The organism is Caballeronia jiangsuensis (assembly GCF_046030135.1).
GTDB lineage: Bacteria > Pseudomonadota > Gammaproteobacteria > Burkholderiales > Burkholderiaceae > Caballeronia > Caballeronia jiangsuensis.
The window spans coordinates 1-56,775 of the sequence record NZ_JAQQDB010000042.1; the positions used below are offsets into that span (position 1 = coordinate 1).

The 56,775-nt window shown below is 63.9% G+C and carries 53 protein-coding genes, 1 other RNA gene, 1 pseudogene and 1 riboswitch (1 of these 56 only partly in view); of the genes and pseudogenes, 28 read left to right on the forward strand and 27 right to left on the reverse strand.

Features of this window, described 5'->3' with window-relative positions:
* Positions 1-546: 546 nt before the first annotated feature.
* Complete coding sequence (locus PQR08_RS31325; RefSeq protein ID WP_408163519.1) at positions 547-1,311, reverse strand: class I SAM-dependent methyltransferase; 765 nt, start codon at positions 1,309-1,311, stop codon at positions 547-549.
* Positions 1,312-1,422: 111 nt separating this feature from the next.
* Between PQR08_RS31325 and PQR08_RS31330 the strand changes: the two genes are divergently transcribed.
* The 4 genes from PQR08_RS31330 to gstA all read left to right on the forward strand — a co-directional run bounded on the left by PQR08_RS31330 (position 1,423) and on the right by gstA (position 5,579).
* Positions 1,423-2,229 (forward strand): helix-turn-helix transcriptional regulator, encoded by an 807-nt coding sequence (locus PQR08_RS31330; RefSeq protein ID WP_408163521.1) that lies wholly within the window; start codon positions 1,423-1,425, stop codon positions 2,227-2,229.
* A 69-nt stretch (positions 2,230-2,298) separates the two neighbouring features.
* Positions 2,299-3,702, forward strand: coding sequence for an argininosuccinate lyase (argH, locus tag PQR08_RS31335; RefSeq protein ID WP_408163523.1), 1,404 nt, complete (start codon positions 2,299-2,301; stop codon positions 3,700-3,702).
* Positions 3,703-3,856: 154 nt separating this feature from the next.
* Complete coding sequence (locus PQR08_RS31340; RefSeq protein ID WP_408163525.1) at positions 3,857-4,789, forward strand: bestrophin family protein; 933 nt, start codon at positions 3,857-3,859, stop codon at positions 4,787-4,789.
* Positions 4,790-4,973: 184 nt separating this feature from the next.
* Positions 4,974-5,579, forward strand: a complete 606-nt coding sequence (gstA, locus tag PQR08_RS31345) for a glutathione transferase GstA (RefSeq protein ID WP_250483200.1) — start codon at positions 4,974-4,976, stop codon at positions 5,577-5,579.
* 75 nt (positions 5,580-5,654) lie between these two features.
* Here the strand turns inward: gstA and PQR08_RS31350 are convergent, their stop codons facing one another.
* From PQR08_RS31350 to apbC, 4 genes are all read right to left on the reverse strand, one after another.
* Positions 5,655-7,940, reverse strand: coding sequence for an arginine/lysine/ornithine decarboxylase (locus PQR08_RS31350; RefSeq protein WP_035508355.1), 2,286 nt, complete (start codon positions 7,938-7,940; stop codon positions 5,655-5,657).
* Between the two features lie 105 nt (positions 7,941-8,045).
* Positions 8,046-8,615, reverse strand: coding sequence for a dCTP deaminase (gene dcd, locus PQR08_RS31355; RefSeq protein WP_035508313.1), 570 nt, complete (start codon positions 8,613-8,615; stop codon positions 8,046-8,048).
* Positions 8,616-8,778: 163 nt separating this feature from the next.
* Positions 8,779-9,312, reverse strand: coding sequence for a superoxide dismutase family protein (locus PQR08_RS31360; protein ID WP_187607265.1), 534 nt, complete (start codon positions 9,310-9,312; stop codon positions 8,779-8,781).
* 119 nt (positions 9,313-9,431) lie between these two features.
* Positions 9,432-10,520, reverse strand: coding sequence for an iron-sulfur cluster carrier protein ApbC (apbC, locus tag PQR08_RS31365; protein WP_408163528.1), 1,089 nt, complete (start codon positions 10,518-10,520; stop codon positions 9,432-9,434).
* A 264-nt stretch (positions 10,521-10,784) separates the two neighbouring features.
* On the opposite strand from apbC, the gene PQR08_RS31370 reads away from it, so the two are divergent.
* Complete coding sequence (locus PQR08_RS31370) at positions 10,785-11,441, forward strand: YiaD family glycine zipper/OmpA-like lipoprotein (RefSeq protein WP_035508304.1); 657 nt, start codon at positions 10,785-10,787, stop codon at positions 11,439-11,441.
* Positions 11,442-11,867: 426 nt separating this feature from the next.
* On the opposite strand, the pseudogene PQR08_RS31375 reads toward PQR08_RS31370, so the two are convergent.
* Positions 11,868-12,098: pseudogene (locus tag PQR08_RS31375) on the reverse strand (type II toxin-antitoxin system HicB family antitoxin); the annotation flags it as partial.
* A 232-nt stretch (positions 12,099-12,330) separates the two neighbouring features.
* Here PQR08_RS31375 and metG point away from each other — a divergent pair.
* Positions 12,331-14,460: a methionine--tRNA ligase gene (gene metG, locus PQR08_RS31380; RefSeq protein ID WP_408163530.1), complete on the forward strand. Its 2,130-nt coding sequence runs from the start codon at positions 12,331-12,333 to the stop codon at positions 14,458-14,460.
* Between the two features lie 67 nt (positions 14,461-14,527).
* On the opposite strand, the gene PQR08_RS31385 is transcribed toward metG, so the two are convergent.
* Both PQR08_RS31385 and PQR08_RS31390 read right to left on the reverse strand, forming a co-directional pair.
* A complete protein-coding gene (locus tag PQR08_RS31385) occupies positions 14,528-18,667 on the reverse strand; it encodes a translocation/assembly module TamB domain-containing protein (protein WP_408163532.1) in 4,140 nt (1,379 codons plus the stop codon).
* A 34-nt stretch (positions 18,668-18,701) separates the two neighbouring features.
* Positions 18,702-20,447, reverse strand: coding sequence for an autotransporter assembly complex protein TamA (locus PQR08_RS31390; RefSeq protein ID WP_375336539.1), 1,746 nt, complete (start codon positions 20,445-20,447; stop codon positions 18,702-18,704).
* A gap of 389 nt (positions 20,448-20,836) precedes the next feature.
* Between PQR08_RS31390 and PQR08_RS31395 the strand changes: the two genes are divergently transcribed.
* The 4 genes from PQR08_RS31395 (at position 20,837) to panD (ending at position 23,246) form a co-directional block, all read left to right on the forward strand.
* Entirely contained in the window at positions 20,837-21,025 is a 189-nt protein-coding gene (locus PQR08_RS31395) for a DUF3460 family protein (protein WP_187607389.1), read from the forward strand.
* 86 nt (positions 21,026-21,111) lie between these two features.
* Positions 21,112-21,939 (forward strand): segregation and condensation protein A, encoded by an 828-nt coding sequence (locus tag PQR08_RS31400; protein WP_035508347.1) that lies wholly within the window; start codon positions 21,112-21,114, stop codon positions 21,937-21,939.
* 70 nt (positions 21,940-22,009) lie between these two features.
* Positions 22,010-22,849, forward strand: a complete 840-nt coding sequence (gene panC / locus PQR08_RS31405; RefSeq protein ID WP_238209992.1) for a pantoate--beta-alanine ligase — start codon at positions 22,010-22,012, stop codon at positions 22,847-22,849.
* Positions 22,850-22,859: 10 nt separating this feature from the next.
* Positions 22,860-23,246, forward strand: coding sequence for an aspartate 1-decarboxylase (panD, locus tag PQR08_RS31410; protein ID WP_408163535.1), 387 nt, complete (start codon positions 22,860-22,862; stop codon positions 23,244-23,246).
* Positions 23,247-23,297: 51 nt separating this feature from the next.
* On the opposite strand, the gene PQR08_RS31415 is transcribed toward panD, so the two are convergent.
* Complete coding sequence (locus tag PQR08_RS31415) at positions 23,298-23,924, reverse strand: nucleotide-binding protein (RefSeq protein ID WP_408163536.1); 627 nt, start codon at positions 23,922-23,924, stop codon at positions 23,298-23,300.
* Positions 23,925-24,121: 197 nt separating this feature from the next.
* Between PQR08_RS31415 and PQR08_RS31420 the strand changes: the two genes are divergently transcribed.
* Positions 24,122-24,541: a PaaI family thioesterase gene (locus PQR08_RS31420; protein ID WP_187607272.1), complete on the forward strand. Its 420-nt coding sequence runs from the start codon at positions 24,122-24,124 to the stop codon at positions 24,539-24,541.
* Here PQR08_RS31420 and PQR08_RS31425 read toward each other — a convergent pair.
* Positions 24,535-26,010 (reverse strand): cobyric acid synthase, encoded by a 1,476-nt coding sequence (locus PQR08_RS31425; RefSeq protein ID WP_408163538.1) that lies wholly within the window; start codon positions 26,008-26,010, stop codon positions 24,535-24,537. The two genes, PQR08_RS31420 and PQR08_RS31425, sit on opposite strands and share 7 nt — an antisense overlap.
* A gap of 56 nt (positions 26,011-26,066) precedes the next feature.
* On the opposite strand from PQR08_RS31425, the gene cobU reads away from it, so the two are divergent.
* From cobU to PQR08_RS31445, 4 genes are read left to right on the forward strand one after another with little or no spacing between them, the layout of a single operon-like run.
* Entirely contained in the window at positions 26,067-26,624 is a 558-nt protein-coding gene (cobU, locus tag PQR08_RS31430) for a bifunctional adenosylcobinamide kinase/adenosylcobinamide-phosphate guanylyltransferase (RefSeq protein ID WP_187607274.1), read from the forward strand.
* A 5-nt stretch (positions 26,625-26,629) separates the two neighbouring features.
* On the forward strand, positions 26,630-27,571 hold the full coding sequence (gene cbiB / locus PQR08_RS31435) for an adenosylcobinamide-phosphate synthase CbiB (protein WP_408163540.1): 942 nt from the start codon (positions 26,630-26,632) through the stop codon (positions 27,569-27,571).
* A 1-nt stretch (position 27,572) separates the two neighbouring features.
* A complete protein-coding gene (cobD, locus tag PQR08_RS31440; RefSeq protein ID WP_408163542.1) occupies positions 27,573-28,568 on the forward strand; it encodes a threonine-phosphate decarboxylase CobD in 996 nt (331 codons plus the stop codon).
* Positions 28,568-29,458: a cobalamin-binding protein gene (locus tag PQR08_RS31445; protein ID WP_408163580.1), complete on the forward strand. Its 891-nt coding sequence runs from the start codon at positions 28,568-28,570 to the stop codon at positions 29,456-29,458. Before cobD ends, PQR08_RS31445 begins: the two co-directional genes overlap by 1 nt.
* Positions 29,459-30,087: 629 nt before the next feature.
* Here PQR08_RS31445 and cobC read toward each other — a convergent pair.
* Genes cobC through PQR08_RS31475 form a run of 6 tightly spaced genes read right to left on the reverse strand, consistent with a single transcriptional unit; the run spans position 30,088 to position 36,144 of the window.
* Positions 30,088-30,657, reverse strand: coding sequence for an alpha-ribazole phosphatase family protein (cobC, locus tag PQR08_RS31450; protein ID WP_408163544.1), 570 nt, complete (start codon positions 30,655-30,657; stop codon positions 30,088-30,090).
* A complete protein-coding gene (locus PQR08_RS31455; protein WP_408163545.1) occupies positions 30,642-31,400 on the reverse strand; it encodes an adenosylcobinamide-GDP ribazoletransferase in 759 nt (252 codons plus the stop codon). Before PQR08_RS31455 ends, cobC begins: the two co-directional genes overlap by 16 nt.
* Positions 31,400-32,452 (reverse strand): nicotinate-nucleotide--dimethylbenzimidazole phosphoribosyltransferase, encoded by a 1,053-nt coding sequence (gene cobT, locus PQR08_RS31460; RefSeq protein ID WP_408163547.1) that lies wholly within the window; start codon positions 32,450-32,452, stop codon positions 31,400-31,402. Before cobT ends, PQR08_RS31455 begins: the two co-directional genes overlap by 1 nt.
* A 10-nt stretch (positions 32,453-32,462) precedes the next feature.
* On the reverse strand, positions 32,463-33,239 hold the full coding sequence (locus tag PQR08_RS31465; RefSeq protein ID WP_187607281.1) for an ABC transporter ATP-binding protein: 777 nt from the start codon (positions 33,237-33,239) through the stop codon (positions 32,463-32,465).
* Positions 33,236-34,234 (reverse strand): FecCD family ABC transporter permease, encoded by a 999-nt coding sequence (locus tag PQR08_RS31470; RefSeq protein WP_408163582.1) that lies wholly within the window; start codon positions 34,232-34,234, stop codon positions 33,236-33,238. The genes PQR08_RS31465 and PQR08_RS31470 overlap by 4 nt, the downstream gene beginning before the upstream one ends.
* Before the next feature lie 35 nt (positions 34,235-34,269).
* A complete protein-coding gene (locus PQR08_RS31475; protein WP_408163549.1) occupies positions 34,270-36,144 on the reverse strand; it encodes a TonB-dependent receptor domain-containing protein in 1,875 nt (624 codons plus the stop codon).
* Between the two features lie 80 nt (positions 36,145-36,224).
* Positions 36,225-36,551: riboswitch (cobalamin riboswitch) on the reverse strand.
* A gap of 256 nt (positions 36,552-36,807) precedes the next feature.
* Between PQR08_RS31475 and PQR08_RS31480 the strand changes: the two genes are divergently transcribed.
* The 5 genes from PQR08_RS31480 (at position 36,808) to PQR08_RS31500 (ending at position 39,100) form a co-directional block, all read left to right on the forward strand.
* Positions 36,808-37,176 carry an ATPase gene (locus PQR08_RS31480; protein ID WP_187607283.1) on the forward strand — a complete coding sequence of 123 codons (369 nt, stop codon included), beginning with the start codon at positions 36,808-36,810 and terminating at the stop codon, positions 37,174-37,176.
* Positions 37,173-37,487 carry a cell division protein ZapA gene (locus tag PQR08_RS31485; protein ID WP_035508245.1) on the forward strand — a complete coding sequence of 105 codons (315 nt, stop codon included), beginning with the start codon at positions 37,173-37,175 and terminating at the stop codon, positions 37,485-37,487. The genes PQR08_RS31480 and PQR08_RS31485 overlap by 4 nt, the downstream gene beginning before the upstream one ends.
* 94 nt (positions 37,488-37,581) lie before the next feature.
* Positions 37,582-37,763: non-coding RNA, 6S RNA (gene ssrS / locus PQR08_RS31490), on the forward strand.
* A gap of 70 nt (positions 37,764-37,833) precedes the next feature.
* Positions 37,834-38,292 (forward strand): EVE domain-containing protein, encoded by a 459-nt coding sequence (locus PQR08_RS31495; RefSeq protein WP_035508242.1) that lies wholly within the window; start codon positions 37,834-37,836, stop codon positions 38,290-38,292.
* Between the two features lie 76 nt (positions 38,293-38,368).
* Positions 38,369-39,100, forward strand: a complete 732-nt coding sequence (locus PQR08_RS31500; protein ID WP_408163552.1) for an SIMPL domain-containing protein — start codon at positions 38,369-38,371, stop codon at positions 39,098-39,100.
* A gap of 29 nt (positions 39,101-39,129) precedes the next feature.
* Here the strand turns inward: PQR08_RS31500 and lgt are convergent, their stop codons facing one another.
* On the reverse strand, positions 39,130-40,032 hold the full coding sequence (lgt, locus tag PQR08_RS31505; protein ID WP_238209975.1) for a prolipoprotein diacylglyceryl transferase: 903 nt from the start codon (positions 40,030-40,032) through the stop codon (positions 39,130-39,132).
* A 36-nt stretch (positions 40,033-40,068) separates the two neighbouring features.
* Positions 40,069-41,028: a LysR substrate-binding domain-containing protein gene (locus PQR08_RS31510; protein ID WP_408163553.1), complete on the reverse strand. Its 960-nt coding sequence runs from the start codon at positions 41,026-41,028 to the stop codon at positions 40,069-40,071.
* Positions 41,029-41,137: 109 nt separating this feature from the next.
* Here PQR08_RS31510 and ilvD point away from each other — a divergent pair, with 109 nt between their 5' ends.
* Positions 41,138-42,811: a dihydroxy-acid dehydratase gene (gene ilvD, locus PQR08_RS31515; RefSeq protein WP_408163555.1), complete on the forward strand. Its 1,674-nt coding sequence runs from the start codon at positions 41,138-41,140 to the stop codon at positions 42,809-42,811.
* Between the two features lie 69 nt (positions 42,812-42,880).
* Here the strand turns inward: ilvD and PQR08_RS31520 are convergent, their stop codons facing one another.
* The 3 genes from PQR08_RS31520 to PQR08_RS31530 all read right to left on the reverse strand — a co-directional run bounded on the left by PQR08_RS31520 (position 42,881) and on the right by PQR08_RS31530 (position 45,282).
* Entirely contained in the window at positions 42,881-43,222 is a 342-nt protein-coding gene (locus PQR08_RS31520) for a DUF2486 family protein (protein ID WP_187607288.1), read from the reverse strand.
* A gap of 112 nt (positions 43,223-43,334) precedes the next feature.
* Positions 43,335-43,751 (reverse strand): DNA polymerase III subunit chi, encoded by a 417-nt coding sequence (locus PQR08_RS31525; protein WP_187607289.1) that lies wholly within the window; start codon positions 43,749-43,751, stop codon positions 43,335-43,337.
* Between the two features lie 7 nt (positions 43,752-43,758).
* Positions 43,759-45,282 carry a leucyl aminopeptidase gene (locus tag PQR08_RS31530; protein WP_035508228.1) on the reverse strand — a complete coding sequence of 508 codons (1,524 nt, stop codon included), beginning with the start codon at positions 45,280-45,282 and terminating at the stop codon, positions 43,759-43,761.
* A gap of 171 nt (positions 45,283-45,453) precedes the next feature.
* On the opposite strand from PQR08_RS31530, the gene lptF reads away from it, so the two are divergent.
* The 5 genes from lptF (at position 45,454) to PQR08_RS31555 (ending at position 48,850) form a co-directional block, all read left to right on the forward strand.
* Positions 45,454-46,545: an LPS export ABC transporter permease LptF gene (gene lptF, locus PQR08_RS31535; RefSeq protein ID WP_187607290.1), complete on the forward strand. Its 1,092-nt coding sequence runs from the start codon at positions 45,454-45,456 to the stop codon at positions 46,543-46,545.
* A 4-nt stretch (positions 46,546-46,549) separates the two neighbouring features.
* Positions 46,550-47,698, forward strand: coding sequence for an LPS export ABC transporter permease LptG (gene lptG, locus PQR08_RS31540; protein ID WP_187607291.1), 1,149 nt, complete (start codon positions 46,550-46,552; stop codon positions 47,696-47,698).
* 22 nt (positions 47,699-47,720) lie between these two features.
* Positions 47,721-48,092: a sirohydrochlorin chelatase gene (locus tag PQR08_RS31545; RefSeq protein WP_408163558.1), complete on the forward strand. Its 372-nt coding sequence runs from the start codon at positions 47,721-47,723 to the stop codon at positions 48,090-48,092.
* Positions 48,093-48,182: 90 nt separating this feature from the next.
* Entirely contained in the window at positions 48,183-48,428 is a 246-nt protein-coding gene (locus tag PQR08_RS31550; protein WP_187607293.1) for an AbrB/MazE/SpoVT family DNA-binding domain-containing protein, read from the forward strand.
* Positions 48,428-48,850, forward strand: coding sequence for a type II toxin-antitoxin system VapC family toxin (locus tag PQR08_RS31555; RefSeq protein WP_238209957.1), 423 nt, complete (start codon positions 48,428-48,430; stop codon positions 48,848-48,850). The genes PQR08_RS31550 and PQR08_RS31555 overlap by 1 nt, the downstream gene beginning before the upstream one ends.
* A 74-nt stretch (positions 48,851-48,924) precedes the next feature.
* Here the strand turns inward: PQR08_RS31555 and cobA are convergent, their stop codons facing one another.
* From cobA to PQR08_RS31585, 6 genes are all read right to left on the reverse strand, one after another.
* Entirely contained in the window at positions 48,925-49,680 is a 756-nt protein-coding gene (cobA, locus tag PQR08_RS31560; RefSeq protein WP_408163560.1) for a uroporphyrinogen-III C-methyltransferase, read from the reverse strand.
* A 17-nt stretch (positions 49,681-49,697) separates the two neighbouring features.
* On the reverse strand, positions 49,698-51,011 hold the full coding sequence (locus PQR08_RS31565; protein ID WP_284508913.1) for a sulfate adenylyltransferase subunit 1: 1,314 nt from the start codon (positions 51,009-51,011) through the stop codon (positions 49,698-49,700).
* Positions 51,012-51,039: 28 nt separating this feature from the next.
* Positions 51,040-52,002 (reverse strand): sulfate adenylyltransferase subunit CysD, encoded by a 963-nt coding sequence (gene cysD, locus PQR08_RS31570; protein WP_187607295.1) that lies wholly within the window; start codon positions 52,000-52,002, stop codon positions 51,040-51,042.
* Between the two features lie 89 nt (positions 52,003-52,091).
* On the reverse strand, positions 52,092-52,814 hold the full coding sequence (locus tag PQR08_RS31575) for a phosphoadenylyl-sulfate reductase (protein WP_408163563.1): 723 nt from the start codon (positions 52,812-52,814) through the stop codon (positions 52,092-52,094).
* Between the two features lie 3 nt (positions 52,815-52,817).
* Positions 52,818-53,357 carry a DUF934 domain-containing protein gene (locus PQR08_RS31580; protein WP_408163565.1) on the reverse strand — a complete coding sequence of 180 codons (540 nt, stop codon included), beginning with the start codon at positions 53,355-53,357 and terminating at the stop codon, positions 52,818-52,820.
* A gap of 10 nt (positions 53,358-53,367) precedes the next feature.
* Positions 53,368-55,044 carry a nitrite/sulfite reductase gene (locus PQR08_RS31585; RefSeq protein WP_238295189.1) on the reverse strand — a complete coding sequence of 559 codons (1,677 nt, stop codon included), beginning with the start codon at positions 55,042-55,044 and terminating at the stop codon, positions 53,368-53,370.
* 225 nt (positions 55,045-55,269) lie between these two features.
* On the opposite strand from PQR08_RS31585, the gene PQR08_RS31590 reads away from it, so the two are divergent.
* A complete protein-coding gene (locus tag PQR08_RS31590) occupies positions 55,270-56,211 on the forward strand; it encodes a CysB family HTH-type transcriptional regulator (protein ID WP_035508205.1) in 942 nt (313 codons plus the stop codon).
* Positions 56,212-56,266: 55 nt separating this feature from the next.
* Positions 56,267-56,775, forward strand: partial view of an ABC transporter substrate-binding protein gene (locus PQR08_RS31595; RefSeq protein WP_238209952.1) — the 5' portion only. 652 nt of this gene lie beyond the right edge of the window; the window shows 509 of its 1,161 coding nt (coding positions 1-509); the start codon lies at positions 56,267-56,269; the stop codon falls past the right edge of the window.

Sequence of the window (56,775 nt, forward strand, 5' to 3'; positions counted from 1 at the left end):
CAAAGAAAGTAACCAAAGAAAGCAGCTTCTCACCGCCCGCGGTCACACGCACGTTAGCCACGCTTGCCAGCCGGAAGTGGCCCTCGCCTAAGTGTCGCCCTCGAAGGCCCAATCGGGCTTGGCTCGCGCACGGTCTGACAAGCTAGTTGTTTTTAGCGCGCTGGTTCAGCACCAAAGAGCTTCGGCACAGCGCTACGCGCTGCCGTTGGGGATGCAAGGGAAACCTTCGAAGAAGCACGCGCAAACCCGATTGACCCATCGGCCGCGAAGCGGGCTGGAGCTATTTGGTGCTGAACCAGTTTGTTCTGTAGTGCGATGTGTCAGACCGTGCGCGATCCAAGCCCGGTCAGTCCTTCGAGGGCGACACTTAGGCGAGGGCCACGCGCGGCTGGCAAGCATGGCCAAACTGCGTGTGACCGCGGGCCTCGACGAGCTGCTTTCTTTGGTTACTTTCTTTGCAGCAGCAAAGAAAGTGACCCCCGCCCCGGGGAGGGGCAGTGCTAATAGACCACCGCGAAATCGGGATCCGGCGAAGTCCAACACCCATCACCCCCTCCGATTCCCCTCGATCATCACCGCATCCAGCTCGAACGAGCAATCGTCCTTCACCCCGAAGTACTGGCGCACTTCATCGGGCGCACTGGTCCACATCGCTCTGATCGCCACCACACGCTCGGCCGGCGTGTGCATCCGCGTCACCCACGACTCGAATTCCAGCGGAATGCGCCACCGCTCGGTCACCTGCGCGTCAAAACCGGCTTCATCGAGCATCGCGATCCACTCATCGGCGCGATAGTCGCGGATGTGCGACGCATCGCGCAGAAGTTCGATCGCCTGAATATGCGTGTCGTAGAGCGGATCGTCGATACCCGCGATATCGATGAACCTGAGCCGTCCGCCCGGCTTCAGCACGCGATGCGCTTCCCTCAACGCGGCCGGCACGTCGCGCCAGTGATGCGCGCTCATACGGCTCACGGCCCAGTTGAACGTGCCGTCCGCGAACGGCAGCGTTTCAGCAGCGCCCTGCTGCGTCCGGATCGTCGTCAGGCCGCGCTCCTTCGCGGCGGCATCGACCGTCGCGAGCATCTGCGGCGCGATGTCGTACGCGACGACCTCCCGCACATGCGGCGCAATCGCGAAGCTCGCGTGACCCGCGCCGCAGCCCATGTCCAGCACGATCGCATTGCCGCATGTGGCCGCGAAAGTCGCCGCGAGGCTCTGAAGATCGGCGCCGCTCGCGTGGACGGCGCTCGTGAGATAGGCGGCGGCAGTGCTGCCGAATGCGTCTGCGACCTGGTCGTGGTGTTTCATCGCGCTCTCCGGTTCGATGTGGGGAAGGTCTGCCCGCTACAATAGAGCCCACGTTGTACCAGTACAAGTTGTGCAGATATTCTGGTATAGAAACCACCTGTCGACGTTTGAATGAATCACACCGACAAAACCGAACCCCTCGCCGATACGCCCGCCCATGCGCTCGGCGAATTCATCCGCGCGCATCGCGAACGGCTCTCGCCGCAGGCCGTCGGTCTCGCGGCCGGTCCGCGCCGCCGCACGCCCGGCCTGCGCCGCGAGGAAGTCGCGCAACTGTGCGGCGTGAGCCCGACCTGGTACACGTGGATCGAGCAGGGCCGTCCCGTGTCCGCTTCCGCCGATGCGCTCGCGCGCATTGCCGTCGCGTTGCAGTTGTCGCGCGCCGAACGCGCGTATCTGTTCGAGCTCGCCGCCCAGCGCGATCCCGCCGAGCCCGATCCCGCCAGTCAGGATGCGCCCGCCGCGCTGCTGCAGACAGTCGCGCTGATCGGCGCACCGGCCTACGTGCTCGACCGTCAGTGGAACGCGCTGCGCTGGAACGAGCATGCCTCGGCGTTATTCGTCGGCTGGCTGGATGGGGAGCATGACCGCAACCTGCTGACCTACACGTTCACATCGCCGGCGGCGCGCGCGTTGATCGTCGATTGGGAAACGCGCGCGCGCCGTCTCGCCGCCGAATTCCGCGCCGATTCGATCCGCCATTTGAACGACGCACCGACCCGCACGCTCATCGACGATCTGAGCGCCGCGAGCGCCGCCTTCGCGCGATTCTGGGCGTCGCAGGACGTGTTCGAGCGCGAAGGCGGCGAGCGCGCGTTCAATCATCCGTCGCGCGGGCCTCTCGTGTTCAACCAGATCACGTTCAAGCCGGCGCATCGGGAGGATTTGAAGCTCGTGATCCTCGTCGGGTCCGAATAGTGCCGAATGTTAAAATTTTCGTCTTCCCGAAGTCGAATCGAAGCCAAACCCTCCGCTGAGAAAATCACCATGACGTCCCAACTCCACAAAAAAGGCGAAGCCTGGTCGGCTCGCTTCTCCGAGCCGATGTCGGAGCTCGTCAAGCGCTATACGTCGTCGGTGTTCTTCGACAACCGGCTCGCGCTCGTCGACATTCAGGGCTCGCTCGCGCACGCGTCGATGCTCGCGGCGCAGAAGATCATCGGCGCCGACGATCTCGCCGCCATCGAGCGCGGCATGGCGCAGATCAAGGGCGAAATCGAGCGCGGCGAGTTCGAGTGGAAGCTGGATCTGGAAGACGTGCACCTGAACATCGAAGCGCGGCTGACGGCCCTGATCGGCGATGCCGGCAAGCGCCTGCACACCGGCCGCTCGCGCAACGATCAGGTCGCCACCGATATCCGCCTGTGGCTGCGCGGCGAGATCGACCGTATCGGCGGCCTGCTTACGGATCTGCGTCTCGCGCTCATCGACATGGCCGAGAAACATGCCGACACCATCATGCCGGGCTTCACGCACCTGCAGGTGGCGCAGCCGGTGACGTTCGGTCATCACCTTCTCGCGTACGTCGAGATGTTTTCGCGCGACGCCGAGCGCATGCGCGATCTGCGCCGTCGCGTGAACCGTCTGCCGCTGGGCGCGGCGGCGCTCGCCGGCACGAGCTATCCGATCGATCGTCACGCGGTCGCGAAGACGCTCGGTTTCGACGGCATCTGCGCGAACTCGCTCGATGCCGTGTCCGACCGCGATTTCGCGATCGAATTCACGGCGGCGGCCGCGCTCGTCATGACGCACGTGTCGCGCTTCTCCGAAGAACTCGTGCTGTGGATGAGCCCGCGCGTCGGCTTCATCGATCTGGCGGACCGCTTCTGCACGGGTTCGTCGATCATGCCGCAGAAGAAGAACCCCGACGTGCCCGAACTGGCGCGCGGCAAGACCGGACGCGTGAACGGCCATCTCATGGCGCTGCTCACGCTGATGAAAGGCCAGCCGCTCGCGTACAACAAGGACAATCAGGAAGACAAGGAACCGCTGTTCGATACCGTCGATACGGTCGCGGACACGCTGCGCATCTTCGCGGAAATGGCGGCGGGCATCACGGTCAAGCCGCAAGCGATGCGCGCGGCGGCGCTGCAAGGCTTCTCGACCGCCACCGATCTCGCGGACTATCTCGTGAAGCGCGGCCTGCCCTTCCGCGACGCGCACGAGGCGGTCGCGCATGCGGTGCGCATTTGCGTGGATCGCGAGTGCGATATCGCCGATTTGTCGCTCGACGAGATGCGCCGCGAACTGCCGAACGTCGCACATCTGATCGGCGAGGACGTGTTCGAATATCTGACGCTCGAGGGCTCGGTCGCGAGCCGCAATCACCCCGGCGGCACCGCGCCGGATCAGGTGCGCGCGGCGGCAAAGGCGGCGCGCGAATCGCTTTGATCGCGGCGCCCGCCACGTTTGCCTCGTGACATCGAAGGCCGTTCGCAAGGACGGCCTTTTTCGTTGCCGGACGCGTCGTCATGTCTCTGCGCGACAGCCGGTATTTTCGGGATAATCGGATGTTGCTCACTCGCGCTCATCGAAACGATCCGTCATGATCATCCGCCCCAAGCTCAACTGGTTTCGGCTGCTGTTCGTGTGGCACGGCTCCGTGCTGCCGCAACTGCTGCCGCGCCTCGGATTGATCTTCGCGCTGTCGGTGGCGGCGATTTTCATGCACGACCACATGCGCCATTATCCGATCGGCCTCGGCACGCCGCCGTTCGCACTCGTGGGTATCGCGCTTGCCGTGTTTCTCGGGTTTCGCAATGGCGCCAGTTACGAGCGCTGGTGGGAAGGCCGCAAATTGTGGGGGACGTTGCTCAACACGTCGCGCGCGCTGGCGCAGCAGGTTTTATCGCTGCCGGAGCCGCGGGACCGTGCTCAGTCGCGCCGTTTCCTCGCGGCGCTCGGCGCACTGGCGCACGCGCTTCGGCATCAGTTGCGCGGCACCGATGCGCTCTCCGACCTGGCTCCGCGATTGCCTTCCGATTTGCACGCGCGCGTCGCGGCCGCGAAGTACCGGCCCGCGCTGATTCTGCTCTGGCTCGGCGAATGGGTCGCCGAGCGCAGGCGCGAAGGCACGCTCGACGGCTATGCGATGCTCGCGATTCAGCACAATCTGAACGCGCTTTCCGATGTGATCGGCGGATGCGAGCGCATCGCGACCACGCCGCTGCCGTTTTCGTACTCGGTGATGATCCATCGCACGATCTACCTCTTCTGCGTGATGCTGCCGTTCGGGCTCGTCGATGGCGCCGGCGTGCTCACGCCGCTGTTCGCGCTGCTGGTGGCGTATGCGTTCATGGCGCTGGAAGCGATCGCCGCGCAAATCGAAGATCCGTTTGGCCTCGAAGAAAACGACCTCGCGCTGAACGCGATGTGCGAGAGCATCGAGATCGCGCTGCACGACATGGCCGCGGATGCCGGGTTTGCGATGCCGCCGGCTGGTGGCCCGACCTTGCCGCGAAAGTTCGTGATCGATTAACGAGTCGTTGGTTTGGCGCGTTGAATCTCAACTCTATACTTGGCAATCCAGAATAAACGCACGAAGAATCCGATTTATTGCAAGGATTTATCTCCACTCACGACACAGACAATTTCACAATCCTGTCAGCCACGGCCAAACGACTTCATTCATAATCGTGCCGACTCACCCTGGAGAAATTGTTTTGAAACTGTTCTACAAAGCAGGCGCCTGTTCCCTCGCATCGCATATCGCTCTCGAAGAATCCGGACTGGCTTACGAAATCGAAGCCGTCGACCTCAAGACCAAGCTCACCGCGAGCGGCGCGGATTTCAACAAGATCAACGCGAAGGGCTACGTGCCTGCGCTCCTGCTCGACAACGGCGAACTGCTGACCGAAGGCCCCGCGATCATGCAGTACATCGCCGACCAGGTGCCGGCCAAGCATCTCGCGCCGCTCAACGACGGCATGGCGCGTTATCGCCTGCAAAGCTGGCTGACGTTCATCGGCACCGAAGTGCACAAGAACTTCTCGCCGTTCTTCAATCCGGCCGCGAGCAGCGACTCGAAAGCAGCCGCGATGGCCAATCTCGAACGCCGTCTCGCCTACGTCGCGCAGCAAATCGACGACAAGCAGTTCCTGCTCGGCAACGAATTCAGCATCGGCGATGCTTATCTCTTCACCGTGCTCGGCTGGGCGAAGTACATCGATCTCGACCTCGGCAAGTGGCCGGCGCTCGTCGCGTATCAGGAGCGCGTCGGCGCGCGTCCGGGCGTGCACGCGGCGATGAAGGCGGAAGGCCTGATCTGAACGATCGGCGTTCCTGAAATGACAAACGGCCCTTTGCAGGGCCGTTTGTTTTTGCAGCAGCGGATCAGGCAAGCATCAATTGCGCACGCAATCGACGAAATACTCGATACGCCCATTGATCATCTCGCCGACGAGCCCGTGGATATCCGTGTGGAAACCCGGAAAGCGCTCGTTGAACTCGCGTGCGAAACGCAGATAATCGACGATCGTGCGATTGAAACGCTCGCCCGGAATCAGCAACGGAATGCCCGGCGGATACGGCGTGAGCAGGATCGACGTGACGCGGCCTTCGAGTTCGTCGATCGGCACGCGGTCGATTTCGCGGTGCGCGAGTTTCGCAAACGCTTCGGACGGTTTCATCGCCGGCTCCATGCTCGACAGATACATCTCCGTCGTCAGACGGGCAATGTTGTTCGCGCGATAGACGCTGTGGATCTGCCCGCACAGATCCCGCAGACCGATGCGCTCGTACGACGGATGCTGCGCGACGAATTCCGGCAGCACGCGCCACAGCGGCTGGTTGTTGTCGTAGTCGTCCTTGAACTGCTGAAGCTCGGTGACCATCGAGTTCCAGCGGCCCTTCGTGATGCCGATCGTGAACATGATGAAGAACGAGTACAGCCCGGTCTTCTCCACGATGATGCCGTGCTCCGCCAGATATTTCGTCACGATCGCGGCCGGAATGCCGGACTCGCCGAATTCGCCGTCCACGTCGAGCCCCGGCGTGATGATCGTCGCCTTGATCGGGTCGAGCATGTTGAAGTTTTCGGCGAGCGCGCCGAAGCCGTGCCAGCGGTCGTTCGGCTTCAGCATCCAGTCCTCGCGGTCGCCGATGCCCTCTTCCGCCAGCGCGTCCGGGCCCCATACCTTGAAGAACCAGTCGTCGCCGTACTCGGCATCGACCTTGCGCATCGCGCGGCGGAAGTCGAGCGCCTCGGCGATCGATTCCTCCACGAGCGCCTCGCCGCCCGGCGCTTCCATCATCGCCGCCGCGACGTCGCACGACGCGATGATCGCGTATTGCGGCGACGTCGACGTGTGCATCAGATACGCCTCGTTGAAACGATGCCGGTCGAACGCGCTGTTCTCGCTGTCCTGCACGAGAATCTGCGACGCCTGCGAAATGCCGGCGAGCAGCTTGTGCGTGGAGTGCGTCGCGAACACGAGCGCGCCCGTGCGCGGACGGCCCGCGCCGATCGCGTGCATGTCCTGATAGAACGAGTGAAACTCGGCGTGCGGCAGCCAGGCTTCGTCGAAATGCAGCGTGTCGAGCATGTCGCCGAGCAGGTCCTTGATCATCTCGACGTTGTAGATCACGCCGTCATACGTGCTCTGCGTGATCGTCAGGATGCGCGGCTTCACCTTCGGATTCTTCGCGAGCGCCTCGCGCGCGAACGGATTCGCCTCGATCTTCTTGCGGATGTTCTCCGGCTTGAACTCGTCGCGCGGAATCGGCCCGATGATGCCGAAGTTGTTGCGCGTCGGCGTGAGGAACACGGGGATCGCGCCGGTCATCGTAATGGCGTGCAGGATCGACTTGTGGCAGTTGCGGTCCACCAGCACGATATCGCCCGGCGCGACGGTCGCGTGCCACACGATCTTGTTCGATGTCGACGTGCCATTGGTCACGAAAAAGAGATGATCCGCGCCGAAGATGCGCGCCGCGTTGCGCTCCGACGCCGCGACCGGCCCGGTGTGATCTAGCAGCTGGCCGAGTTCCTCGACCGCGTTGCAGACGTCCGCGCGCAGCATGTTCTCGCCGAAGAACTGGTGAAACATCTGCCCCAGCGGATTCTTCAGGAACGCGACGCCGCCCGAATGCCCCGGGCAATGCCACGAATAGGAGCCCTCGTCCGCGTACTGCACCAGTTCCTTGAAGAACGGCGGCGCGAGCGCATCGAGATATACCTTCGCCTCGCGGATCACATGCCGCGCGACGAACTCCGGCGTGTCCTCGAACATGTGAATGAAGCCGTGCAGCTCGCGCAGGATGTCGTTCGGCAAGTGGCGCGAGGTGCGCGTTTCGCCGTACAGGAAGATGGGAATGTCCGCGTTGCGGCGGCGCACGGCGTTGATGAACGCACGCAGCGCGACGATCGCCGACGCCAGCTCCGGCGTGTCGCCTTCCACGACGACATTGTCGGCGTAAGGCAGCAGCTCGTCGTCATCGATCGACAGGATGAAGCACGACGCGCGGCTCGACTGCTGCGCGAACGCGGCGAGATCGCCATAGCTCGTCAGGCCGAGGACTTCGACGCCTTCTTTCTCGATCGCCTCGGCGAGCGCCCGAATGCCGGAACCTGAGATGTTCTCGGAGCGAAAGTCTTCGTCGATGATGACGACGGGAAAGCGGAACTTCATGAGGCGATTCTCCAAATGGAACGACCGCTGCCCGAGAAGCGATCTCGAAGCCAGCGGTCTTTCGACAAGCGTTTGCCGTGTGCGTTTCTGAAAGCGCGGCGATGATCAGGTTTTCGGCAGCGTCACGCCGTGCTGCCCTTGATACTTCCCGCCGCGATCCGCGTACGACGTCTCGCACATTTCATCGCTTTCGAAGAACAGGACTTGGGCGACGCCCTCGTTTGCGTAGATTTTGGCAGGCAAAGGTGTCGTATTCGAGAATTCGAGCGTCACGTAGCCCTCCCATTCCGGCTCGAACGGCGTCACGTTGACGATGATCCCGCAGCGCGCATAGGTCGATTTGCCGAGACACACGGTCAGGCACGAGCGCGGAATGCGGAAATATTCGACCGTGCGGGCGAGCGCGAAAGAATTCGGCGGAATGATGCAGACATCGCCCTTGAAATCGACGAACGATTTCTCGTCGAAATTCTTCGGATCGACGATCGTGGAATTGATGTTCGTGAAGATCTTGAATTCATCGGCGACGCGGATGTCGTAGCCGTAGCTCGACGTGCCGTAGCTCACGATCTTGCGGCCGTCCTCGGTCACGCGCACCTGATCGCGCACGAACGGCTCGATCATTCGGTGCTCTTCGGCCATGCGGCGAATCCACTTGTCGGACTTGATGCTCATAGGGAACACTACTCAACGGTGAACGGCTCGGGTCTCGCGACCGCCGCCTGCGGTGAAACGGGGCAAGGTCTCCGGCGGCGATGCTCGCCGCGCGGGCCAGACGAAAGCGCGTATTTTACGCGATCGGGCGAGCGCGTCGGGCGCGGCGCGAAAGACGCGGCATCTAGCGGCGAATCACGCCGCAAGCGAGCGCCGGACCCACGTTGTGCGGCGCGCTCGCGTAAGGATCCACGGCTTCCCGATGCAGCATGATGGCGCGCGAGATGACCGAGCGCACGCCGTCGAGCGACACCTCGGTCGCGACGATGAAGCCCGTCGCCGCGCCGGTCGCGTCCGCGTGGATATTGCCGAGTTCGCCTTCGACACGCGACGTCGCCCGTCTGCGCTCCGAAGGCAGCGCGAACACCGGGCTCGCATCCTGCTCGTTGACGGCGATGCAGTCGCCGCGTTCGTGCACGGTCAGCGCGTGGTCGCTGTTCGGCGGCATGTCCGTCAGGTTGTAGGAAACCTGCACGCCGTCCGCGCGCTCGATCAGCGTGACGGTGCCGCGCGTCGCGTTGCCGGGCGTCGGTTGCAGGACCGCGTCCGCGCGCTTTTCATGATTCTGGAAGATGAGGCCGCAACCGCTCAGCATGACGCTGCAAGCGGCCGTCGCGATCAAGGCGTGAAGCGCCCTCCCGTCGAATCTGTGTCCCATGCGATCCTCTCGGCGGCCCGCCGACGCCCAGTGCGTCCACGCTGCCGCGCATCGAAGGCGACATGATACCGCGAGCCGCATTGCACAAGGCTCGCGGAGATTCGATCGGATGCTCGAAATCAGGTGTTCTGCACGACGATGCTCGGGAACTTCGAGGTCATGTCGCGCTGACGCTCGGCGATCGAGATCGCGACGCGCCGCGCAATCGCGCGATACGTCTCGGCGATATGGCTCTCCGGCTGCGACACGACGGTCGGCTGGCCCGCGTCGGTGCGCTCGCGAATGGAGATATCGAGCGGCAAAGACCCAAGAATCTCGACACCATATTCCTTCGCCATGCGCTCGCCGCCGCCCGCCCCGAAGATATGCTCCTCGTGGCCGCAATTCGAGCAGATATGTGTGCTCATATTCTCGACGATGCCGAGAATCGGAATGCCGACCTTCTCGAACATCTTCAAGCCCTTCTTCGCGTCGAGCAGCGCGATGTCCTGCGGCGTCGTGACGATCACCGCGCCGGTCACCGGCACCTTCTGCGACAGCGTGAGCTGGATATCGCCCGTGCCCGGCGGCATGTCGACGACGAGGTAGTCGAGGTCCTTCCAGTTGGTCTGACGCAGCAACTGCTCGAGCGCCGACGTCACCATCGGGCCGCGCCACACCATCGGGTTGTCCTGCTCGATCAGAAAGCCGATCGAATTCGCCTGGATGCCGTGGCCTTCGAGCGGGTTCATCGTCTGGTTGTCGGGCGATTCGGGCCGGCCGGTGATGCCGAGCATCATCGGCAGCGAAGGGCCGTAGATATCCGCGTCGAGCATGCCGACCGATGCGCCCTCCGCCGCGAGCGCGAGCGCGAGATTCGCGGCCGTCGTGCTCTTGCCGACGCCGCCCTTGCCCGACGCCACCGCGATGATGTTCTTGACGTTCGGCAGCAGCTTCACGCCGCGCTGCACCGCGTGCGCGACAACCTGCGACGACACGTCCACGGTCACGTTCGCGACGCCGGGCACCTGACGCAGCGCGTCCTGCACCTGCTCGCGGATCGGGCCGAACTGCGTCTTCGCCGGATAGCCGAGCACGACGCTCACCGCGACGTTCGCGCCATCGACGGATACATTGCGAATGCTCTTCGTATCGACGAACTTGCGGTTGGTATTGGGATCGGTCAGTGTGGCGAGTGCGGTGTCGATCTTCGCGCGGTCAATGCTCATCGAAACTCCATGGAACGCTTGTTGCTAAAGCGCTGCGACGCGCAACAACAAACTGAAGAAATTGAAAGTATTTGTTAGCGCCGTTGCGCGTGACGCGCGGGCACTGCACTATCCCGCTGCAAAATCTTTCCGGGGACGCATCGCATCGGGCAGCCGGGCGCCTTTCTCATTATTGTAGAGGCTCGCCCGGAGGCTCGTCCGAAGACCCTTTCGCACTGTCGGCGCTTCTTGCGCCGAAACGCTTGTCGATTCAAGGAGATTAATATGAACACCAAATTCTTCACCCGTCTGTCCGTGTTCGCGGTGGCAGGCGCGCTCGTCGCAGGCTGCGCATCGCAGCAAGGCACCAACACGGCGGTCGGCACGGGCGTTGGCGCCGCGACCGGCGCAGGCATCGGCGCGATTTTCGGCGGCGGCAAGGGCGCGGCGATCGGCGCGGCCACGGGCGCGGCGGTGGGCGGCATCACCGGCTACAACTGGCAGTCGATCAAGAACAAGATTTCGGGCGACTCGAAGGGCACGGGCACGCAAGTGACCGAGCAGCAGGACGGCTCGCTCAAGGTGAACATCCCCAATTCGATTTCGTTCGATACGAACAGCTACGCGATCAAGCCGTCGTTCGATCCGGTGCTGAACTCCGTCACGCAAACGATGCAGCAGCATCCGGAGCTGATCGCGAGCGTCGTCGGCCATACTGACAACACCGGCCAGGCGGCTTACAACCAGACGCTGTCGCAGAACCGCGCGCAGAGCGTGGCGTCGTACATCGCGACGCACGGCGTTCCGGCGCAGCGTCTGGCGGCGTCGGGCATGGGCCAGAATCAGCCGATCGCGGACAACTCGACGGAAGCGGGCCGCGCGCAGAATCGTCGCGTGGAAATCTATCTGCGCGCCACCGCGCAGCCGGGTCAGGTGCAGTAAAGCAATTGATTTGAAAGGAGAATGCGCCGTCGCGAAGGCGGCGATCAGAGCGCGGAGTTCACGGCGTTCAGTCGTCTGAAAAAAATTTGAAACTTGGACGCAGTGCCGCTGTCTGTCTTTACGGTAGGTGGATGGCGATGCCATCACCTGCCATTCTCCTCTTGTCGTTGTTGCTCCGGGGCCCGATTGGACCCCGGTTTTTTTTGGGCGCGTGAATCGCGATCGAGGCGATCCGGATCGCGCCAGCGAGATTTTCAGGCGCTTGCCCAATGAAAGAAACGCGGCTTCGATCGCTTCAAGCTTCGACGAATGACGCGGGTCGAGAAGGCGGTCGACCTGCGGCATGTGGACGTTGAGCCGCCGTGCAAGTTCGGACTTGCGCACGCCCTGGCGGAGCATTTCGTTCTGAAGCAGCACCTTCGAAACGACCAGCGCCGGTAACGTAACGACGGGTTGGCCTTTCTTTGGCTTCGACGGCATCGGCACTTCGCGCTTTTCGTCGAAGTAGGCTTCGATGACGGTTTCGAGCGCATCGAGCGCGTTCAAGAGCGCCTCGCCTTCGTCCTCTCCCGCTGAAAGGGCTTCCGGAATATCTGGAAACGTGACGAGATAGCTGTTGTTTGTATCGAGCTCCAGATTGACTGGATAAGACAGCATGGTGTTGAGCTCTCCAAAGAAGCTGAAAGCGAAATATACGACGCCAATGTTGTACTTTGCTAAGCGAAAAATGCAACTTTTTTGATGTATTTTGTAGTTGCACACAAGCAGCAAAAACACGCCTCGAATCCAGCCTTCCACCTCTGCCTCGCGCGCCCTCTCCCCCCGCCCTGCTAAAATCAAAATCCGCTTTTTCCCCAACCCCCAGCACTCCCACACGGGCCGCGCCTTTATGTCAGCACCGATTTCAGCCACTGCCACCGCCGCGCCTGCCGCCTCCGTCAATGAAAGCGGCCGCCGCCAGATCCTCGTCACGTCCGCGTTGCCGTACGCGAACGGTCAGATTCATATCGGCCACATGGTCGAGTATATTCAGACGGATATCTGGGTTCGGTCGCTGCGAATGCATGGCCATGAGGTCTACTACGTCGGCGCCGACGACACCCACGGCACGCCGATCATGCTGCGCGCCGAAAAGGAAGGCATCACGCCGAAAGCGCTGATCGAGCGCGTGTGGAAAGAGCACAAGCGTGACTTCGACAGCTTCGGCATCTCGTTCGACAACTACTACTCGACCGATGCCGAGGAAAACCGCGCCCTCTGCAACACGATCTACGGCTCGCTTCAGCAAGCGGGGCTGATCGAGGCGCGCGACATCGAGCAGGCGTACGATCCGGTCAAGGAAATGTTCCTGCCGGACCGCTTCATCAAGGGCCAGTGTCCGAAGTGCGGCGCGAAAGATCAATACGGCGACAACTGCGAAGTCTGCGGCTCGACCTATCAGCCGACCGAGCTCATCAACCCGTATTCGGTCGTGTCGGGCGCGACGCCCATCCGCAAGACGTCGACGCACTACTTCTTCAAGCTCTCCGATCCGCGCTGCGAGAATTTCCTGCGCGGCTGGGTGAGCGGCCTCGCGCAGCCCGAAGCCACCAACAAGATGCGCGAATGGCTCGGCGACAAGGGCGAAGCCAAGCTCGCCGACTGGGACATCTCGCGCGACTCGCCCTACTTCGGCTTCGAGATTCCGGGCGCGCCGGGCAAGTACTTCTACGTCTGGGTCGATGCGCCCGTCGGCTATTACGCGAGCTTCAAGAATCTCGCGGACCGTATCGGCGTGAATTTCGACGAGTGGGTGAAGCCCGGCGCGAAGGCCGAGCAGTACCATTTCATCGGCAAGGACATTCTGTATTTCCACACGCTGTTCTGGCCGGCGATGCTCGAATTCTCCGGCCATCGCACGCCGACCAACGTGTTCGCGCACGGCTTTCTGACCGTCGACGGCGCGAAGATGTCGAAGTCGCGCGGCACCTTCATCACCGCGCAGAGCGTGATCGACACGGGCCTCAACCCCGAGTGGCTGCGCTACTACTTCGCGGCGAAGCTCAATAGCACGATGGAAGACATCGACCTGAACCTCGAAGACTTCCAGGCGCGCGTGAACAGCGATCTCGTCGGCAAATACGTGAACATCGCGAGCCGCGCGGCGGGTTTTCTCATCAAGCGTTTCGACGGCCGCGTGCAGGACAGCGCGATGCATCACCCGCTCGTCACGCAATTGCGCTCGGCGATTCCGCAGATCGCAGGCTTCTACGAATCGCGCGAATATGGCCGCGCGTTGCGCACGACGATGGAACTCGCCGACGCCGTCAACGCTTACGTCGACACCTCGAAGCCGTGGGATCAGGCGAAGGACCCGGCGAATGCCGTCGCGCTGCATGAGACGTGCAGCGTGAGCCTCGAAGCGTTCCGTCTGCTGTCGCTCGCGCTGAAGCCTGTGCTGCCGAAGCTGGCGGAATCGGTCGAAGCGTTCCTCGGCATCGCGCCGCTCGTCTGGGCCGATGCCGCGAAGCCGCTGTCGTCGGCCAATGCGATCAACGCGTACAAGCATCTGACGACGCGCGTCGATCCGAAACAGATCGAGGCTTTGCTGGCCGCGAATCGCGAATCGCTCGCGCCGGCCGCCGAAACGGCCGCGGCCGCTCCGGCCAAGACCGTCGCGAAAAAGCAGGAAGAACCGGGCGTCGTCTCCATCGACGATTTCGCGAAGGTCGATCTGCGCATCGCGAAGATCGTCGATTGCAAGGCGGTCGAAGGCTCCGACAAGCTGCTGCAACTGACGCTCGATGTCGGCGAGGACAAGACGCGCAACGTGTTCTCGGGCATCAAGTCGGCCTATCAGCCGCAGGATCTGATCGGCAAGCTCACCGTGATGGTCGTGAACCTCGCGCCCCGCAAGATGAAGTTCGGGCTGTCGGAAGGCATGGTGCTGGCGGCTTCGGCGACGGACGAGAAGGCCGAACCGGGGCTTTACATTCTCGAGCCGCATAGCGGCGCGAAACCGGGCATGCGGGTGAAGTAAGACGGTTCGAAGAACTGAAAAAGGGCACGCGATTCGCGTGCCCTTTTTCGTTGAAGTGCGCGTGAGCTCAGTCCGGATCCGGCGTGGAAGGATCCGCCGCCGACGCGCCCGACGCCCCCGACGCGGAATCCGCCGCGGACGCCCGCGCAGCCGACGAAGACGACGCCCACAGTCGCGCCCACGAATTGAAACGCCGCGTATAGGACAGATCGACGCCCTGATAGGTCCCGCCATACGCCGTCACGGCCCAGAACCGCGACAGGTTCAGCGTCGCCTTCACCGCGTTGCCCGCCGATTGCAGCCCCTGCTCATAGCCGATCACGAGCCGCTCGTTGATCGCCTTCGACAGCAACACGACTTGCGGATCGGTCAGACCCACTTCGCTCGAACCGACAGTGAACTCGTCCAGCCCGACCGTCTGTGCGATCTTCGCGCCGCCCTTGCTGCCGAGCAGCGCAAGCGCGCTCGTCATCGCGCTCTGCTGGCCGACGTTGTTGCCCTGATCCGTGCCGTGCCCGAACAGGAGCCACGAGAGCTTTTCGTTGTCGGGCACGCTCGGCTCGGAGATCAGCTTGGCGACCGGCGCCTGCACGGTGCCCGTCACCTGAACGCCCGCTTCGACTTCCTGATTGCGCCGCATCGCGAGAATATTGATGCCCGGATTCGCCACCGGCCCGTTGAACGTGAAGTAGCCGTTCTCGATGTTCAGCTTGCGCCCGAAGGCCGAGTACGACGAGCCCGGCGTCGTCACGCGCACGTTGCCGACGGCGCGCAGCGGCATGTTCGGCGCGCTCATCGCCGTGATGGTGCCGGCGAGCCCGAGGTCCGCGCCCGCGCCCTTGAAGCGGAAGCGATCGCCGAGATTGATCGCGATATTAGCGCGCGGCGTGAACGGCCCGACCGGCTTCTCTGTCGCCGCCGTGATCGGCTGATTGCCGCCCTTGATCGTGCCGTCGGGGCGCTCGATCACGACATCGTCGCCGAGCGAGGGCGCGGAGGATTCCGGCAGATCGATGAGCGCGTGATCGACGGTGAACTTGCCGTCGATCGCCATGCCGCCCTGCAGCCCCGCGTTGGCGATGGTCGCGCTGCCCGACAGCATCAGCTCGCGATCCGGCGACGCGAACAGCTCCAGCTTGTCCGCGATGATGCTCGCGGTCAGATCGGGCTGCTGCTGGTCGAGCCGCACCTTGCCGGTCGCGCGCAGCGTGCCGCTCGCGCCGTGGAACTCCACCTTCTGAAGATCGACGAGATTCTCGGACAGCGCGATCCGAATGATGCCGTCCTTCAGTTGCACGCCCTGATCGACGACCGTCGCGGAGAGGTTGTCGCCGGTGAGCGAGCCCGACAGATTCGGCTTCGCGACGATCCCCGCGATCACGAGCTTGAGCGCGATCTTTCCGCCCAGCAGATAGTTCGCGCCGAGCATCCCGCCCGTCGTGCGCAGTTCGGGAACATTCGCGTCGATGCCGCCGGTGAGCGGCGCGTTGTCGTCGAGGGCGAGCATGCCGTCGCGATCGACGAGCGTCGTGTGCACGTTCGCGTCGATCACGCCGATACGGCTCGCCTGCGCATGCAGCGACGCGTTCAGGCGATTGCCGCCGGTGAAGTCCACGCGCGCGGCGATATCCGAAATGCCGAGCGCGGAGAGGCCGCGCGTGCCGTCGATCGTCACGTCGCCGCCGCGCCGCTTGATCTGCGCGTAGCCCGTCGCGGTCGCGCCGAGCGAGAAGTTCCAGTCGCCGTCGAAGACGAGGTCGGTGCGGATCGGCGGCTCCGCGCCCGTCAGTTCCTGGCGTACTTCGAGCAGATGCGGCACGGAGAGATTCGTGAGCGTGCCCGCCGATTGCAGACGGCCGTTTTCCATCGCGAACGACTTCAGATTCAGCACCGCGCCTTCCGCGACGAGGCGCGTCGCGCCGAGCACGAGCCGCTTCGGGCCATAACTCACCGTCAGCGGCGATTCGAGATTCAGCGACGGCGTGCCCTTGTTCGACAGCTTCGTGATCGAGCCGTCCCAGTGCGGGCCGTCGGGCGCGTCGGTGAACTTGCCCGCCGCGCCGAGCGCAAGGTTCACCGGCTGGCCGCGCACCTTGCCGGTCGCGGTGACGTCGAGCGTGTGATGCGCGCGCGTGCCGTTCAGATTCGCGTCGAGGTTGGCGATTTCGACGTCCTCCGTGCTCGCGTCGCGTGCCTTCAGCGTGAAGACGAGCGCGCCGTTCGCGCCGTCGCGGATATCCGCGCGGCCTTCCGCATGGCCGACGCGGTTCGCGCCGAACACGACGCCATCGGCCTGATAGTTCGCCGCGATATTCGGATGCGCGATCGAGCCGGTCACATCGCCATCCGCCTTGGCCGTGCCCGTGATGCCGAAGCCGAGCCGTTCGAGCGCGGGCGCATCGACCTTGAAGCGCAGGCGGTGGCCGGGCGCGCCGAAGCTGCCGTTCAGATCGACGTTGTTGCCCGCCACCGACAGCGACGCCTTGCTCGGCAACAGCCGCGTGCCCGCGACCTGCACCGTGCCCTCGCCCGTCATCGGCAAGTTGTCGTACATGCTGTCGTTGAGCTTGAACGTGGCCTTTGTCGTGAGCGTGGGCGCGAGCTGGCCCGATGCGGCCAGCGTGCCGTTCACGCGGGCTTCGATCACGCGCGCCGGCGCGGCAGGCTTCTTCGGCGCGCCTTTCTTCGCGGGCGCGGGCTTCTGCGCGATCAACTGCTGTTGCAACAGCAGCGGATTGAAGTCGACGATTTTCGCCTTCAGGTCGTAGCTCGAATTGGCGTCCTTCTTGAGCGCGCCGTTGAGTTCGACGCGACCCTTGCCGACCGTGAGCTTCACGTCGTCGAGCGTGGTTTGCTTCGGATCGAGCTTCACCTTGGCCTGCGCGCGGATCGCCGCTTTCGGATCGTTGAGATCGGCGGTGATCGTCTGCGTGTCGCCCGCGAGCACGATGCCGACCGGCCCGGCGAAATCCGTCGGGCGCAACGTCGGTTCGATCGCGTTCAGGTCGAGCTTCGCGAGCTTCAGGTCGAACTTGCCCTTGCCGCCCGCGAGCGCGCCGCCGCCCGTCACGGTCGCGTTCTTCAAGAGCCGCACGTTGAGGTCGGTGATGCTTTGCTCGGACGCGTCGAGCCGCACGTTCGCCCGCGCGTCGATGAGCGGCAGCAGCTTCTTGTCGATGGAACCGGGCTTCGCGTTGACGATCGACACCGGCCCGCTCACGACGAACGCCTTCGGGTCCGTGCCTTCGACCGGCTTCACCTCGGCACGCACGGCCAGATCGGCCTCGGGCGCGCCAGGGCTGAATGTCTGCGGATTCACGTGATCGAAAGTGACGAGCGCGGATTTGAGCGGCACGTCGGCGAAGGGCAACGCTTCGACGTGCGCGCGTCCGTTGAGCTTCATGCCGCTCGCGTCGACGTCGGCGATCAGGTCTTCCAGCGCGCCGGAAAGCCGCGCGCTCACGTTCACCGTTTCGCCGTTGACCTTGCCGGCATAACCCGCGTCGCCGGAGAGCGGAAACGGACGCGCGCCGCCATCGAGTTTCAGCGACGCCGTCACCGAGCCGAACGGCGTGTCGAGGCGCTGAACCGTCGCCTGGTGATGCTGACCGTCGCTGCGGCCGTTGAAAAGCAGCCGCGAGAATTCGGTGGTGGTCGTGCCCTGATGCAGGCGCAGCTTTTCGACGGAGAGATCGTTGATCGCCAGTTGAATCGGAATGCGCAGGTCCTTCGGCAGTTCCGTCTTCTTGCTCGGTTCGTTCGACGGCGCGATGCGGGCATCGACCGTCCCGATGTGCAGATAGTCGATCGTGAAGCGCAGCGGCTCGCGCGTGAGCGCCCAGCGGCCCGACACACTGTCGACCGCGATGTCCGTGCCCTTGCCGTCCTTCCAGTGCACGTCGCGCAGTTGCATGCCGGTCGCGATCGCGCCGCCGTCGAGCTTGCCGGTCAGTTGTCCCTTGAGCAGCGAGGTCGCCGCGTCCCACGCGTAGCGCGTGCCGCGTTCGGTCGTCAGCACGTAGAACACGCCGCCGACCGCGAGCGCGGCGATCAGCACGACGACGAGCACGAGCGCGCCGATCCAGCGCGCAAGCCGCCGCCAGCCGCTCTTGCGCGGCGGCGTCTTCTTCGCGCCGCCGTCGTCGCCGCTGCCTTCGTTGCCGGGCGGCGGGGCTTCGGCGTCCGCTTGCTTCGTCGGGTCCGTCATGCCGGTTCGCTTTCCTTCATCGTTCGCACGCGCATCAGAACGCGATGCCGAGCGTCAGATACGGCTTGATGCTCTTGTTCTTGAATCCATACGCCAGGTCGACGTTCACCGGGCCGACCGGACTGCGCCAGCGCGCACCGACGCCCACGCCCGGCTGGAACACGCGCTCGCTCCAGGTGTCGGTCGCGGTGCCGATGTCGAAGAACACCGCGCCGCCCCAGTCGTGCGTGAACCAGTGTTGATATTCGCTGCTGCCCGTCACCATGTACTTGGTCGGCAAGACCGAGCCCGCGACGTTGTTGCCGATACCCAGATAGCTGTAACCGCGCACCGAGTTCGCGCCACCCGCGCGAAACAGCAGCGACGCGGGCACGCCGCTCGACGGCCCGCTCGTGAACACGCCGCCGAACTCCGCGCGAAACACGAGCAAATCGTTCTTGCCGAGCGGCACATATTGCAGCGCGTTGGTGTAGAGGCGCGCGAACGTCTGATCGGTCATCACGCCCTTGACGGCGAATCCCGCCTCCGCGCGGATGATGTTGCCGCGGCGCGGAAACAGCGGATCGTCGACGTCGCGGCGCACCCAGCTCCATGCGGGCACGAGCGCGCGCGCCGTCGATGGATTCGGCTCGTTTTGCGTCAGGCGATCGTCGTAGAAGGTCAGCGAAAACGTCGTGTCGATGTTCTGACGCGAGCGCGAGCGCTGCACGCCGACGCGCGCGCTGTAGATGTTCGTGTCGGACACATCGGTGATCGTGTAGGAGCCGAATACCGCGTTCACCCAGCCGTGCGAATCCGGCGGCATCGCCAGTTGCACGCGGCCGTACTGCTGCGTCTGGTCGAGCCGGCCGGAAATCGTGAACGGATACGCCTTGCCGAAGGTATCGAGATAGCTGTATGCGCCCTGGATGTGAAAACCGGTGTCCGTCGCGTAACCCACGCCGTAGCGGATGCTGTTGTACGGATACTCGCTCACCTTCACATGCAGCGGCGTTTCGACCGGCTTGCTGACGTCGTTGTCCACGTCGATCGCCACGCTCGCGTAGTACGGCGTGTTCTGGATCTGCCGCTGCAGCTCGTTGATGCGCGCGACGTCGTAGATCTCGCCGTCCTGGATCGGATTCACGTGATCGACGATCCATGCGGGATAGCGCTTCGGCCCGCTCACGTCGAGCTTGCCGAGCGTGAAGGTCGGACCGCTGTCGAAGGTCACGGAGAGATCGGCGAGATGCGCGCGCGGATTGATGCGCGCCTGCGAGCGCACGATCTTCGCGCCGAGATAGCGCTTCGATTGCAGCGCCCGCAGCGCGGCGTTCTTCGCGTCGTCCCAGCCGCCTTGCGTGAACGGATCGCCTTCGCTGACCGAAAAGGCGAAACGCGCCGCGTTTTCCTGCGCGCGGTCTTCGGTCGTCACCGCGCCGGTGAAATTCAGTTGCACCGAAGCGATCATCGTCCGCGGGCCGGGATCGACGCTCACCTTGACGTTGCGCTTGTCGTCGACGGTGGTGACATCCGTGCGCACGACCGGCGTGAAATAGCCTTCGGTCGCGACGAGATCGCGCACGTCCTTGGGCGTCGCGGTGACGAGGAACTGGAACTGGTCGTCGCTCACGTCGTCGCGCTTGGCGAAGCGGGCGATGTCGAGGTTTTCCTTGAGCAGCTTCTTCACGCTGCGCGGCGCGTCGACATCGACCTCGTACTTGGCGAATGCAGGCGTGGCGAGGCCGAACGCGATCAACGCGACGATCAGGGCCGGCCAGCGTCGCACGCGTGGCGGCATCACGCGCAACGCGCGCAGCGGATCAAACGAACGCCCCGCCAAACGTGACCTCCGGCATCGGGATGAGTGGGAATGAAAGGAAAACGTGCAGCCGATGTGCAAGCGGGCGCAGGCGCTATTTCACCACATCGGCGTGCGCCGGCACCGCAAGACGGCCCATCTCGCTCGAGACGTGGGCCTTTTTGACGGCTGTGCGTCTGCCGGGTTCCGCAAAACGTGCACGCGCGTGCGCCTTTCAAGACGCGAAACAGCGGCGCGCCGATATGCGTTGCCGCCGCACGCTTGCGGTAAAATTGCGCCAAAAGGCAAAATCACAGGCGCAATGCGGGTTGCCGCGTGCGCCGATATCCTCAAAAGAGGCTTGTCGCCTCGACCCCAACGGAAGCCGGATCATGTATCAGTCGGATATCACCCAGTTCATCAATCAGTTGAAAGAGCAAAAGCCGTCGCTGGAAGAAGAACAGCGCCGCGGCCGCGCGCTTCTGTGGGACAAGCAGCCGATCGACCTCGACGAGCGCAGCTCGCAGCAGCAAGCGCGCGTGAACCAGACGCCCTACGTCTACTACCAGAACTTCTGAACGTGAGCGCAGCCGGCCACGAGCCGCAATCGTCCGCGCATGCGCCGCACGAGGGCAAGCGCGACGATGCACGGGAAGACCGGGTGGTGGCGCTCGCCACGCCCGCGACCGATTCGACGCCCGACACCATCGACGGCGTCGCGATCGCGCATCTTTACGGCGAGCCGCTCTGGAAGCTGCCCACTGACCTCTACATTCCGCCCGACGCGCTCGAAATCTTTCTCGAAGCGTTCGAAGGCCCGCTCGACCTGCTGCTCTACCTCATCCGCAAGCAGAACTTCAACGTGCTCGACATCCCGATGGCGGATGTCACCGCGCAATACCTGGGCTACGTCGACCAGATCCGCGAATCGAATCTGGAGCTCGCGTCGGAATATCTGCTGATGGCGGCGATGCTGATCGAGATCAAGTCGCGCATGCTGCTGCCGGTCAAGAAGGCCGACACCGGCGAGGACGCCGAAGACCCGCGCGCCGAACTCGTGCGCCGTCTGCTGGAATACGAGCAGATGAAACTCGCGGCGCAGAAGATCGACCAGTTGCCGCAGCTCGGCCGCGACTTCCTGCGCGCGGACATCTATATCGAGCAGTCCGCCGAGCAGCGCTTCCCCGATGTCGACATGAACGACCTGCGCGCCGCGTGGGCCGACGTGATCAAGCGCGCGAAGCTCGTGCAGCATCACAAGATTTCGCGCGAGGAGCTTTCGGTGCGCGAGCACATGAGCGTGATCCTGCGGCGGCTGCAGACCGCGCGCTTCATGGAGTTCACGGAGCTGTTCGACACTTCGCGCGGTGTGCCGGTGGTCGTCGTGAACTTCATCGCGATGCTGGAGCTGTCGCGCGAATCGCTGATCGAAATCACGCAGCCCGAGCCATACGCGCCGATCTACGTGAGACTCGCGTACTCGCCCGCCTAGAATTCGCTTATCCATTCCCTAGCCTCGGTGCGACGCTGAATCACGCCGCCCGCCAGGAGACACCCGCTCGATGAAAGTCATCAGCTCCATCCATGAACTGCGCGACCAGTTGCGCGGCCAGAACCGAACCGCCTTCGTCCCGACGATGGGCAACCTCCACGAAGGCCATCTCTCGCTGATGCGCCTCGCGCGCCAGCATGGCGATCCGGTCGTCGCGAGCATCTTCGTGAACCGTCTGCAATTCGGCCCGAACGAGGACTTCGACAAATATCCGCGCACGCTTCAGGACGACATCGACAAGCTGCAGAAAGAAAACGTCTACGTGCTGTTCGCGCCGACCGAGCGGGACATGTATCCGGAGCCGCAGGAGTATCGCGTGCACCCGCCGCACAATCTCGGCGACATTCTCGAAGGCGAGTTCCGCCCCGGCTTCTTCACGGGCGTGTGCACCGTCGTGATGAAGCTGATGTCGTGCGTGCAGCCGCGCGTCGCGGTGTTCGGCAAGAAGGACTATCAGCAGTTGATGATCGTGCGCGCCATGTGCCACCAGTTCGCGCTGCCCACGGAAATCGTCGCCGCCGAGACCGTGCGCGACGAGGACGGACTAGCGCTGTCGTCGCGCAACCGGTTCCTGTCGGCGGCTGAGCGCGCCGAAGCGCCCAAGCTCGCCGAGCAGTTGCAGCGCGTGCGCGAAGCGGTGCTGTCGGGCAATCGCGATATCGCCGCACTCGAGCGCGACGCGATGAACGCGCTCGCCGAGCGCGGCTGGAAGCCCGATTACATCAGCGTGCGCAAGCGTTCGAACCTGCTGCCGCCGGGCGAAGCGGACGCCGACGCGAACGCCGAGCTCGTCGTGGTCGCGGCCGCGAAACTGGGCTCGACGCGCCTCATCGACAATCTCGAAATCTGAAGGAAGCATCATGCAACGCACCATGCTCAAATCGAAGATTCACCGCGCGACGGTCACGCACTGCGAGTTGCACTACGAAGGCTCGTGCGCGATCGACGAGAACCTGCTCGAAGCCGCGAACCTGATGGAGAACGAGCAGATCGACATCTGGAACGTGAACAACGGCGAGCGTCTGACCACGTATGCGATCAAGGGCGAGCGCGGCAGCGGCATGATTTCGCTGAACGGCTCGGCAGCGCGCCGCGCGCAACTGGGCGATCTCGTGATCATCGCGGCGTTCGCGCAGGTCGATGAGGATGAGATCAAGGCGGGCTGGAAGCCGAATCTCGTGTTCGTCGACGACGACAACCGTATCAAGGGCAGCCGCGATCACGTCCCGACGCAGAACTGGACGTAATCGCCACTTCCCTCGCACGAGCCGGCGCTTTCCTGCGGGACGCCGGCTTTTTTACTTTTTGGACACCCATTCGAGGATCGGCTCCCACTGCTCCAGATCCTTCTCGACGCGGCTCTTCGCCACGTCCCAGATCGTGAGGCCGTGCGCGGCGAGCTGGACGTAGTTCTGCGTATCGCGCAAAAAGCCGAGCACCGGCAGATCGAGCCCTTCGACGAAGCGATGCAACTGGTCCGCCGAGCGCGTGCGCGCGTCCACGCGCATGCCGACCACGCCGACTTCGATCGCCCCTTTGCGCACCGCCTTTTCCTTCGCGAGTTTTGCGAGAAAGTCCTGCGTCGCGAGGATGTCGAACATCGACGGCTGCAGCGGCACGATGACCTTGTCCGCCAGTTCCAGCGCCAGTGCGAGACGATTGCCGTGTACGCCGGCGGGGGTATCGACGACGGCTTTCTCCAGACCTTTGGGCGGTTTCGCCGGAGAATCGACGTCGATGTTCCATTCCTCGATCTTCGGCAGCGTGTCGACGCGCAGCGAGAGCCATGCGTGCGACGAGCGCTGCTTGTCGAGATCGGCGAGCGCGACCCACTCGCCTTGCGACGCGAAATGCCCGGCCAGATTGGTTGCGAGCGTGCTTTTGCCCACGCCGCCTTTCGGATTTGCCACCACGATCACGGTCATGAAGTGTCCCGGATTTTGTTGAGCGCGCGGGCGTTTGGCCGCCCGGCGCGCACGATTTTCGTCGTTACAAGAACAGGTGCATGATTCGAGCGTTGATATTATCGGCAAAAGTGATGCATCCGGCACGCTGGCCGAACGGCCGTGCCGTATTCTGCGCCAATATCGGCATTCGTCATCTTTTCCGACTCCTACCGCCCATGACCCAGCTCCGTCCCGATGTCACGCTCGATTTCCTGCGCAACCGCCAGAAAGGCCGTTTGCCCGATCTGCTAGGCGTGCAACTGATTTCGCTCGATCAGGGCGAATTGAACGGCGAACTCACGATCCGCCCGGAACTGCTCGCGCCCAACGGCTTTCTGCACGCGGCGACCGTCGTCGGCCTCGCGGATACGTGTTGCGGCTACGCGTGCATCGCGCATCTGCCGGAGAAGGCGCAGAACTTCACGACGCTCGAACTGAAGAGCAACCACGTTTCGACGGCGCGCGAAGGGAAGATCGTCGCGAAGGCCACGGCCGTGCATCTCGGACGCAGCACGCAGGTGTGGGACGCGACCGTGACCACAGGCGAAGGCAAGCTCATCGCGATGTTTCGCTGCACGCAGATGATTCTTTATTGAGCGAAGGCGGCTCGCAGCGCGTCGAGATCGAGCGATTGCGCGAACGAATCCGCGAGCCGATCGAGCGACGCCTCCCGCAGCGCCGGATAATCGAGCGGCTCGGCGCCCTCCACGCCTGCCCACGCGAGCAGCGCGGCGCAGGCTTCGGGTGTATCGAACACGCCGTGCAGATAGGTCGCGGCGATCTGATCGTCGTCGGAAACGGCGCCGTCGAAGCAGCCCGAATCCAGCGCGACGAGCGGCCGCGCGAGCGCCGGGCCGTGGGTTCGGCCCATGTGGATTTCGTAGCCGCGCACGGGCGCCGGCGTATCGCCGATCGTCAGCCGTCCGGCGACGTTCTCCAACTGCTTGCGCTGCGTGAGCACGGTGCAAAGATCGAGCAATCCGAGCCCGTTCACGCAACCCGCCGCGCCTTCGACGCCATCCGGATCATCGATCGTGCGACCCAGCATCTGCATGCCGCCGCAAATGCCCAGCACCTTGCCGCCATAACGCAGATGCCGCTCGATCGCGCGATCCCAGCCGTTCTCGCGCAGCCACGCGAGATCGCGTTGCACGCTCTTCGAGCCGGGCAGCACGATGAGATCGGCAGCGGGCGGCGCGATGCCCGCGCGCACATAGCTGAAATCGACCTGGGCGTGCGCACGCAGCGCATCGAAATCCGTGTGATTGCTGATGCGCGGCAGCGCCGGCACGATCACTTTCAACGCGGCCGCATCGCGGCGCACGTGCGGCTGGCTCGGCAGCATGTCTTCGGCGTCGAGCGTGAGGCCGTGCAGATACGGCAGCACGCCGAACACCGGCTTGCCCGTTTGCGCGACGAGCCAGTCGAGCCCCGGTTCGAGCAAGCCGATATCCCCGCGAAACCGGTTGATGACGAAGCCGCGAACGCGCGCCCGCTCGCTTTCCGACAAGCACGCAAGCGTCCCGACGAGATGCGCGAACACGCCGCCGCGATCGATATCGGCGACGAGCACGACCGGGCAATCGACGCGCTCCGCGAAGCCCATGTTGGCGATATCGCCGTCGCGCAGATTGATCTCGGCGGGACTGCCCGCGCCTTCGACGATCACCGCATCGAATTCGTCTTGCAGACGCGCGTAGGACGCGAGCACGGCGTCGAACGCGATGCGCTTGTAGTCGTGATACGCGCGCGCATCAAGGTTCGCGTGCGCATGACCGTGGATGATGACCTGCGCGCCGCGATCGCTCGTCGGCTTGAGCAGCACCGGATTGAAGTCGATGCGCGCGGGCACGCCCGCCGCGACCGCCTGCAGCGCCTGCGCGCGACCGATCTCGCCGCCGTCGATGGTCACCGCGCTGTTGAGCGCCATGTTCTGCGGCTTGAACGGCGCGACCCGCACGCCGCCGCGCCGCGCGAGTCGGCACAGCCCCGCGACGAGCGTGCTCTTGCCGGCATCGGACGTCGTGCCCTGGATCATCAGCGTGCCGCGTGGCGTGAAAGACATCGGGGGATTCCCATGAAGAGCGACGCGCTATCTTAGCCCGTCAGTACAATATCGCGATGACCCCCGATCTCACTTTCATCCTCGGCGGCGCGCGCTCCGGCAAGAGCGCCCGCGCGGAACGTCTTGCCGCCGACAGCGGGCTGCCCGTCACGTATATCGCGACCGCGCCGATCAAACATCTGGGCGATGCGGAGTTCGCCGAGCGCGTGCGGCATCATCGCGAACGCAGGCCCGCGCACTGGTCGCTGATCGAAGCGCCGCTCGATCTCGCGGGCGCATTGCGCGAAGCGGATCGCGCCGGGCATTGCGTGCTGATCGACTGCCTGACGCTGTGGCTCGCGAATCTGCTCTTCACATCGGCGAGCGCGAGCGAAGAAATCGCCGTCCTGCCCGACAGCGCGCGCGAAGCCTTCGCGCAATTCGATGCGGCGCTTGCGAGCGTGCGCGGCAAGGTCATTGTCGTGAGCAATGAAATCGGTCTGGGTGTCGTGCCGCTCGGCTCGGTCACGCGCCTTTACGTCGATGAGCTCGGCCGCCTGAATCAGCGCGTCGCCGCCGCGAGCGCGCACGCGACGCTGATGGTCGCGGGTCTGCCGCTCGCGCTCAAGGGATAAGCGCGATGCTCCTCCTCTCCGCCTACGCGATGGCCCTGCTCGCGGTGCTCGGCGTGATCGTCGATCGCATCTTCGGCGAGCCGCGCGCGCGGCATCCGCTCGTCGGCTTCGGCAAGCTCGCGACGCAACTCGAAGCGCGCATGAACACCGGCCGTCGCGCGCGGCCGGCGGGCATCGTCGCGTGGTTCGTGCTGATCGCGCCGCCGGTCGGTATCGCGTGGTTGCTCGTCGGCGCGCTGCCGTTCGCCTATGCGTGCCTCGTGCATGTGCTGCTGCTGTGGTTCGCGCTCGGCGCGAAGAGCCTGCGCGAACATATCGCGCCGATTGCGCGCGCGCTGAGCTTCGGCGATATCGACCACGCGCGCACGCTGACCGCGCGCATCGTGTCGCGCGACACGTCGCAGGCCGACGAGAACGCACTCTCGCGCGCAGCCGTCGAATCCGCGCTGGAAAACGGCAACGACGCGATCTTCGGCGCGATCTTCTGGTTCGCGGTCGCGGGCGGCCCGGGCGCGCTCATGTTCCGCCTGGCCAACACGCTCGACGCGATGTGGGGTTATCGCACGCCGCGCTATCTGCGCTTCGGCTGGGCGGCCGCGCGCTTCGACGACGTGCTCAACTTCATTCCCGCGCGCCTCACGGCTGCGAGCTACGCGCTCGCCGGCGATACGCACATGGCCTGGCACTGCTGGCGCACGCAGGCGCGCTCGTGGGACAGTCCGAACGCCGGTCCGGTGATGGCCTCGGGCGCGGGCAGTTTGAACGTGCTGATCGGCGGCGCGGCGATTTATCACGGCGTGCTCGAAACGCGCCCGACGCTCGGCGCGGGTCACACGGCGAACCCGAAGCATGTGGTCGCGGCGCTGAAGCTCGTCGAGCGCGCGATGCTCATGTGGCTCGTGGCGCTATTGGTCTTCGCCGCGATCAGCGTAACCACGAGCGGCTGACATGACGCATCCGATCCGGCACGGCGGCAATCTGCGCGAAGCCGCGCGCCGCTACGCGATTCCTTTCGACGACTGGCTCGATCTCTCGACGGGCATCAATCCGCGCGGCTTACCGGTGCCGCCCGTGCCGCCCGATGCATGGCGGCGTCTGCCAGAAGACGACGATGGCCTCGCCGATTGCGCCGCGCGCTATTACGGCGCACCTTTCGCGTTGCCGGTCGCGGGCTCGCAGGCGGCGATCCGCGCGCTGCCTGCGCTCTTGCGGCGCGCGACGGCGGGCGTCGCGCCGCTCGCTTACGGCGAATATGCGCCGGCGTTCGCGCGCGCCGGACACGCAATCGCGACGCTCGACATCACCCGGCGCGACTTGCCCGATACGCTCGATCACGTCATCGTCGCGAATCCGAACAACCCGACGGCGGAACACATTTCACGCGAAACCCTGCTGCATTGGCACGCGCAGCTTGCATCGCACGGCGGCACATTGATCGTCGATGAAGCGTTCGCCGATGTCGATCCCGCGTCGTCACTGGCGAGCGAAACCGCGCGCGAAGGGCTGATCGTGCTGCGCTCGGTCGGCAAGTTCTTCGGGCTTGCGGGCATCCGCGCGGGCTTCGTGCTGGCCGCGCCTTCGATCGTCGATGCATTGCGCGACGCGCTCGGCGCGTGGACCGTCGGCGGTCCGGCACGTCACGCGGTCATGGCCGCATTCGCCGATATCGACTGGCAGCGCGAAACGCGCGAACGCCTGCAACGCGACGGCACACGCCTCGCCGCGTTGATCGCGGGCCACGGCTTCGACGTGCGCGCGACGCCGCTCTTCGCGTGGACACCGACGCCGGGAGCCAAGGAGCTTCAACACGCGCTCGCATTGCGCGGCATCTGGACGCGCCTCTTCGATTTGCCCGGCATGACGCCGAGCCTGCGCATCGGATTGCCGGGCGCGGAAGGTGACTGGGCGCGCCTGTCGCTCGCATTGCAGGAGGTTTGCGCGTGATGTTGCGTGGTGTGATCGCCTTGCTGATCGGCTTCGCTGTCGCGCGAGCGCATGCGATCACCGTCACCGATGACAGCGGCGCGCCGGTCACGCTCGCGAAGCCCGCGGAACGTGTCGTCAGTCTCGCGCCGCACGTGACCGAGCTGCTGTTCGCGGCGGGCGGCGGCGCGCGCATCGTCGGCGCAGTGACGTATAGCGATTATCCGAAGGAAGCGCAGGCGATTCCGCGCGTCGGCGACAACAAGGCGCTCGACCTGGAACGCATCGTCGCATTGCATCCCGATCTGATCGTCGTGTGGCGGCATGGGAACGCGGCGCGTCAGATGGACCGGCTGACGGCGCTCGGCATTCCGATCTACTTCAGCGAGCCGAAACATCTCGACGATATCGCCGCGAGCATCGACAAGCTGGGCGCGCTGCTCGGCACACAAGCGCAAGCACGCGCGAGTGCGGATGCGTTCACGCGCGATATCGCGCAACTGCGCGCGCGCTATGCGGCGCGGCCGCCCGTGAGCGTGTTCTATCAGGTCTGGGACGATCCGCTGATGACGCTCAATCGCGACAACGTCTTCGACGAAGTGATCGGACTGTGCGGCGGCGTGAACGTGTTCGCGGCGGAAAAGCCGCGCGTGCCGACGATATCGACCGAAGCCGTGCTCGCAGCGAATCCGGAAGCGATCGTCACCGCGACGCCCGGCGCGACAAAACCGGATCGCCGGTTGCCTGCGCTTGAGCGATGGAAGCGCTGGACATCGTTGACGGCGGTCGCGCGGGGGAATCTTTTTGGCATCGATGGTGATCTCATCAGTCGGCCGACTCCTCGGCTCGCGATTGGTGCGGCGGTGCTTTGCCGCGATTTCGAAATTGCGCGCGGGCGGCGGGGGAAATAGCTGGGTTTTCGCCGGATCCCGTTTTGTTGTTGGTTTATTAGCACTGCCCCTCCCCGGGGCGGGGGTCACTTTCTTTGCTGCTGCAAAGAAAGTAACCAAAGAAAGCAGCTATCCCCAGCCTAAGCACTTCACACCGGCCGCGGCACAGGCGATTGGCCTAATGGCCCGGCTGTAGCGAGTGCCCCCACAAGCAGATAAGGGCTTGGACCGCGCACGGTCCGACACATCGCACCACACAAGAAACTGGTTCAGCACCAAATAGCTCCGGCCCGCTTCGCGGCCGATGGGTCAATCGGGTGCGGGTGCGCGTGCGCTTCTTCCTCGACGGTTTCCCTCGCATACCCAACGGCAGCGCGAAGCGCTGTGCCGAAGCTATTCGGTGCTGAACCAGCGCCCTAAAACTTCTAGCTCGTCAGACCGTGCGCGAGCCAAGCCCGGTTGGGCCTTTGGGGGCGACACTTAGGCGAGTGCCACTTCCGGCTGGCAAGCATAGCCAACGTGCGTGTGACCGCGGGCTTGGACGAGCTGCTTTCTTTGGTTACTTTCTTTGCAGCAGCAAAGAAAGTGACTGCCGCCCCGCACAGGGGCAGTGCTAATAGACCACCACGAAAACGGGATCCGGCAAAGCCCTAAGCATTCCACCGCACCAGAACCCACTCCCCGCGCACGCACCTGAACCAACCGACCCCACCAAAATCAATCGACCATTGCAACGCGTTCTCATAAGAAATACCGAGAAGATGCGCCGCAAGCACCCGCATAACACCCGCATGAGCGACAACATGCACAGCACCCCGACCGACGCATGTCGCCTCAAACCACGCAACGACGCGCTGCGCGAACTGCGCCAAACTTTCGCCGCCATGCGGACGCGCATGTTCGACATCACCGGCCCAGGCATCGATAAGCGCGCGATCGATCGAATCCCACGCGCGGCCTTCCCACGCGCCGAAGTGCATTTCCGAAAGACGCGCGTCGAGATGCACATCGGCGGAAAGAACCTGCGCCAGCGATGCGCATCGCACAAGCGGGCTCGCGTGCCATCCATCGACACATGCGGGCACGTTCAACGCCTTCATCCGCTCCGTCAATGCGACAGCGAGATCGCGCACATCGCACCGCAAGGGCACATCGGTTTGCCCATAGCACACGCCCGCTTCGATAGCGACTTCCGGATGTCGAATCAGGACGAGATCCATGCGAGCCCGATGAGATAGATCGTGATTTCGAACACTTGCTGCGCAAAGCCGAGGCAATCGCCCGTATAGCCGCCGATGCGACGCATGAAGTATCGCCCGATTAAAAAGCGCAAAACGATCAGCACGCCGATCGTGAAGCACGCGAGCTTCCAGTCGATCACGAAGAGCCACGGCAAGCCGAACACGAGCGCCAGCGCGAACGACGCAAGACTCATGCGCTGCGCGACCGGCTTGGCCTTGCCCTCAGCGCGCACGTAATCGAGCGTGACGAGATAGCTGATCGCGAACGCGCGGCTCGCGGCGTGCGCGGCGATCATCGTCATCGCGACGCGCTGCGGCGGCAACGCAGCGAGCGCCTGCCACTTCATTGCAATCGCGATCACCAGCGCAATCGCGCCGAACGCGCCGATGCGCGAGTCGTGCATGATGCGCAGCGCATCCTCGCGCGTGTACGCGCCGCCGAACGCATCGACGCAATCCGCGAGTCCGTCTTCATGGAACGCACCGGTCATGACGAGCGTCGCGGCCATCGAAAGCAACACGGCGACCCCCGCCGGAAACACGCGCAGCGCCAAGAGATAGACGAGCGCCGCAACGCCGCCGACCATCGCGCCGACGAGCGGAAAGTAACGCGCCGCCGCGTTCAGATATTCGCGCTCGAAGCCGACCCAGCGCGGCACCGGCACGCGCGTGAAATAGCCGAGCGCGGTGAAGAAGTAGCGCAGTTCGTCGAGCGGTCGCATCAATCGGCTTTGTTCGACACACCCGCCGACTCGAAGCTCGCCATCTCGTCGATGAACGCGACGGCCGCGCGCAGAATCGGCAATGCGAGCGCCGCGCCCGTGCCTTCACCGAGCCGGAGATCGAGCTCCAACAGCGGCGCGGCATCGAAATGCGCGAGCATACGCCGATGCCCCGTTTCGTTCGACGCATGCGCGAACACGCAGTAGTCGAGCACCTCGGGCGCGATCTTCGCGGCCACCAGCAACGCCGATGTCGCGATGAAACCATCGACGAGAATCGTCATGCCTTCGCATGCGGCGGCGAGATACGCGCCCGCGATCATCGCGATTTCGAAGCCGCCGAAGGTCGCGAGCGTGTCGATCGCATCGCCTTCATCGGGATGCAGCGCGAGCGCGCGGCCGAGCACATCGCGCTTGTGCGCGAGGCCGTGGTCGTCGAGGCCCGTGCCGCGGCCGACGCATTCGTCGATCGGCAAGTCGCACAGACGGCTCATCAGACACGCCGCCGCCGACGTATTCGCGATGCCCATCTCGCCGAAGCCGATCACGTTCGTGCCGAGCGACGCGTGATGCCGCACGCGCGCAGCGCCCCGCGCGATGCCTTCGAGCGCGGTCTCGCGCGACATCGCAGGCGCCTGCGCGAAGTTGCGCGTGCCGGGCCCGAGCGACAGACGTTCGTATCCGTGATCGATCGGAATCGGTGTCGCGACACCCGCATCGACGACTTCCAGCGACATGCCGACCGAGCGCGACAACGCGTTGATCGCCGCGCCGCCCGTCAGAAAATTCGCGACCATCTGCGCCGTCACTTCCTGCGGAAACGAACTCACGCCCTCTTTCGCGATGCCGTGATCGCCCGCGAACACGATCATCGCGGGACGTTCGATGCGCGGCTTCGTCGTGCGCTGGATCAGGCCCATTTGCAGCGCGAGCGATTCGAGCCGCCCGAGACTGCCGGGCGGTTTCGTCTTCATGTCGATGATGCGGCGCAGTTCGGCTTCGAGCGCGCGGTCGAGTGCGCGGGGCAGCGGGATGTCGTTGAGCGTGGACATCGAAATTCCTTCAAGGGCGATGAATGGAAGGCACGAGCGCTTCATGCTCGCCGTCGCGGATCAGCGCGAGCGGATAGCCGAATGCCGCGCTCGCGCGTTCAGGCGTGAGGACGTCGGCGACGAGGCCCGCGTGCGCGCCGCCGTGGCCGTCGAGCAGGAGCGCGTGCGTCGCGAAACGGCGCGCGAGATTCAGATCGTGGCACGAGAAGATTACGGTGCGCTTGTGCTCGCCCGCGGCGTCGCGCAACGCGTGCAGACAGTCGATCTGATGATGCAGGTCGAGATGCGAAAGCGGTTCGTCGAGCAACAGCAGCGGCGCGTTCTGGCACAGCACGGCGGCCAGTGCGACGCGCTGGCGTTCGCCGCCCGAAAGCGTCAACACATCGCGCGCGGCGAAGGACGCGAGGCCGAGCGTTTCCAGCGCGGCGCGCGCCGCGTTGCGGTCGTCTTCGCTCTCCCAGCCCCAGCCGGTGAGATACGGAAAGCGGTTCAGCAGCACGGTGTCGAGCACGGTCGCGCTGAAGGCGTCGTGCGCGGCTTGCGGCATCAATGCGCGTCGACGTGCGAGGTCCGCCGCGCGCCACGATGCGAGCGCGCGGCCATCGAGCGACACGCGGCCCGATGCGGCTTTCGCGAGCCCGGCGAGCACATTGATGAGCGTCGTCTTGCCCGCGCCGTTCGGCCCGGCGATGCACCACACTTCGCCCGCCGCGATCGTCTGCGTGAGACCGTCGATGAGCGTGCGCGCGCCCGCGCGAAGCACGATGGCATCGAGATGCAGGGTCATCGCGGTCTCCGCAGGAGCATCCACAGAAACATCGGCACGCCGATCAACGCCGTCACGACGCCCACGGGCAATTGCGCGGGCGCGATCACGGTGCGCGCGGCGAGATCGGCGGCCATCACGGCGAGGCCGCCCGCGAGCGCGGCGGCGGGCACGAGCATGCGCTGGTCGTTGCCGAACGCGAGACGCAGCAGATGCGGCACGACGAGCCCGACGAAGCCGATGGTCCCCGCCGTCGTCACCGCAGCCGCCGCGGCGATCGATGCGACGAGATACACCCGCAGGCGCAACCGTTCGACCGGCACGCCGAGCGCACGCGCGGTGGCATCGCCGCGCAGCAGCACGTTCAATTGCGGCGCGACCGGGACGATCGCGACGAGCGCGACAGCGAGCGCGATCAGCGCGGGCCACGGTGCCGCCGCGCCGTTGAGATCGCCCGTCAGCCAGAAGATCATGCCGCGCAGCCGGTTCTCGGGCGCGATGCTCAGAATCAGCGTGATCAGCGCGCCCCATCCCGATGCGATCACGACGCCCGTCAGCAAGAGTCTCGGCGACGCATCCTGTCCGCTTTGCCAAAGGTCCTTGCGCGCGAGTCCGAGCACGACGACGATCGATGCGAACGCGCCCGCGCACGCCGCGATATCGACGCCCCACCACGGCACCGATGCGAGCATCGCGGCAAGCGCGAACGTCGCCGCGCCGCCGGACACGCCCAGCACATAAGGTTCCGCGAGCGGATTCTTCAACAGCACTTGCAGCAGCGCGCCGGCCATCGCGAGCAGCGCGCCCGTTGCGAAGCCCGCGAGCGCGCGCGGCAAACGTAGCGTGAGCACGATCTCATCGGCGATATCGGGCGTCGCGGCGTTCGCGTGAAAGAGCGCGCCGAGCGCACGCGATACGGGCAACGTCACGCTGCCCGTCATGAGCGACGCCACGAGCACGACGAACGTCGCGACGCCGAGCGCGATCCAGATCGCCGCCGCGCGGCTCGCGTTCATCGCGCGCGGACGCGCAAGCCGCTCAGGCGCGTGGCTCACGACGGATGCCAGCCCAACGTGATGTACGCGCCGCGCCGTGGCGTGTTGTACGAGTACGCAAGTTCATAGTCCTTGTCGAACAGATTGTCGATGCGCGCCGTGACGTACCACGACTTCGAGATGTCGTAGCGCGCCGATAGATTCACGATGCCATAACCCGCGAGCGTCGAATCGTAGTCGCTGCGTTGTCCGCTCACGAGCCACTCGCCGCCGACACGCCAGCGCCCGATCGTGCGATGCGCCGTGAGCGTCGCGAAACGCCGCGCGCGCCGCGTCAGATCCTCGTGATTCGTCTCATCGACGGGATTCTGGAACGTGACGCCCGCGCGCACGTCGGTTGCGCCGACATGTCCCGCCCACGATCCCTCGATGCCCTGCACCTTCGCGCGCCCGACGTTCTGCGCGACATAGTAGAAACCGCCGTCGGACACATAGTCGATCAGATTCGAATAGCGCGTCTGGAACAGCGTCACGCGCGCGACGCCCAGCGCATTCGATGCGTACTGCAACGCCGCCTCGACCGAATGGCTGCGCTCTGGCTGAATCGACGGATTGCCGCTGAACGGATAGTAGAGGTCATCGAAGCTCGGCGCGCGAAACGATGCCGCATAGCTCGCGCTCGCCTTCCAGTGCGCATCGAAGTTATACGCGTAGCCCAGATAGTAGCTGTTCGCGCCCCCGAAATCGGAATACTGGTCGTGACGCAGATTCGCCTGCAAATCGCTCGCGCCGATGTGGCCCACGTAACCCGCGAACACCGAATTCACGTGACGATCGGGCGCGCTGAGCTGATCGGAATCGAGCGTCTGATCGAGATGCTCGTAACCGAAGAGCAGCTTGTGCGCGTCGCTGATTTTGAAGTCGTTCTGCCACGTGTATTGACGATTCTCCGAATTGAAGCGGTTCGTATAGACGCCGTTCTGCTCGATGTTCGCGCGGTCCTGTCCCTGCGCGATCGTGAAGTGCGTGGTCCAGTTTTCGGTGATCCTGCCGTTCGCGAACACCGACGCCGAGCGCACGCGATCGTGCGATTCGTTGATATCGGTCGGCAGGCCGTAGGCATCGTCGAAACTGCTGATGCCGTTCGATTGCAGGAAGCGCACGCCCGCGTCCCACTTGTCGCTGAACTGGTGACGCAGCGTCGCCGCGACGCTCTCGTTCAGATAGCCGTTCGCGTTCGGATTCGCGCCGGGCGCGATATTCGGATCGATCGACGAAAAGCCGTCGGTCTTCTCGCGCGAGACGTTCAGGCTGAAGGTCGTGCGGCCGTCGTTGTCGAGCGCGCCGTTCACGCCCGCCGATTGACGCTGCGTGTGATAGCTGCCGTATTCGGCCTCGAAGTTGAAGCGCGGCGGATGCGGCTCGCCTTCCTTCGTGAAGATCTGCACGACGCCGCCGATCGCATTCGAGCCGTACAACGCCGACACATTGCCGTTCACGACTTCGACGCGCCCGATCTGGTCGAGCATCAGTTGCGATAGCTGCGCCGCGCCGAGCGACGCCGATTCGACGCGCACGCCATCGATCAAAACGAGCGACTGCGACGACGCCGCGCCGCGTATGTAAAGCCCCGAAGTCGCGCCCGGTCCGCCGTTGCGCGTGATCTGCACGCCGGGCGCGAGCGCGATGAGGCCGAGTGCATCGTCGGCGTTGGCGTCGGCGATATCCTGTTCATCGAACACCGATGTCTGCGGGATCGATTCGGCGAGCGGCTGCGGCGCGCGCGTCGCGGTGACGACGACAGGAGCAAGCGTTTGCGAAGCGTCATCGGCGGCATGTGCGGCGCCAGCGAGCGGCAATCCGATGAACGCGGCAACGAGCGCGCCATGACGAGAGCGGCCGTTCTTGAGGGCGGCCTGTGGCAATACCATGAGTGAAGTGTCCGTTTCGCGTGAGCGCGACCCCGCTCCCCGCGAGGACGATGCGCGACGAACGCACTGCGCGATCAGCGCCGATGCGTCGAACTCTGGCCGGTATCCGGGCTGGCGATGAATCGTCTCGCCTTCCCGCGCATCGTGCGCAGTGGCGTCGACACGTTTCTTGCAGTCGATTCGGGTGATGAACCCGGTGTGATGAAAATCCACACGCTCGCGCTGCAAAAACGCGCATGAGACGACTTGCAACTTGCGTTGCGGTCGCTTACCGTTGCGGGGGCAGCACAGGTTGGCTCGTCCCAGGTTGGTCCCGGTCGGACTTCGGAGACTTCGCTCCCTGTTTCCCGTTTGACTGCATCCGCGAGATCCGCGAATGCGAGCACCAAAAAGTGCGGCAAGTGTAGGAGCGCGTGTTGGGGCCGTCAAGAAAACGGCGCGGACAGTTGGGCGCGGCACATGACGAATCGAACGAGAATCGGCCGGCCTGTCATCACGAGCCATCAACAGCGCTCGCGTTTTCTGCACACGAATGCATGTCGACATGCGCTTGATTCGAAGGATTAAGCGCAAGATCGCATGTTGTTACGTCTCGAAACGAGACAATTATCGGAAGCTCCGTTGAACCGCGCTAAAATGCGAGGTCTTTAGAGGACGCAGCACATGCTCAACGAACTCGAATCACTGTCAGGAAATATCGGCCGGCTGATCCAGATCAGCGAGCGCCACAATCAGGCGCGCCAGGCGCTGCAAGACCAACTCGAACAACTGCGCGCCGACTATGCGAACGTGCAGGCCGAGCTTGCGCAAGTGCGTGAAGAGCGCGATACGCTGCAATCCGAACGCGATTCGCTCTCTGCGAAAATCGACGACGCGCAAGTACGCCTCAACGCGATTCTCGAAAAGCTGCCGCGCGCGAAATCCGGGCAGCATGACGAAGCCGACAATCAACTCGATCTCCTCGAAGCCGATTCCCGCGAAGCACATGAAGCGGAATTGCACGGCGAGCATCATCAAGGAGAGAAGGCATGACGACTACGCAGATCGAAGTCTCCATTCTCGGGCAGCCGTATCGCCTCGCGTGCTCGCCGGAAACGGAAGGCGCATTGCGCGAAGCGGTCGCGCGCGTCGATGCCGAGATGAACAAGGTGCGCAATGCAAGCAACGTGCGCGGCACGGATCGCATCGCGGTAATGGCAGCGCTTTCGCTGGCGTCGGAATTGCTTAAGTTGCAGGACAGCGTGCGTCACGGCGAGGCCTTCCCTGCCGAGGAAATCCGTCGCACGATGCATTCGATGAACGAGCAGCTCGGCGCCGTCATCGCGCAATACGAAGTGCAGTGAGATGTCTGTGCGTCGAGGCAATCGGCGCGCAATGTCAATCGAAAAAAGAAACTGCGGCGGGGCTGCGAAAGGCAAACGATTGGTGTAGAGTGACGTTTCCCTGCCTGGTGCGCCAAGGTCATATATTCCTTGAACCAATGTCACATTGGCACGGTTGCGGAACCTTGCAGCACGGGCGCGCGCGTCGCTAGTCCGATGTACCCGAAGTGTTGCTTACCGCGACCAATCTTGAACCCAGGTTCAGGATGCCGGCCTAGCGGCCGTGGCGGGGACCTATCTAAAGAACGGCATCGGTTTTTCCGGTGCCGTTTTCATTTGCATCGTCGATTCCGCATAACGAACAATCATGCGCTACTGGCTGATGAAGTCCGAACCGGACGAAGCGAGCATCGATCACCTCGCGCACGCGCCGAAAAAAACCTTGCCGTGGACGGGCGTGCGCAACTATCAGGCGCGCAACTTCATGCGCGATCAGATGCAGATCGGCGACGGCGTGCTCTTCTATCATTCGAGCTGCCCCGAGCCGGGCATCGCGGGCATCGCGAAAGTGTGCTCGACGGCGTATCCCGATCCCACGCAGTTCGATCCGAAGAGCGATTACTACGATCCCAAGTCCACGCAGGAAACGCCGCGCTGGATGCTCGTCGATGTCAAGTTCGTGAAGAAGACCGCGCTGATTCCGCTCGCCGCGTTGCGTGAACACGAGGCGCTCGCGGACATGCAGGTGCTCGCGCGCGGCAATCGCCTGTCGATCACGCCGGTGACCGAAGCGCAATGGCGCTTTATTACCGAACAACTCGTCTAACAAGGAACTTACGACACGAAGGCCGCGACTAAATCCCGTCGCGAATCACGCGATATCCCGCGTTCGGAGTCCTTCGATGATCAACAAGAAAACCGCTGCCGCACTCGCGCTCCTCGCGATGTCGGGCGCAGCGTTCACCCTTTCTCAAACGGCCGCCGCGCAGACGGTGATTACCCAGCCGCAACCTTCGGGCGTGCTTTCTCTTTCGGCGCAGGCGAGCGCGCAAGTGCCGCAGGATGTCGTCAACATCACGCTCTTCTACGAGCAGGAAGCGGCCGATCCCTCGTCGCTCACCGCGACGCTGAATCAGCGCGCCGAGGCCGCATTGCGCGAAGCCAAGGGCGTGGACGGCGTGACCGCGAAGAGCGGCTCGTTCACCGTGTATCCATCCACCGATCGCGACGGCAAGATCTCCGCGTGGCGCGGCCGCACGGAGGTCGTGCTCGAATCGCACGACTTCGCGGCGGCGTCGAAGCTCGCGGGCAAGATGAGTTCGTCGATGCAGGTGGGCAGCGTCGGGTTCTCGCTGTCGCCCGAGGCGCAGCGCGCGGCCGAGCAGAAGCTCGTCACGCAGGCCATCGATTCCTTCCGCAAGCAGGCGCAAACCGCCGCGCAAGGCTTCGGCTACAGCAATTTCACGATTCGGGAAGTGAACGTCGGACACAGCGGTGTGCAGCCGCGTCCGGTCATGATGATGCAATCGCGCGCGATGAGCGCCGATGCGAAGATGGCCGCGCCGATCGCGATGGAAGCCGGCACGACGACGGTGACCGTCGACGTGTCGGGCTCGGTGCAAATGGGGCGTTGAATCGATGCGGGGCGCGCGCCCCGCATCGCTCAGGCTTTCGCCGATTCGGGCGGCAGACGCAGATTGCGCTTGTACGCCCACACCATCATCAGCACGCCGGCGATGATCATCGGCAGCGAGAGCCACTGGCCCATCGAGAGGCCGAGCGCGAGAAGGCCGAGATAGTCGTCCGGCTCGCGCGCGAATTCCACGGTGAAGCGCGCCAGTCCATAGCCGATCAGAAACAGCGCCGAAATCGCGCCGACAGGACGCTGCTTGCGCGAAAACGTCCAGATCACGATGAACAGCACGAGCCCTTCGAGCGCGATCTCGTACAACTGCGACGGATGACGCGGCAGCATGTGATAGCGCTGGAAGATTTCGGTGAGATGGTATTGCGCGTCGAGTTGCGGATTTTTAGCGAGCCAGATGGCGTCGTCGTTCGTCGAGCTCTGGAAGAGCATCGCCCACGGCGCGTTCGGGTCCGTCACGCGGCCCCACAACTCGCCGTTGATGAAGTTGCCGAGACGCCCCGCCGCGAGGCCGAGCGGCACCATCGGCGCGACGAAATCCGTCACCTGCAGCCAGGTGCGCTTGCGGTGATACGCGAACAGCACCATCGCGAGCGTCACGCCGAGAAAGCCGCCGTGGAACGACATCCCGCCTTCCCAGACCTTGAAGATATCGAGCGGATGCGCCGCGTAATAGCTTGCCTTATAGAAGACCACGTAGCCGATGCGCCCGCCGAGAATCGTGCCGAGCACGCCGTAAAACAGCATGTCGTCGATGTCCTTTACGGTCCAGCCTTGCGCAGCCACGTAAGGCAGGCGCAGACGCAGGCGGCCGATGACGATGGCCGATACAAACGCCACCAGATACATGAGGCCGTACCAGCGCACGGCGAGCGGTCCTAGATGAATCGCGATGGGATCGAAATTGGGATGTATGAGCATTCTGATGTGGGAGCTAGAGCGAACTACAAGGGCGAATCATACAGAACCCGCGCTTTCGGCCCGCGAACGGACGATCTCGATGAACCCGGCGAGCACCGGGCTCACTTCCGCCGCGCGCCACACGAGGCCGGTTTCGACGAGCATCGCCGACGCGTTCAGCGGCCGCAGAGGACGATACACGACGCCCGTGCGCCGCAGATGACGCAGCGAATGCGGCACGAGCGCGACGCCCATCCCGGCGGACACGAGGCTCACGATGGTCTGCATCTGGATCGCCTCCTGGCCGATACGCGGCGTGAGGCCGGCCGCGCCGTAGCAGCCCATGATGATGTCATGCAAACCCGGCGCGAGACGCCTCGGAAAGACGACGAGCGGCGCGGCGGCGAGATCGTGCAGATCGACGGGCGTGTCGGCCCATTCGTCGGCGCCCTGCCCCAGTTGTAGCGCGGCATCGGCGGACATCGCGATGACGAGCGGCTCGCGCGCCACCGCCACATACGACAGCGACGTGGCATGGCGCGGCGGCAGCGGCGGAATCACGAGGCCCGCGTCGATGCGCCCAGCGACGAGCTCCTCGATCTGCACGTCGCTCGTCGCCTCGGTCAGTTGCAGCCGCACGCCGGGATAGCGCGCGCCGAAATCGCGCAGCAGCGCCGGCAACAGGCCGTAATCGGCGGTGGAGACGAACGCGAGCGACAGCACGCCCGCCTCGCCGCGCGCGAGCGACTGCGCGAGCGGACGCAGCGTATCGGCGGATGCGAGCAGGCGGCGCACCTCCGGCAGCAGATCCTTGCCGACGGGCGTGAGCTCGACGGTCCGTTTCGTGCGCACGAAAAGCGCGACGCCGAGCGCCTCTTCCAGCGCGCGGATCGCCTGCGAGAGCGGCGGCTGCGTCATCGCGAGACGCGCGGCGGCACGGCCGAAGTGCATCTCTTCGGCGACCGTCACGAAGTAGCGCAACAGACGCAACTCGATGGGCGGATTTCTCTGCTCCATTGATATTTTTTGCGACCTAATAAGCCTTGAATAATATATTGGACAGACACATCGCGGGAGTTGCATTCTTGCTGCACTAGAGCAAAAACATCCCCTCAAGGAGCACATCATGGCCTTCAATCGCCGCTCGAAGCACATCACCCAGGGCGTCGCGCGCTCGCCCAATCGCTCGATGTATTACGCGCTCGGCTACAAGGAGGAAGACTTCGACAAGCCGATGATCGGCGTCGCGAACGGGCATTCGACCATCACGCCGTGCAACGCCGGCCTGCAGCGCCTGGCGGACGCGGCCATCGAAGCGATCAGAAAGTCCGACGCGAACCCGCAGATTTTCGGCACGCCGACGATCTCCGACGGCATGTCGATGGGCACCGAAGGCATGAAGTACTCGCTCGTGTCGCGCGAAGTGATCGCGGACTGTGTCGAGACCGCGGTGCAGGGCCAGTGGATGGACGGCGTCGTCGTGATCGGCGGCTGCGACAAGAACATGCCGGGCGGCATGATCGGCATGGCGCGCATGAACGTGCCGTCGATCTACGTGTACGGCGGCACGATCCGCCCCGGCAACTGGAAGGGCCGCGATCTGACGATCGTGTCGTCGTTCGAGGCGGTCGGCGAATTCACGGCGGGCCGGATGTCGGAAGAGGATTTCAAGGGCGTCGAGAAGAACGCGTGCCCGTCGACCGGCTCGTGCGGCGGCATGTACACGGCCAACACGATGAGTTCGTCGTTCGAGGCGCTCGGCATGTCGCTGATGTATTCATCGACGATGGCGAATCCGGATCAGGAAAAGGTCGATTCCGCCGCGGAGTCGGCGCGCGTGCTCGTCGAGGCAGTGAAAAAGGACCTGAAGCCGCGCGACATCATCACGAAGAAATCGATCGAAAACGCGGTCGCGCTCATCATGGCGACGGGCGGCTCGACCAACGCCGTGCTGCACTTTCTGGCGATCGCGCATGCGGCGGAAGTGGAATGGAGCATCGACGACTTCGAGCGCATGCGCAAGAATGTGCCGGTGATCTGCGATCTGAAACCGTCGGGCCAGTACGTCGCCACCGATCTGCACAAGGCCGGCGGCATCCCGCAAGTGCTCCGGATCCTGCTCGATGCGGGCCTTCTGCACGGCGACTGCATGACGATCACGGGGCGCACGATCGCGGAAGAACTGAAGGACGTGCCGAGCAAACCGCGTGCGGATCAGAAGGTCATCTTCCCGATCGAACAGGCGCTCTACAAGGAAGGGCACCTCGCGATCCTGCGCGGCAATCTCGCGGAAGACGGCGCGGTCGCGAAGATCACCGGCCTGAAGAATCCGGTCATCACCGGCCCCGCGCGCGTGTTCGAGGACGAGCAAAGCGCGATGGACGCCATCCTCGCCGACAAGATCAAGCCCGGCGATATTCTCGTGCTGCGCTATCTCGGCCCGGTCGGCGGCCCGGGCATGCCGGAGATGCTCGCGCCGACATCGGCGATCATCGGTAAAGGGCTGGGCGAATCGGTCGGCTTCATCACCGACGGGCGCTTCTCGGGCGGAACGTGGGGCATGGTGGTCGGCCATGTCGCGCCGGAGGCGTACGCGGGCGGCACGATCGCGCTCGTGCACGAAGGCGATTCGATCACCATCGACGCGCACAAGCTGCTCTTGCAACTGAATGTAGACGATGCGGAGCTCGCACGACGCCGCGCCGCTTGGAAGCAGCCCGTGCCGAAGTACACGCGCGGCGTGCTGGCGAAGTTCGCGGCGCTCGCGCAGCCGGCTAATAAAGGCGCGGTGACGGGATAAATCGAGCGCGCGACGCGGATAAAAAAAGGGGCGCGCGTGCGCCCCTTCTTCATTCCATATGAAACGCGCTCATTCGCCCCGCTGCCGCCGCAACTCGTTCTCAACCGCGTCGCGCACCCATTCGCTCATCCGGCCTTCGAGCGCCATCGCGACTTCGCGCGTGATCGCGGACACGAGTTGCGTCGATTGCTCGCGCAACACTTCCCGGCAGCGGTCTTCGATCAGCGCGCGGGCGTCGCCCGTCAGGAAGCTCGTGAAGCGGCCGCGCAACTGCTCCGCGATCCGCTGTGCGTCGTATTCGATCGCGGCTTCATCGGCGGAAGGCGCGCGCGCGTACTCCGGCTTGCCGGGCACGACGACATCGGTCAGAACGGGGATGGACGAATCGAAGGATTCGGGCTTGTCGGTCATATTCAAAGGTCTCCTGTCGGCCAGCGTGTGCGCATCCGTGCTGACTCGGGTCTCACGCGAAGCGCCATGTGTGAGCAGAGCTTAGTGCAGCGCGGACGCGGCCTCTGTGCGGCTAACCGCCCTGATTGTGCGTCTCGATGACATAGCCGCGATCGCGATAGAACCGATAGCGCTCGCGGCCCGCGGCGAGTTCATCGCCCTCGCTGCCGACGATCTCCACGAGCCGCTCGAAGCGCGCGAACTGCGCGGGCACCGGCGCGCCGAGATTCACGAGCACCTGATGATGCGGCGCTTCGTCCAGATTCGACGTGAGCACGACGGGCGTGTCCTCCGCGAGCGGACTCTTCGCCATGCAGTGCGGCACGAATTCGAGCGGCTGGAAAGTCCACAACTGCTCGTCGAACGCGGCGAGGCGCTGCGGTTCGGCGAGCACGACGAGCGGCTTGCCGCTCAGGTACGCCTTGCGCGCGAGGCGGCAGGCGTACGCGAGCGGATCGCCGACATTCGTATGAAAGTCGATGCGCGTCATGCCTGCTTCAGGCGCCGGCGCGATCGATCAGGAACTGCGAGAGCAGCGGCACGGGACGGCCCGTCGCGCCCTTCGCCGCGCCGCTCTTCCACGCGGTTCCGGCGATATCGAGGTGCGCCCACGGATAAGCCGTCGCGAAGCGCGACAGGAAGCACGCCGCCGTCACGCTGCCCGCCGGACGTCCGCCAATGTTCGCGACATCCGCGAAATTCGACTTGAGCTGATCCTGATACTCGTCGTCGAGCGGCAGACGCCATGCCGGATCGACCGCCTCGCGCGACGCGTCGAGCAGTTCGCCCGCGAGCGCATCGTCCTTCGAGAAAAGGCCCGTGTTGTGATGCCCCAGCGCGATGATGCACGCGCCCGTCAACGTCGCGATATCGACCACGGCGGCGGGCTTGAAGCGCTCCGCGTAGGTGAGCGCGTCGCACAAAATGAGGCGGCCTTCGGCGTCGGTGTTGAGCACTTCGATGGTCGTGCCGTTCATCGCGGTGATGATGTCGCCCGGCTTCACCGCGTTGCCCGCGGGCATGTTCTCGCAGGTCGGAATCACGCCGATCACGTTGAGCTTGAGGCCCATCTCGGCGACCGCGCGCATTGTGCCGAACACGGAGCCCGCGCCGCACATGTCGTATTTCATCTCGTCCATCGCCTCGCCCGGCTTGATCGAGATGCCGCCCGAATCGAACGTGATGCCCTTGCCGACCAGCACGACCGGCGCGTTCTTGCCCTTCGCGGCCGCACCCGCGCCCTGGTAATGCATGACGATGAACTGCGGCGGCTCGACCGAGCCCTTCGCGACCGACAGGAACGAGCCCATGTTGAGCGCTTCGATCTGCTTCTGGCCGAGCACTTCGACCTTCAGCTTGAAATCGCGGCCGAGCTTCTTCGCGGTCTGGCCGAGATAGGTCGGCGTGCATACGTTCGGCGGCAGGTTGCCGAGATCGCGCGTGAGGTCCATGCCGTTCGCAATCGCGACGCCCTGCTTCACCGCGACCTTGGCGGCTTTCTCGTCGGCGGAATCGATGCTGAACACGATCTTCTTGAGCGAGCGCGCGCCGTTGTCGGGCTTGCTCTTCATCTGCGTGAACTTGTAGGTCAGTTCGCGCAGCGCGAGGATCGCGGCGCGCACGGCCCAGTCGCCGGTGCGTTCCTGGATCGGCAGTTGCGCGAGCGTGAAGGTCGCCTGACCGATCTTCGAGCCGAGCACCACGCGCCATGCGGCGCGCACGGCTTCGCCATAGGCTTTCTGATTGAAGGCGTCCTGCTTGCCGAGACCGACGAGCAGCACACGCGACGCGCCGATGCCCGTGACTTCCGGCACCATCAGGGTCGTGCCCGCGCGGCCGCTCATGTCGCCGGCTTTCACGACGCGCGAAATCAGGCCTTTGGTTGCGACGTCCATGTCGCGCGCGGCGCCCGTGAGCGTCTGCGCTTCGAAGATGCCGAGCACGATGACATCCGACTTCCCGGTAAGGAAACCATTTGCCTCGCCCTTGCTCCAATCACAGGCTTTTATGCTAAAGTCCATCGCGCTTATCCTCGGATAAAATCTTGGCTGAAGGATGAAAGCCGCAATTATCCGCTATTTTTTCCACGGCGGTCACAGGCGGGCGGCGTGAGGGTAAGCGAATACCCTTCCCGTAAGCCACGAGATGCGTGCAAGATTTCCGCATCGCCGCCGGCTCCAAGCAAAAATTCAATGATCTTCGAACGCTCCCTGCAGCGCGAACTCGCGTACACGGCCGGTGCCGTGTTCATGGTGCTGCTCACGATCATGCTCACGACGATGATGATCCGCATCGTCGGCTTCGCGGCGCAAGGTCAGATCGACCCGAAAGACGTCGTCGTGCTGATCGGGCTCACCGTCATCGGCTATCTCGCGGTCATGCTGATCGTGACGCTGTTCGTCTCCATTCTCTTCGTGCTCACGCGCTGGTATCGCGACTCGGAAATGGTCGTGTGGCTCGCGTCGGGCGTCAGTCAGACGCAACTCATCAAGCCGATCGCCGTGTTCTCCACGCCGATCATCATTCTCATCATGTTCTTCGCGTTCGTCGGATGGCCGTGGTCGAACCAGCAGAGCAAACTCATCAAGCAGCGCTTTCAGCAGCGCGATGAAGTGTCGCTGCTCGCGCCGGGACAGTTCCGCGAATCGCCGTCGAGCCATCGCGTGTTCTTCATCGAGAAGATGTCGCCGGATCAGGGGCACGTCGAGAACGTGTTCGTCACGAGCACTGAAGGCGGCAAGGTCAACGTGATCGTCTCGAAGAACGGTCATACCGAAACGCGCCCCGATGGCGACCGCTTCATCGTGCTCGACAACGGCCGCCGGTACGACGGCGAGCCGGGCCAGCCGAACTTCCGCATCATGGAGTTCGAGCGATACGGTGTGAAGATAATGAGTCACCAGTTCGTGAATACACCGACCACGACGGGCATCTCCACGCCGGACCTGCTCGCCAATCCTACTCAGGAAAATCTCGCGGAGTTCGCGTGGCGCGTGGGTCTGCCGCTCATCGCCATCAATCTGATGTTGCTCGCCATTCCACTTTCGTATCAGAACCCGCGCCGCAGCCGCACGATCAATCTCGTGATGGCCGTGCTGATCTACCTCACCTATTCGAATCTGCTGAACGTCGTGCAGTCGTGGATCGAACAGGGCAAGCTGTCGTTCGGCTTGGGTCTCGTCGGACTGCATATCGTGGTCGGCGCGCTCGTTGCGTTCATTTTCTGGCTGCGGATTCGTAATCGGCCGCTGTTCAAGCTCCCGTCGCTGTCGAAGGGGGCCTGACGCGATGCGCATCTACGAACGATATTTCGCGCGCCAGATCTATCTCGCGTTCATCTTCATCCTGTTTGCGTTCTCGGGCCTGTTCTTCTTCTTCGACCTGATCAACGAACTGAACACGGTCGGGCACGGCAATTACAAGTTCACGCTCGCGGTGCTGCGCGTCGCGCTGCAGACGCCTTCGCGCTTCTACGAGATCATTCCCGTCGCCGCGCTCATTTCGGCCATCTACGTGTTCGCGCAGATGGCGGCGGCTTCGGAGTTCACGATCTTCCGCGTGTCGGGGCTCTCGACCGGCGCCGCGCTGCGCTCGCTGCTGAAGATCGGCGTTCCGATGGTGCTCATCACGTATCTGATCGGCGAAGTGGTCGGGCCTTACACGGACCAGCTGTCCGAGCGCGTGCGGCTGGAGGCGCTCGGGTCGTCGGTGTCGTCGAATTTTCAGTCGGGCGTGTGGGTGAAGGACACGTTGACGGCCAAGGAGAACGGCGAGCAGGTCACGCGCTTCGTCAACGTCGGCACGCTGAATCCCGACACGACGATCGCCAACGTGCGCATCTACGAATTCGACTCGAAGTTCCGTCTGACGAACGTGCGCATTGCGAAGAGCGGCGTGTATGAGCCGCCGGGCCACTGGAAGCTCACGGGCGTGACGGACACGCAACTGAACGACGCGCCCCCGCAGGCGGCGAACCCCGGCGACGCGTTGAATCCGGTCTATCGTGCGACGCAGAGCACGCTGCCCGAATATTCGTTGCGCTCGGAGCTGACGCCGCAGATTCTGTCGGTCCTGCTGGTGTCGCCGGATCGGATGTCGATGTTCAACCTGTTCCGCTATATCCAGCATCTGACGGAAAATCATCAGGATACGCAGCGGTATCAGATCGCGTTCTGGCGCAAGATTCTCTATCCGTTCGCGGTATTCGTGATGCTGATTCTTTCGCTGCCGTTCGCGTATCTGCATACGCGCGCGGGCGTGGTCGGCATGAAGGTGTTCGGCGGCATCATGATCGGGATGAGCTTTCAGCTCGTCAACACGCTGTTCTCGCATATCGGCAATCTGAACACGTGGCCCGCGCCGATCACCGCGGCGGCGCCCGCCCTCGCCTATCTCGTGATCGGGCTGGTGGGCCTGAAGTGGGTGGAGCGGCACTGACGTTTCTTCCGAGGAGCGCGCGATGAAGACGCACGGTATCATCCTGTTCGGTCACGGCGCACGCGATCCGCGCTGGGCCGAGCCGTTCGAGCGCCTTGTCGTGAAGCTGCGCGGCTTGCGCGGTGGGCCGGTTTTACTGGCGTTTCTTGAATTGATGTCCCCCGATTTGCCTGCCGCCGTCGCCCAGTTGGCCGCCGATGGCTGCGATGCGATCACGGTCGTGCCCGTGTTCTTCGGGCAGGGCGGGCATGTGAGGAAGGATTTGCCGGAGATCGTCGAGAAGTGCCGGGCTGCGCATCCAGATGTCGTCATTTCCTGCGCGACGGCAGTCGGAGAGGATGACGCGGTGTTGGATGCGGTGGCGCAGTATTGTTTGCGGCAGGTCGGTCGGTAGATCAGCGTTGGCTGATCGGCCGAGTGGCGCCGCGCGACTCGAAAAGCATATACTCGGATATACCTTTTCGTATATCCGATCGAGTTCCGCATGAACCTGCTCATCTCCAAATGGGGCAATAGCCTCGCAGTGCGCATCCCCGCCGACTATCTGCGGCACACCGGCCTTTCCGAGGGTGATCAGGTGCAGGTCAACCTCACGGTAGACGGCGGAATCTGCCTTCGTGCCGCCAAATGGGACCGTCGGGCGTTCGCGGAGGAATTGGCCGAATCACGGGACGCCATGCCGATGACCGATTCCGTCATCGACGAACTCCGCAGAGGCGCGCGCTACTGATGATTTACGTCGATACGAGCGTTCTGGTCGCGTTATGCGTCCACGAGCGCATGACGGCCGCCGTTTCGAACTGGTACGCATCCGTCAGGGACGAACTGATTTCCGGAGCGTGGTGCGTCACCGAGTTTGCCAGTGCGCTCGGCATCAAACGGCGAAGCGGTCAGATGACCGAAGATCAATCCGCTTTTGCGTGGCGCAGTTTCGAACGAATGTGCGCGAGCGATCTGCAACTCACACCGATCGAGCCGCCAGTATTCCACCACGCAGCCGTTCTCACGCTCGACGCATCGACCGGGCTCCGTGCGGGAGACGCGCTTCATCTCGCTACCGCACTGGACTGCAAGGCAAAGACCATCGCCACGCTCGATACCGTTCTGGCGGCCAACTCAAAAAAGAAGAAGATCAGGCTCGTAGACTTTTGAATCACGAGGTCCGGAAACGAAAAAGCGCACCGTCTCCGGTGCGCTTTTTCGTTTGCCCGCCAGTCGAACCAGCATCACGCCGCCGCCTGCATCCCCTTCAGATGCACCTTCGGCTTGGCCGCCGCCCGCTCGCGAAACGCCTCGCCGATCATCAGCAAACTCGGCTGCGACGGGTCCAGCCATTCCTGCGCCTCGCCCAGCGCCATGCGCGCCAGCGTCAACGTCAGCGTGCGTTCGCGCGGCGTGCTGCACGCTTCGACGATCGCCACCGGCGTCGAGCCCGGACGGCCCGCATCGATAAGCTGCTGCGCGATATCCGGCGCACTGTCGCGGCCCATGTAGAACACGAGCGAATCCGCCTTTGCCTGCTCGCGGATTTCATCGCTGTCGGCGGCGCGCGAATGGGTCGCCAGCGCGACGCTGCGCGCCACGCCTCGCAGGGTCAGCGAGCGCTTGAGCGTCGCGGCGCTCGCAAGCGCCGCCGTGATGCCCGGCACCACTTCGAACGCGATGCCCGCCGCTTCGAGCGCGCGCATTTCCTCGTCGGCGCGGCCAAAGAGCATCGGATCGCCGCCCTTCAGACGCACGACGACGCCATGCTCCAGCGCCGCATCGACGATCTGCTTGTTGATGAAATGCTGGGCCGTCGAACGCTGTCCGCAACGCTTGCCGACGGCAATCTTCTTCGCATTCGGCGCGTAGTCGAGCATCGTCGGTTCTACGAGCGCGTCGTGCAACACGACATCCGCCTGTTCGAGCAGGCGCATGCCGCGCACGGTGATGAGATCCGCCGCGCCCGGCCCCGCTCCGATCAGATAGACCTTACCCATACGCTTGTCCGTCGATATTAGCCAGCAATGGCACGAATCATACCGGCCGCGACCGTGTGATGCGTCGCCTCGTCGATCAACACGAACGCGCCGGTGCCCTGATGCGTATCGTACTCGTCCGCGACGATCGGCTTCTGCAGCGTGAGCGCCACGCGGCCGATATCGTTCATCGCGAGCGTGGTGCGATCGACCGAATGCGACAGCGTGTGCACATCCAGCACCTGCTTCACCGCGCCGATGCGCGCGAACACCGTGTTGGTCGTCTGCTTCAGCAAATATTTGCGCTGCGGCGAGAGCGGCTCTTCGTCGAACCAGCAAATGTCCGCTTCGAGCTTTTTGGTCGGCTCGACCTTCTGCGATGCCGGCACGAACGTATCGCCGCGCGACACATCGACATCTTCCGTCAGGCGAATCGTCACCGTCTGGCCCGCGAAAGCGCGATCCACCGGCGCGACGCCGCCCGGCACCGGCGCGATGATCTCGGCGACGCTCGCTTCACGATTGGCCGGCAGCACGAGGATCGAATCGCCGACGCGCACTTCGCCCGCCTCGACGCGGCCCATGTAGCCGCGGAAATCGTCGGCCTGCGAGCCGTCCTGGCGTGCGACCCACTGCACCGGGAAACGCAGCGCCTGATCGTTCGGCTGCGCGACCGGCAGCGATTCGAGCAGATCGAGCAGCGGCTCGCCTGCGTACCACGGCATGCGCTCGCTCGCCGTCACGATGTTGTCGCCCTTCAGCGCCGACACCGGCACGAAGCGCACGTTCGTCAGACCGAGCTGATGCGCGAGCGTGACATACGCATCGCGGATTTCGTTGAAACGCGCTTCGCTGTAATCGACCAGATCCATCTTGTTGATCGCGACGATCGCGTGCTGCAGGCCGAGCAGCTTGACGATCGCGCTGTGGCGCTTCGTCTGCGGCAGCAGTTGCGCGACGCCGTTCTCGAACGTGACGCGCGTGGCGTCGACGAGAATGATCGCGGCATGCGCCGTCGATGCGCCCGTCACCATGTTGCGCGTGTACTGCTCGTGGCCCGGCGTATCGGCGATGATGAACTTGCGCTTGGCGGTAGCGAAATAGCGATACGCGACGTCGATGGTGATGCCCTGCTCGCGCTCGGCTTCGAGGCCGTCCGTCAGCAGCGACAGATCGATTTCGTCGCCCACGGTGCGCTTGTTTTTCGCACGCGAGATCGCCGACAACTGGTCCGACAGCACAGCCTTGCTGTCGTACAGCAGACGGCCGATCAGCGTGCTCTTGCCGTCGTCGACACTGCCCGCCGTGATGAAGCGCAACACGCCCAGGTCTTCAGCTTGATAAATACTCATGATTCTTTGGTTCCTTGGGGCGTGTGGCTTAGAAATAACCTTGTTTCTTGCGCTGTTCCATCGCGGCTTCGGACGCCTGGTCGTCCATGCGCGTCGCGCCGCGCTCCGTGATTTCCGTCACGGCCGTTTCGGCGATGATCTTCTCGACATCGTCGGCGTCGCTCGCGACCGGGCACGTGCAGCTGATGTCGCCGACGGTCCGAAAACGCACTTGCGCCACTTCCGACGTTTCGCCCTCGCGCAGCGGCGTCAGCGGCGTGAGCGGAACGAGCAAACCGTTGCGGCGGATGATCTCGCGGTCATGCGCGTAGTAGATCGACGGCAGTTCGAGCTTCTCGCGGGCGATGTATTGCCACACGTCGAGCTCGGTCCAGTTCGAGATCGGGAACACGCGCAGATGCTCGCCCGCATGCAGACGCGCGTTGTAGATGCTCCACAGTTCCGGGCGCTGCGCCTTCGGATCCCACTGGCCGAATTCGTCGCGGAACGAGAAGATGCGCTCCTTCGCGCGCGCCTTCTCTTCATCGCGGCGCGCACCGCCGATCATCGCCGTGTAGCCGTATTCCTCGATGGTTTCGAGCAGCGTCACCGCTTGCGCGGCATTGCGCGAATCGGTCTCGCGACGCAGGCGCACGGTGCCCTTCTTGATCGAATCTTCCACATGGCCGACGACCAGTTCCGCGCCGATTTCGGCCGCGCGGGCGTCGCGGAAGTCGATCACTTCCTGGAAGTTGTGACCCGTGTCGATATGCACCAGCGGGAACGGCAACTGGGTCGCGCGGCCCGCGCCGAGACCGAACGCCTTGAGCGCGAGATGCAGCACGACGACCGAATCCTTGCCGCCCGAGAACAGGAGCGCGGGCTTGCTGCATTCCGCGACGAGTTCGCGAATGATGTGGATCGACTCGGCTTCGAGCCAATCCAGGTGATCCATGCGGGTCGCCTTGTTGGCGATCGGTGCGGTGACGGTTGAGTCGAGCGTCGTGCTCATGTTCGTCGATCCTTTTTTATGCAGCGTCATGCGATTTCCAAAGCGACGATGCGTTCAATGACAGGGTTTGATGCGGCGTCTTGTGCGCCTTAGATCGCCGAGCTCGGAGCTTCTTCGACGATCTTGATGTTCGTGATGTGCAGGCCGCATTCCTTCGTGTCGCGCGATTCCCACCACCAGCGGCCCGCCCGGCTGTCTTCGCCAGGACGCACCGCGCGCGTGCAGGGCTCGCAGCCGATGCTCGGATAGCCACGCGCATGCAGCGGATTCACCGGCACATCGAAGGCTTTCAGGTAATCCCATACATCGGTTTCGTTCCAGTCCGCGAGCGGATTGAACTTCGCGATGCCGCGCGGCGCGTCGTGCTCTTCCTCGTGCAGCTCGGCGCGCGTCACCGATTGCTCGCGACGCTGGCCCGTCACCCACGCGGACACATCCGACAGCGCGCGATTGAGCGGCTCGACCTTGCGGATATGGCAGCAGCTCTTGCGCAAATCAATGCTTTCGTAGAACGCGTTCAGGCCGTGATCGCGCACGTAGGCATCGACCGCGTCCTGTTGCGGATGGAACTGCTCGATGTCGTAGCCGTAGCGCGTCTTCACGATGTCGAGCATGCCGAGCGTTTCCGCGTGCAGGCGGCCCGTGTTCAACGAGAAGATGCCGATCTTCACGCCGCGCGAAAGAATGGCGTGTGTGAGCACCATGTCTTCGGCGGCGAGGCTGCTGGCTAGCTTGACGCTCTGATGGCGCGCCGCGATCGAATCGAGCAGCGCATCCAGGCGTTCAACCTTGGCTTGCAATTCAGGGGTCATGCATCAGGCTCCGAGAGCTGCGACGAGCGCCGCGCGACGGCGGAACAGCGGTTCGAGATTGTCGGTCGCGCCCTGGTACAGCTCGGTGAATTCGTTGAACGCGTTGAGCGCGTCGTTGATGTCCTTGTCCGCGCGCACCGCGAACGCATCGAAGCCGCAACGCGAATGGAACAGCACCTGATCGCGCAGCACGTCGCCGATCGCGCGCAGTTCGCCCGTCCACTGATAACGCTCGCGCAACAGGCGGCCGATGGAGAAGCCGCGGCCATCGCGGAACACCGGGAAGTCGACCGCGATCACGGACAGCACGCCGAAGTCCGGCGCGAGGTCCGCGGGTTCGTCATCCGGCGCGAGCCACACGCCAATGTCTTCCTTCGCGCGCGATGCGACGATCGCCGACTTGTGCTCTTTCCACAGCGCGAACGGCACGATGATCTTGCCGGCGGGCAATGCATCGACAGCGGGCAACGCGCCGTCTTCGGCGGCACGCACGACGGTGAAATCGTCTTCGACTACGGCGCGGTTCTTGATGATCAACGTCATTTGCAAATCCTTAAGCGTGAGCCTGGCGCGATGCGTACACGCGCTCCTTGAACGGCGCCATGCCGATGCGGCCGAACGTCTCGATGAAGCGTTCCCCTTCCATGCGGTTGTCGACGAAGGTATCGATCACTTGCGAGATCACGTCGGGCATCTCTTCGGCCGAGAACGACGGGCCGATCACCTTGCCGAGATGCGCGCCGGTCGCGCCCGAGCTCTGCTCGCCGCCGAGCGTCAACTGATACCACTCCGAGCCGTCCTTATCGACGCCCAGAATGCCGATGTTGCCGACGTGGTGATGACCGCACGCGTTGATGCAGCCCGAAATGTTGAGCGACAGGTCGCCGAGATCGTGCACGTAGTCGAGATCGTTGAATCGGTCCTGAATGGCGAGCGCGATCGGGATCGACTTCGCGTTCGCGAGCGAGCAGAAGTCGCCACCCGGGCACGCGATGATGTCCGTCAGAAGGCCGATGTTCGCCGTCGCGAAACCGAGCGCCTTCGCGCGTTCCCACACGGTATGCAGGTCGCGCTTCTTCACGTTCGCGAGAATCAGGTTCTGCTCGTGCGACACGCGGATTTCGCCGAACGAGAACTCGTCGGCGAGCGCGGCGACGTCGTCCATCTGCTTGTCGGTGGCGTCGCCCGGCGCGATATGGCGCTGCTTCAGCGACAGCGTCACCGACGCATAGCCCGGCACCTTGTGCGGACGCACGTTGCGCTCGACCCAGCGCGCGAACGGCTTGCTTTCGATCAGATGCTTTTCATACGAGGCATCCGTGTCAGCGAGCTTTTCGTACACGGGCGGCGCGAAGAACTGCGACACGCGATCGACTTCTTCCTGCGTGATCGTCGACGGGCCATCCTTCAGATGCTGCCACTCTTCCTCGACCTGCTTCGAGAACTTCTCCGCCGACAGCGCCTTCACGAGAATCTTGATGCGCGCCTTGTACATGTTGTCGCGGCGGCCGTAGCGGTTGTACACACGCAGCACGGCTTCGCAGTAGGTGATCAGGTGTTGCCACGGCAGATCGCGCTTGATGATCGCGCCGACGATCGGCGTGCGGCCGAGACCGCCGCCCGCGAGAATGTCCATCACGACTTCGCCCTGCGCGTTCTTCTTCAGATACACGCCGAGATCGTGGATCTGCACGGCCGCGCGGTCTTCCGCCGAGCCGTTCACCGCGATCTTGAACTTGCGCGGCAGCCACGCGAATTCCGGATGGAACGTCGACCACTGACGCAGGATTTCCGACCACGGACGCGGATCGACCTGCTCGTCGGGCGCGACGCCGGCGAACTGGTCGGCGGTGATATTGCGAATGCAATTGCCCGAGGTCTGGATCGCGTGCATCTGCACCGAAGCGAGCTTGCGCAGGATTTCCGGCGTCTCTTCGAGCTCGACCCAGTTGAACTGGATGTTGGTGCGCGTCGAAAAGTGACCGTAGCCGCGGTCGTGCTCGCGCGCGATCGTGCCGAGCATGCGGAGCTGGTCGCTGCGCAGATTGCCGTACGGAATCGCGATGCGGTGCATGTACGCGTGACGCTGCATGTACAGGCCGTTTTGCAGACGCAACGGACGGAATTCCTCTTCGGTCAATTCGCCCGACAGCCGGCGGCGGACCTGGTCAGCGTACTGCGCGACACGTTCGTCGACGATGCGTTGGTCGATCTGATCGTATTGGTACATTCGGGGGCCCCAAGTTCTTGTCAAGGCGCGGCGTCCTAGGTTACGTCGCGCGTCTCATCCATCGAATATCCATTGAGTCCCTGTCGCGAGCGTCGTTCAGACGAAACGCTCATTTGCTTATGACAGATAGAGATATGGATATTGGAAAAATTGGACTGATAGTAAAGAACCTGCTATATATTGCAAACGACTGAAAAATTACTTTGATATGCGGCTGAGTTATATATGAATCTGCACCAGTTCCGCTTCGTGCGCGAGGCCGTCCGGCAGAACTTCAACCTGACGGAAGCCGCGAAGGCGCTGTATACATCACAGCCGGGCGTCTCGAAGGCGATCATCGAGCTGGAGGACGAGCTGGGCGTCGAAATCTTCACGCGGCACGGCAAGCGCGTGAGATCACTGACGGAGCCGGGGCGCATCATCCTCGCGTCGGTCGAGAAAATATTGCAGGAAGTGGAAAGTCTGAAGCGCGTCGGTAAAGATTACGCGGCGCAGGATCAGGGCAATCTCGTCATCGCGGCGACGCACACGCAGGCGCGTTATTCGCTGCCGGCCGCGATCGCGGAGTTCAAGAAGCGCTTTCCGAAGGTCCACCTTTCGATCCTGCAGGGCAGCCCGACGCAAGTCGCCGAGATGGTGATCCACGATCAGGCGGATATCGCCATCGCCACCGAAGCGATCGCCAACTATAAGGAACTGGTGTCGCTGCCCTGCTTTCAGTGGCAGCACCTCGCCGTCATGCTGCCGGATCATCCGCTGCTCGAACGCAAGACGCTCACGCTCGACGATCTCGCGCAATACCCGATCATCACCTACGAGGCGTCGTTCGCCGGGCGCACGAAAATCAATCAGGCGTTCGCCCGGCGCAATCTGACGCCGGACGTCGTGCTCGAGGCCATCGATGCGGACGTGATCAAGACTTACGTCGAACTGGGGCTCGGCGTCGGGATTCTGGCGGATATCGCGTTCAATCCGGAGCGCGACAAGCATCTGCGCGCGATGCCGGTCGGACATCTGTTCGGCACGAACGTGACGCGCCTCGCGCTCAAGCAGGGCGCGTATCTGCGCAGCTATGTGTATACGCTCGTCGAGCTGCTGTCGCCCTCGCTGAACCGCAAGCTGATCGAACAGGCGCTTACCGGCGAGCACGAAAGCTACGAGCTCTGAATAAAATGGCGGCGCACGCTGCCTCAAAAAATTCCCTCCCCTGGAGACCTTTCCGATGACGCTGTCGAAGTTCACGCGCCGGCTCGCTGCCGGCGTTGCCTTGTCCGTAATCGCCGCGGCCGCGCACGCGCAACTGAAGGTCGGCATCGACCTGTCGAGCACCGGCCCTGCCGCCGCGATCGGCATCACCAGCAAGAACGCGATGCTGATGTGGCCGAAGACCATCGCCGGGCAGAACGCGGAATACATCATCCTCGACGACGGCTCGGACCCGGGCGCGGCCGTGCGCAACATCCGCAAGCTCATCAGCGAGGATCATGTCGATGTGATCGTCGGGCCGAACATCACGCCCGCCGCGCTTGCCGCGCTCGATCCCGTCGCCGAATCCGAAACGCCGATGATCACGCTGATTGGTTCGGCCTCGGTCGTGGAGCCGCAGGAAGGCAAGAAGGTGTGGGCATTCAAGATGGCGCAGACCGACCGCGCGATGGCCGACGTGATGACGCGCTACATGGCCAATCACGGCGTGAAGACCGTCGGTTTCATCGGTTTCGCGGACAGCTA

Coding starts and splice junctions, on each gene's coding strand:
- PQR08_RS31325 (WP_408163519.1), bottom strand. CDS start 1,311: ATGAAACACCACGACCAGGTCGCAGACGCATTCGGCAGCACTGCCGCC.
- PQR08_RS31330 (WP_408163521.1), top strand. CDS start 1,423: ATGAATCACACCGACAAAACCGAACCCCTCGCCGATACGCCCGCCCAT.
- argH (WP_408163523.1), top strand. CDS start 2,299: ATGACGTCCCAACTCCACAAAAAAGGCGAAGCCTGGTCGGCTCGCTTC.
- PQR08_RS31340 (WP_408163525.1), top strand. CDS start 3,857: ATGATCATCCGCCCCAAGCTCAACTGGTTTCGGCTGCTGTTCGTGTGG.
- PQR08_RS31350 (WP_035508355.1), bottom strand. CDS start 7,940: ATGAAGTTCCGCTTTCCCGTCGTCATCATCGACGAAGACTTTCGCTCC.
- dcd (WP_035508313.1), bottom strand. CDS start 8,615: ATGAGCATCAAGTCCGACAAGTGGATTCGCCGCATGGCCGAAGAGCAC.
- PQR08_RS31360 (WP_187607265.1), bottom strand. CDS start 9,312: ATGGGACACAGATTCGACGGGAGGGCGCTTCACGCCTTGATCGCGACG.
- apbC (WP_408163528.1), bottom strand. CDS start 10,520: ATGAGCATTGACCGCGCGAAGATCGACACCGCACTCGCCACACTGACC.
- PQR08_RS31370 (WP_035508304.1), top strand. CDS start 10,785: ATGAACACCAAATTCTTCACCCGTCTGTCCGTGTTCGCGGTGGCAGGC.
- metG (WP_408163530.1), top strand. CDS start 12,331: ATGTCAGCACCGATTTCAGCCACTGCCACCGCCGCGCCTGCCGCCTCC.
- PQR08_RS31385 (WP_408163532.1), bottom strand. CDS start 18,667: ATGACGGACCCGACGAAGCAAGCGGACGCCGAAGCCCCGCCGCCCGGC.
- PQR08_RS31390 (WP_375336539.1), bottom strand. CDS start 20,447: ATGCCGCCACGCGTGCGACGCTGGCCGGCCCTGATCGTCGCGTTGATC.
- panC (WP_238209992.1), top strand. CDS start 22,010: ATGAAAGTCATCAGCTCCATCCATGAACTGCGCGACCAGTTGCGCGGC.
- panD (WP_408163535.1), top strand. CDS start 22,860: ATGCAACGCACCATGCTCAAATCGAAGATTCACCGCGCGACGGTCACG.
- PQR08_RS31415 (WP_408163536.1), bottom strand. CDS start 23,924: ATGACCGTGATCGTGGTGGCAAATCCGAAAGGCGGCGTGGGCAAAAGC.
- PQR08_RS31420 (WP_187607272.1), top strand. CDS start 24,122: ATGACCCAGCTCCGTCCCGATGTCACGCTCGATTTCCTGCGCAACCGC.
- PQR08_RS31425 (WP_408163538.1), bottom strand. CDS start 26,010: ATGTCTTTCACGCCACGCGGCACGCTGATGATCCAGGGCACGACGTCC.
- cobU (WP_187607274.1), top strand. CDS start 26,067: ATGACCCCCGATCTCACTTTCATCCTCGGCGGCGCGCGCTCCGGCAAG.
- cbiB (WP_408163540.1), top strand. CDS start 26,630: ATGCTCCTCCTCTCCGCCTACGCGATGGCCCTGCTCGCGGTGCTCGGC.
- cobD (WP_408163542.1), top strand. CDS start 27,573: ATGACGCATCCGATCCGGCACGGCGGCAATCTGCGCGAAGCCGCGCGC.
- PQR08_RS31445 (WP_408163580.1), top strand. CDS start 28,568: ATGTTGCGTGGTGTGATCGCCTTGCTGATCGGCTTCGCTGTCGCGCGA.
- cobC (WP_408163544.1), bottom strand. CDS start 30,657: ATGGATCTCGTCCTGATTCGACATCCGGAAGTCGCTATCGAAGCGGGC.
- PQR08_RS31455 (WP_408163545.1), bottom strand. CDS start 31,400: ATGCGACCGCTCGACGAACTGCGCTACTTCTTCACCGCGCTCGGCTAT.
- cobT (WP_408163547.1), bottom strand. CDS start 32,452: ATGTCCACGCTCAACGACATCCCGCTGCCCCGCGCACTCGACCGCGCG.
- PQR08_RS31465 (WP_187607281.1), bottom strand. CDS start 33,239: ATGACCCTGCATCTCGATGCCATCGTGCTTCGCGCGGGCGCGCGCACG.
- PQR08_RS31470 (WP_408163582.1), bottom strand. CDS start 34,234: ATGAACGCGAGCCGCGCGGCGGCGATCTGGATCGCGCTCGGCGTCGCG.
- PQR08_RS31475 (WP_408163549.1), bottom strand. CDS start 36,144: ATGGTATTGCCACAGGCCGCCCTCAAGAACGGCCGCTCTCGTCATGGC.
- PQR08_RS31480 (WP_187607283.1), top strand. CDS start 36,808: ATGCTCAACGAACTCGAATCACTGTCAGGAAATATCGGCCGGCTGATC.
- PQR08_RS31485 (WP_035508245.1), top strand. CDS start 37,173: ATGACGACTACGCAGATCGAAGTCTCCATTCTCGGGCAGCCGTATCGC.
- PQR08_RS31495 (WP_035508242.1), top strand. CDS start 37,834: ATGCGCTACTGGCTGATGAAGTCCGAACCGGACGAAGCGAGCATCGAT.
- PQR08_RS31500 (WP_408163552.1), top strand. CDS start 38,369: ATGATCAACAAGAAAACCGCTGCCGCACTCGCGCTCCTCGCGATGTCG.
- lgt (WP_238209975.1), bottom strand. CDS start 40,032: ATGCTCATACATCCCAATTTCGATCCCATCGCGATTCATCTAGGACCG.
- PQR08_RS31510 (WP_408163553.1), bottom strand. CDS start 41,028: ATGGAGCAGAGAAATCCGCCCATCGAGTTGCGTCTGTTGCGCTACTTC.
- ilvD (WP_408163555.1), top strand. CDS start 41,138: ATGGCCTTCAATCGCCGCTCGAAGCACATCACCCAGGGCGTCGCGCGC.
- PQR08_RS31520 (WP_187607288.1), bottom strand. CDS start 43,222: ATGACCGACAAGCCCGAATCCTTCGATTCGTCCATCCCCGTTCTGACC.
- PQR08_RS31525 (WP_187607289.1), bottom strand. CDS start 43,751: ATGACGCGCATCGACTTTCATACGAATGTCGGCGATCCGCTCGCGTAC.
- PQR08_RS31530 (WP_035508228.1), bottom strand. CDS start 45,282: ATGGACTTTAGCATAAAAGCCTGTGATTGGAGCAAGGGCGAGGCAAAT.
- lptF (WP_187607290.1), top strand. CDS start 45,454: ATGATCTTCGAACGCTCCCTGCAGCGCGAACTCGCGTACACGGCCGGT.
- lptG (WP_187607291.1), top strand. CDS start 46,550: ATGCGCATCTACGAACGATATTTCGCGCGCCAGATCTATCTCGCGTTC.
- PQR08_RS31545 (WP_408163558.1), top strand. CDS start 47,721: ATGAAGACGCACGGTATCATCCTGTTCGGTCACGGCGCACGCGATCCG.
- PQR08_RS31550 (WP_187607293.1), top strand. CDS start 48,183: ATGAACCTGCTCATCTCCAAATGGGGCAATAGCCTCGCAGTGCGCATC.
- PQR08_RS31555 (WP_238209957.1), top strand. CDS start 48,428: ATGATTTACGTCGATACGAGCGTTCTGGTCGCGTTATGCGTCCACGAG.
- cobA (WP_408163560.1), bottom strand. CDS start 49,680: ATGGGTAAGGTCTATCTGATCGGAGCGGGGCCGGGCGCGGCGGATCTC.
- PQR08_RS31565 (WP_284508913.1), bottom strand. CDS start 51,011: ATGAGTATTTATCAAGCTGAAGACCTGGGCGTGTTGCGCTTCATCACG.
- cysD (WP_187607295.1), bottom strand. CDS start 52,002: ATGAGCACGACGCTCGACTCAACCGTCACCGCACCGATCGCCAACAAG.
- PQR08_RS31575 (WP_408163563.1), bottom strand. CDS start 52,814: ATGACCCCTGAATTGCAAGCCAAGGTTGAACGCCTGGATGCGCTGCTC.
- PQR08_RS31580 (WP_408163565.1), bottom strand. CDS start 53,357: ATGACGTTGATCATCAAGAACCGCGCCGTAGTCGAAGACGATTTCACC.
- PQR08_RS31585 (WP_238295189.1), bottom strand. CDS start 55,044: ATGTACCAATACGATCAGATCGACCAACGCATCGTCGACGAACGTGTC.
- PQR08_RS31590 (WP_035508205.1), top strand. CDS start 55,270: ATGAATCTGCACCAGTTCCGCTTCGTGCGCGAGGCCGTCCGGCAGAAC.